Annotated in this window: 55 protein-coding genes (1 of these 55 only partly in view); 20 read left to right on the plus strand and 35 right to left on the minus strand. The window is 60.1% G+C overall.

The annotated features are described in order from the left end of the window. Positions 1-166 precede the first annotated feature (166 nt). Together ACI77D_RS10365 and ACI77D_RS10370 are read left to right on the plus strand one after the other, a co-directional pair. The gene (locus tag ACI77D_RS10365; RefSeq protein WP_221294142.1) at positions 167-1789 is read left to right on the plus strand and encodes a methyl-accepting chemotaxis protein; all 1623 of its coding nucleotides are present in this window, start codon (positions 167-169) and stop codon (positions 1787-1789) included. 61 nt (positions 1790-1850) lie between these two features. Further along, the gene (locus ACI77D_RS10370; protein ID WP_407016556.1) at positions 1851-2270 is read left to right on the plus strand and encodes a DUF6124 family protein; all 420 of its coding nucleotides are present in this window, start codon (positions 1851-1853) and stop codon (positions 2268-2270) included. Positions 2271-2375: 105 nt separating this feature from the next. Here ACI77D_RS10370 and ACI77D_RS10375 read toward each other — a convergent pair whose 3' ends face one another. The 6 genes from ACI77D_RS10375 to dinG form a co-directional block, all read right to left on the minus strand. Then, entirely contained in the window at positions 2376-2840 is a 465-nt protein-coding gene (locus ACI77D_RS10375) for a glycine zipper 2TM domain-containing protein (RefSeq protein ID WP_010176704.1), read from the minus strand. A gap of 264 nt (positions 2841-3104) precedes the next feature. Further along, complete coding sequence (pdxH, locus tag ACI77D_RS10380; protein WP_407016532.1) at positions 3105-3752, minus strand: pyridoxamine 5'-phosphate oxidase; 648 nt, start codon at positions 3750-3752, stop codon at positions 3105-3107. A gap of 27 nt (positions 3753-3779) precedes the next feature. Continuing rightward, the gene (locus ACI77D_RS10385; RefSeq protein ID WP_262667237.1) at positions 3780-4958 is read right to left on the minus strand and encodes an OmpA family protein; all 1179 of its coding nucleotides are present in this window, start codon (positions 4956-4958) and stop codon (positions 3780-3782) included. 143 nt (positions 4959-5101) lie between these two features. Further along, complete coding sequence (locus ACI77D_RS10390; RefSeq protein ID WP_064451192.1) at positions 5102-6247, minus strand: serine hydrolase domain-containing protein; 1146 nt, start codon at positions 6245-6247, stop codon at positions 5102-5104. Positions 6248-6329: 82 nt separating this feature from the next. Next, positions 6330-8627 (minus strand): beta-galactosidase, encoded by a 2298-nt coding sequence (locus tag ACI77D_RS10395; protein WP_407016533.1) that lies wholly within the window; start codon positions 8625-8627, stop codon positions 6330-6332. A 98-nt stretch (positions 8628-8725) separates the two neighbouring features. Continuing rightward, positions 8726-10870 (minus strand): ATP-dependent DNA helicase DinG, encoded by a 2145-nt coding sequence (gene dinG / locus ACI77D_RS10400; protein WP_064451190.1) that lies wholly within the window; start codon positions 10868-10870, stop codon positions 8726-8728. Between the two features lie 99 nt (positions 10871-10969). Between dinG and ACI77D_RS10405 the strand changes: the two genes are divergently transcribed. Further along, the gene (locus ACI77D_RS10405) at positions 10970-11434 is read left to right on the plus strand and encodes a CopD family protein (RefSeq protein ID WP_128586855.1); all 465 of its coding nucleotides are present in this window, start codon (positions 10970-10972) and stop codon (positions 11432-11434) included. A gap of 102 nt (positions 11435-11536) precedes the next feature. Here the strand turns inward: ACI77D_RS10405 and ACI77D_RS10410 are convergent, their stop codons facing one another. The 3 genes from ACI77D_RS10410 to ACI77D_RS10420 all read right to left on the minus strand — a co-directional run bounded on the left by ACI77D_RS10410 (position 11537) and on the right by ACI77D_RS10420 (position 13412). Then, positions 11537-12295 carry a collagen-like protein gene (locus tag ACI77D_RS10410; protein ID WP_221294139.1) on the minus strand — a complete coding sequence of 253 codons (759 nt, stop codon included), beginning with the start codon at positions 12293-12295 and terminating at the stop codon, positions 11537-11539. Then, positions 12288-12581 (minus strand): DUF1145 domain-containing protein, encoded by a 294-nt coding sequence (locus ACI77D_RS10415; protein ID WP_064451187.1) that lies wholly within the window; start codon positions 12579-12581, stop codon positions 12288-12290. Before ACI77D_RS10415 ends, ACI77D_RS10410 begins: the two co-directional genes overlap by 8 nt. Before the next feature lie 132 nt (positions 12582-12713). After that, positions 12714-13412: an OmpA family protein gene (locus ACI77D_RS10420; protein ID WP_262667235.1), complete on the minus strand. Its 699-nt coding sequence runs from the start codon at positions 13410-13412 to the stop codon at positions 12714-12716. A gap of 190 nt (positions 13413-13602) precedes the next feature. On the opposite strand from ACI77D_RS10420, the gene ACI77D_RS10425 reads away from it, so the two are divergent. Genes ACI77D_RS10425 through ACI77D_RS10440 form a run of 4 tightly spaced genes read left to right on the plus strand, consistent with a single transcriptional unit; the run spans position 13603 to position 15278 of the window. Continuing rightward, positions 13603-14100, plus strand: coding sequence for a DUF6231 family protein (locus ACI77D_RS10425; RefSeq protein WP_064451185.1), 498 nt, complete (start codon positions 13603-13605; stop codon positions 14098-14100). 2 nt (positions 14101-14102) lie between these two features. After that, positions 14103-14573 carry a YchJ family protein gene (locus ACI77D_RS10430; RefSeq protein WP_064451184.1) on the plus strand — a complete coding sequence of 157 codons (471 nt, stop codon included), beginning with the start codon at positions 14103-14105 and terminating at the stop codon, positions 14571-14573. Between the two features lie 19 nt (positions 14574-14592). Next, positions 14593-15075 (plus strand): LEA type 2 family protein, encoded by a 483-nt coding sequence (locus ACI77D_RS10435; protein WP_064451183.1) that lies wholly within the window; start codon positions 14593-14595, stop codon positions 15073-15075. After that, the gene (locus ACI77D_RS10440; protein WP_034137262.1) at positions 15072-15278 is read left to right on the plus strand and encodes an SEC-C metal-binding domain-containing protein; all 207 of its coding nucleotides are present in this window, start codon (positions 15072-15074) and stop codon (positions 15276-15278) included. Before ACI77D_RS10435 ends, ACI77D_RS10440 begins: the two co-directional genes overlap by 4 nt. A gap of 126 nt (positions 15279-15404) precedes the next feature. Here ACI77D_RS10440 and ACI77D_RS10445 read toward each other — a convergent pair whose 3' ends face one another. Beyond that, the gene (locus ACI77D_RS10445) at positions 15405-15659 is read right to left on the minus strand and encodes an ATP-binding protein (RefSeq protein ID WP_407016534.1); all 255 of its coding nucleotides are present in this window, start codon (positions 15657-15659) and stop codon (positions 15405-15407) included. A gap of 61 nt (positions 15660-15720) precedes the next feature. On the opposite strand from ACI77D_RS10445, the gene ACI77D_RS10450 reads away from it, so the two are divergent. The 11 genes from ACI77D_RS10450 (at position 15721) to pdeM (ending at position 29561) form a co-directional block, all read left to right on the plus strand. Continuing rightward, positions 15721-16365 (plus strand): glutathione binding-like protein, encoded by a 645-nt coding sequence (locus ACI77D_RS10450; RefSeq protein ID WP_064451182.1) that lies wholly within the window; start codon positions 15721-15723, stop codon positions 16363-16365. A gap of 209 nt (positions 16366-16574) precedes the next feature. Next, positions 16575-19016 carry a penicillin acylase family protein gene (locus tag ACI77D_RS10455; RefSeq protein ID WP_407016535.1) on the plus strand — a complete coding sequence of 814 codons (2442 nt, stop codon included), beginning with the start codon at positions 16575-16577 and terminating at the stop codon, positions 19014-19016. A gap of 201 nt (positions 19017-19217) precedes the next feature. Beyond that, positions 19218-20222 carry a ligase-associated DNA damage response exonuclease gene (locus ACI77D_RS10460; protein ID WP_064451180.1) on the plus strand — a complete coding sequence of 335 codons (1005 nt, stop codon included), beginning with the start codon at positions 19218-19220 and terminating at the stop codon, positions 20220-20222. Then, complete coding sequence (locus ACI77D_RS10465) at positions 20219-21853, plus strand: ATP-dependent DNA ligase (protein WP_407016536.1); 1635 nt, start codon at positions 20219-20221, stop codon at positions 21851-21853. The genes ACI77D_RS10460 and ACI77D_RS10465 overlap by 4 nt, the downstream gene beginning before the upstream one ends. Positions 21854-22192: 339 nt before the next feature. Next, entirely contained in the window at positions 22193-22972 is a 780-nt protein-coding gene (locus ACI77D_RS10470; protein WP_407016537.1) for a transporter substrate-binding domain-containing protein, read from the plus strand. A 59-nt stretch (positions 22973-23031) separates the two neighbouring features. Beyond that, positions 23032-23760 (plus strand): ABC transporter permease, encoded by a 729-nt coding sequence (locus ACI77D_RS10475; RefSeq protein ID WP_221294137.1) that lies wholly within the window; start codon positions 23032-23034, stop codon positions 23758-23760. Further along, positions 23757-24467: an ABC transporter permease gene (locus ACI77D_RS10480; RefSeq protein WP_221294136.1), complete on the plus strand. Its 711-nt coding sequence runs from the start codon at positions 23757-23759 to the stop codon at positions 24465-24467. The genes ACI77D_RS10475 and ACI77D_RS10480 overlap by 4 nt, the downstream gene beginning before the upstream one ends. A 9-nt stretch (positions 24468-24476) precedes the next feature. Further along, the gene (locus ACI77D_RS10485; RefSeq protein ID WP_407016539.1) at positions 24477-25595 is read left to right on the plus strand and encodes a succinylglutamate desuccinylase/aspartoacylase family protein; all 1119 of its coding nucleotides are present in this window, start codon (positions 24477-24479) and stop codon (positions 25593-25595) included. A gap of 13 nt (positions 25596-25608) precedes the next feature. After that, positions 25609-26373, plus strand: coding sequence for an ABC transporter ATP-binding protein (locus tag ACI77D_RS10490; RefSeq protein ID WP_064451175.1), 765 nt, complete (start codon positions 25609-25611; stop codon positions 26371-26373). A gap of 57 nt (positions 26374-26430) precedes the next feature. After that, entirely contained in the window at positions 26431-28911 is a 2481-nt protein-coding gene (locus ACI77D_RS10495) for a ligase-associated DNA damage response DEXH box helicase (protein ID WP_407016557.1), read from the plus strand. A gap of 14 nt (positions 28912-28925) precedes the next feature. Continuing rightward, complete coding sequence (pdeM, locus tag ACI77D_RS10500; RefSeq protein ID WP_221296056.1) at positions 28926-29561, plus strand: ligase-associated DNA damage response endonuclease PdeM; 636 nt, start codon at positions 28926-28928, stop codon at positions 29559-29561. 30 nt (positions 29562-29591) lie between these two features. Here pdeM and ACI77D_RS10505 read toward each other — a convergent pair whose 3' ends face one another. Both ACI77D_RS10505 and dcd read right to left on the minus strand, forming a co-directional pair. Further along, the gene (locus ACI77D_RS10505) at positions 29592-29792 is read right to left on the minus strand and encodes a hypothetical protein (RefSeq protein ID WP_027604457.1); all 201 of its coding nucleotides are present in this window, start codon (positions 29790-29792) and stop codon (positions 29592-29594) included. Positions 29793-29899: 107 nt separating this feature from the next. Continuing rightward, positions 29900-30466 carry a dCTP deaminase gene (gene dcd / locus ACI77D_RS10510; protein WP_017137166.1) on the minus strand — a complete coding sequence of 189 codons (567 nt, stop codon included), beginning with the start codon at positions 30464-30466 and terminating at the stop codon, positions 29900-29902. A gap of 389 nt (positions 30467-30855) precedes the next feature. Here dcd and ACI77D_RS10515 point away from each other — a divergent pair, with 389 nt between their 5' ends. After that, entirely contained in the window at positions 30856-31065 is a 210-nt protein-coding gene (locus ACI77D_RS10515) for a cold-shock protein (RefSeq protein WP_002554837.1), read from the plus strand. Positions 31066-31299: 234 nt separating this feature from the next. Here the strand turns inward: ACI77D_RS10515 and rpoS are convergent, their stop codons facing one another. The 8 genes from rpoS to ACI77D_RS10555 all read right to left on the minus strand — a co-directional run bounded on the left by rpoS (position 31300) and on the right by ACI77D_RS10555 (position 38507). Further along, a complete protein-coding gene (rpoS, locus tag ACI77D_RS10520; RefSeq protein WP_064451173.1) occupies positions 31300-32310 on the minus strand; it encodes an RNA polymerase sigma factor RpoS in 1011 nt (336 codons plus the stop codon). A 106-nt stretch (positions 32311-32416) separates the two neighbouring features. Further along, on the minus strand, positions 32417-33253 hold the full coding sequence (locus ACI77D_RS10525) for a peptidoglycan DD-metalloendopeptidase family protein (protein WP_082895841.1): 837 nt from the start codon (positions 33251-33253) through the stop codon (positions 32417-32419). Positions 33254-33462: 209 nt separating this feature from the next. Then, complete coding sequence (locus tag ACI77D_RS10530) at positions 33463-34098, minus strand: protein-L-isoaspartate(D-aspartate) O-methyltransferase (protein ID WP_010176736.1); 636 nt, start codon at positions 34096-34098, stop codon at positions 33463-33465. Positions 34099-34139: 41 nt separating this feature from the next. Then, on the minus strand, positions 34140-34889 hold the full coding sequence (surE, locus tag ACI77D_RS10535; protein WP_064451172.1) for a 5'/3'-nucleotidase SurE: 750 nt from the start codon (positions 34887-34889) through the stop codon (positions 34140-34142). Then, positions 34877-35935 (minus strand): tRNA pseudouridine(13) synthase TruD, encoded by a 1059-nt coding sequence (gene truD / locus ACI77D_RS10540; RefSeq protein ID WP_262667229.1) that lies wholly within the window; start codon positions 35933-35935, stop codon positions 34877-34879. The genes surE and truD overlap by 13 nt, the downstream gene beginning before the upstream one ends. Further along, the gene (gene ispF, locus ACI77D_RS10545; RefSeq protein WP_064451170.1) at positions 35932-36405 is read right to left on the minus strand and encodes a 2-C-methyl-D-erythritol 2,4-cyclodiphosphate synthase; all 474 of its coding nucleotides are present in this window, start codon (positions 36403-36405) and stop codon (positions 35932-35934) included. Before ispF ends, truD begins: the two co-directional genes overlap by 4 nt. Before the next feature lie 54 nt (positions 36406-36459). Further along, on the minus strand, positions 36460-37305 hold the full coding sequence (gene fghA / locus ACI77D_RS10550) for an S-formylglutathione hydrolase (protein WP_064454870.1): 846 nt from the start codon (positions 37303-37305) through the stop codon (positions 36460-36462). 89 nt (positions 37306-37394) lie between these two features. After that, positions 37395-38507, minus strand: a complete 1113-nt coding sequence (locus ACI77D_RS10555; protein WP_025855143.1) for an S-(hydroxymethyl)glutathione dehydrogenase/class III alcohol dehydrogenase — start codon at positions 38505-38507, stop codon at positions 37395-37397. A 109-nt stretch (positions 38508-38616) separates the two neighbouring features. On the opposite strand from ACI77D_RS10555, the gene ACI77D_RS10560 reads away from it, so the two are divergent. Beyond that, on the plus strand, positions 38617-39513 hold the full coding sequence (locus ACI77D_RS10560) for a LysR substrate-binding domain-containing protein (protein ID WP_064451168.1): 897 nt from the start codon (positions 38617-38619) through the stop codon (positions 39511-39513). 111 nt (positions 39514-39624) lie between these two features. Here the strand turns inward: ACI77D_RS10560 and ispD are convergent, their stop codons facing one another. The 15 genes from ispD to bamA all read right to left on the minus strand — a co-directional run. Further along, the gene (gene ispD / locus ACI77D_RS10565) at positions 39625-40332 is read right to left on the minus strand and encodes a 2-C-methyl-D-erythritol 4-phosphate cytidylyltransferase (RefSeq protein ID WP_064451167.1); all 708 of its coding nucleotides are present in this window, start codon (positions 40330-40332) and stop codon (positions 39625-39627) included. Continuing rightward, a complete protein-coding gene (gene ftsB, locus ACI77D_RS10570) occupies positions 40329-40607 on the minus strand; it encodes a cell division protein FtsB (RefSeq protein ID WP_058412406.1) in 279 nt (92 codons plus the stop codon). Before ftsB ends, ispD begins: the two co-directional genes overlap by 4 nt. Positions 40608-40778: 171 nt before the next feature. Then, entirely contained in the window at positions 40779-42068 is a 1290-nt protein-coding gene (gene eno / locus ACI77D_RS10575) for a phosphopyruvate hydratase (protein WP_407016540.1), read from the minus strand. 157 nt (positions 42069-42225) lie between these two features. After that, on the minus strand, positions 42226-43071 hold the full coding sequence (gene kdsA, locus ACI77D_RS10580; protein WP_064451165.1) for a 3-deoxy-8-phosphooctulonate synthase: 846 nt from the start codon (positions 43069-43071) through the stop codon (positions 42226-42228). Between the two features lie 5 nt (positions 43072-43076). Continuing rightward, a complete protein-coding gene (locus tag ACI77D_RS10585; RefSeq protein ID WP_064451164.1) occupies positions 43077-44708 on the minus strand; it encodes a CTP synthase in 1632 nt (543 codons plus the stop codon). Between the two features lie 273 nt (positions 44709-44981). Then, positions 44982-46301 (minus strand): tRNA lysidine(34) synthetase TilS, encoded by a 1320-nt coding sequence (tilS, locus tag ACI77D_RS10590; RefSeq protein WP_407016541.1) that lies wholly within the window; start codon positions 46299-46301, stop codon positions 44982-44984. 208 nt (positions 46302-46509) lie between these two features. After that, positions 46510-47457, minus strand: coding sequence for an acetyl-CoA carboxylase carboxyltransferase subunit alpha (locus tag ACI77D_RS10595; protein ID WP_064451162.1), 948 nt, complete (start codon positions 47455-47457; stop codon positions 46510-46512). A 129-nt stretch (positions 47458-47586) separates the two neighbouring features. After that, positions 47587-51108 (minus strand): DNA polymerase III subunit alpha, encoded by a 3522-nt coding sequence (gene dnaE, locus ACI77D_RS10600; RefSeq protein ID WP_064451161.1) that lies wholly within the window; start codon positions 51106-51108, stop codon positions 47587-47589. A gap of 113 nt (positions 51109-51221) precedes the next feature. Then, positions 51222-51854: a ribonuclease HII gene (gene rnhB, locus ACI77D_RS10605; protein WP_064451160.1), complete on the minus strand. Its 633-nt coding sequence runs from the start codon at positions 51852-51854 to the stop codon at positions 51222-51224. Continuing rightward, a complete protein-coding gene (gene lpxB, locus ACI77D_RS10610; protein ID WP_064451159.1) occupies positions 51851-52990 on the minus strand; it encodes a lipid-A-disaccharide synthase in 1140 nt (379 codons plus the stop codon). Before lpxB ends, rnhB begins: the two co-directional genes overlap by 4 nt. Before the next feature lie 2 nt (positions 52991-52992). After that, the gene (gene lpxA / locus ACI77D_RS10615) at positions 52993-53769 is read right to left on the minus strand and encodes an acyl-ACP--UDP-N-acetylglucosamine O-acyltransferase (protein ID WP_053254744.1); all 777 of its coding nucleotides are present in this window, start codon (positions 53767-53769) and stop codon (positions 52993-52995) included. After that, the gene (fabZ, locus tag ACI77D_RS10620; protein ID WP_003172281.1) at positions 53766-54206 is read right to left on the minus strand and encodes a 3-hydroxyacyl-ACP dehydratase FabZ; all 441 of its coding nucleotides are present in this window, start codon (positions 54204-54206) and stop codon (positions 53766-53768) included. The genes lpxA and fabZ overlap by 4 nt, the downstream gene beginning before the upstream one ends. A gap of 111 nt (positions 54207-54317) precedes the next feature. Continuing rightward, positions 54318-55373 carry a UDP-3-O-(3-hydroxymyristoyl)glucosamine N-acyltransferase gene (lpxD, locus tag ACI77D_RS10625; protein WP_064451158.1) on the minus strand — a complete coding sequence of 352 codons (1056 nt, stop codon included), beginning with the start codon at positions 55371-55373 and terminating at the stop codon, positions 54318-54320. A 3-nt stretch (positions 55374-55376) separates the two neighbouring features. After that, positions 55377-55880, minus strand: a complete 504-nt coding sequence (locus tag ACI77D_RS10630; protein ID WP_003189173.1) for an OmpH family outer membrane protein — start codon at positions 55878-55880, stop codon at positions 55377-55379. Positions 55881-55925: 45 nt separating this feature from the next. Next, on the minus strand, positions 55926-56525 hold the end of the coding sequence (bamA, locus tag ACI77D_RS10635) for an outer membrane protein assembly factor BamA (RefSeq protein ID WP_064451157.1). 1788 nt of this gene lie beyond the right edge of the window; 600 of the gene's 2388 nt are visible here — the last part of the coding sequence; the start codon falls outside the window, past its right edge — the gene reads right to left on this strand; it ends in the stop codon at positions 55926-55928.

Here is a 56525-nt window from a genome sequence, read left to right on the forward strand (position 1 = left end):
TGGGGTTTTTCTTTTTGCGCCGCCAACGTTTAGCCAGTAATCCGGCTGCCACGCCTAAAGACTTTCGGTTAGCCGCCGACTAGTGGGTATGGCGATCTCACCGTCCGCGCCTGGGACACCCGCCCGACACTGCCTCCAACGCGTTTCCAGCCCGAGCGACATTCCCATGTTCCTGAGAAATATAAGAATCGCTGCCAGAGCCTTCATCGGCTTCGCCGCTATTGCATCACTGAGTGTGTTTCTCGGCCTGTTTGCGCTCAAACAGATTGGTGAAGTTCAGTCACAGGCTGCCGACATTCAGAACAACTGGATGCAGCGCGTCAGGATCCTGGCATTGGCCAATGCTTCGCTCGACCGTTATCGCCTGGGAGAGATGGCGCACATCCTGTCGTCCAGCGATGCCGACATGCAGACCTACGAGGACAAATCAGCCGGCCGCCTCAAAAGCGTCAAGGAGCAGCTTGCCCAATATGCAGCGCTGCTGCGCACCGCTGAGGAAAAATCACGCCTCGATGTGTTCAACCAAAGCCTCGATGCGTACGCGAAGAATCACGCCGAGATGCTCAAACGCTCGCGCTCGGGCGACAAGGCCGGCGCCCGCGACTTTCTCAACAGTATTCGAGAAAGTTATGAGCAGATGACCAAGAACTTCGACCAACTGATAGACCTGGCCAACAAAGGCGCAGAACAAGCTGGCCAGACCTCCGTAGCGGCCTACCAGCATGCCGTGAATGGCATCTCAATCGTGATTCTGCTGGTGAGTGGCGGCACCGTATTGGTGGCCTGGTTGCTGACCCGAAGCATTACCGGCCCCATCATTGAAGCGGTACACGTAGCCGAAACCATCGCCAGGGGCGATCTCACCCAGCCCATCAACCCTACGGGCAACGACGAAGCCACCCGCCTGCTCCGGGCACAAGAGACCATGCGCAACAACCTGGTGCAGACCCTGCGACAAATAACCGGCTCATCCAGCCAATTGGCCGCAGCGGCTGAAGAACTGAATGCCGTCACCGCCGAAGGCAGCCGGGACTTGCAACAGCAACATGGCGAGATCGAACAGGCGGCCACTGCCGTCACCCAGATGACCACCGCCATTGAAGAGGTCGCCAGGAACGCGGCCTCGACCTCCGACCTGTCCCAGGAGTCGCGAAGCATTGCCTTGAAAGGCCAGCAGCGCATGGTCGAGGCGCTGAACGCCATCCAGGCCTTGACCCGTGGCGTGGAGGTCAGCTCCGGGCAAGTGGGCGGTCTGGCTGAGCAGGCCAAGGGTATCGGCAAAGTGCTTGATGTTATCCGCACCATTGCCGAGCAAACCAACCTGCTGGCACTGAACGCGGCCATCGAAGCTGCGCGTGCCGGTGAGGCCGGCCGTGGTTTTGCCGTAGTCGCCGACGAAGTGCGCGCCCTGGCTCACCGCACTGCCCAATCGACCCAGGAAATCGAACAAATGATTGGCAGTATCCAGACCAACACGGCCAGTACCGTCAACACCATGCTCGACAGTAGCACCATGACCCAGCAAACCCTTGGCTTGGCCGAACTGGCACAGCAAGCGCTGGCGGATATTCTTGCCGCCAACAATGAGATCAATGACCGAAACCTGGTGATTACCACGGCGGCTGCGGAGCAAGCCGACGTTGCCCGGGCGGTTGATCGCAATTTGCTGAATATTCAACAACTGTCGATTCAGTCCGCCGAAGGCTCGACCCAAACAACCGCCGCCTCGCAATCCCTCGCCAGCCTGGCGCATGAATTGAACACGATGGTGAAGCACTTCCAGATTTGAAATGACAGGGTAAAAAACCAAAAGGCCGCTTCGGTTTTAGCCGAAGCGGCCTGTTAACTTGATGCATAATTGCCATCGTTTTTCGTCAGCTACTCCTGTGGCTGGCGCCTCGTGTTATGGCAGCTGTGCGCGGGATACCTTCGGGTATGCCGAGTTTCAAGTTCTTGGTCCGCGAACCTGCGTACAGCTGCCACCTTCCATCGCGTCGCGGCGATCAGGGGCGGCTCCAGCCAATCATTTCGAGCCCGACACCGCCTGGTTAAATCGTTACGAGCCACTGTTTTCGATCAACTCAGCCGCCAACACAGAGGCCTTGTTGGTAAATGCATACGAAACCCTGATAGGCGCCAGCGGGCTGACCTCTGAGTTGGCAGACACCGTGGACGGAAAAACACGCAGCCAATTGTTAGCCATTGGGCAGTTACTGGAACTGGCGGGGCTTTTAGTCGACCGAGCAATGGAGCAGCAGTGCCCTGTCTAATGAAGCTAAAAGCGCTTGGCTTCAATTTGTAGACATCCTGCCCCCTAAAACAAAAACCCCAACCGGTCACCCGGTTGGGGTTTTTTGTGTTTCTACCGCCGGCGCTTAGCGAGTAACGCGGCTGGTGCCGTTAACGGTCATGATGCGCACACGGTCGCCGATGCGGAAGACTTCGTTGGGATCAACGGCCTGAACGTAGGCGCGCATGCTGCCATCGTCTTCACGAACGGTGACTTCAACGCCCTGGGTACGGGTCAGGCCTTCTTCAGCGGCGGAACCCAGCAGACCACCGGCAACAGCACCGATAACGCCAGTGACGATACTGCCACGGCCACCGCCAATAGCACTGCCGCCAACGCCGCCAACCACTGCACCGGCAACACCGCCGATTGGGGTTTTGGTGCCTTCGATTTTCACCGGACGCAGGGATTCAATGGTGCCCATGCGAACGGTCTGTACACGACGCGCTTCGTCACGGGAGTACGAGTCGCCGGTCAGACTCGAGGCGCAGCCACCCAACAGCAACGACAGGGTGGTAAAGCAGGCAACTAGTAAAACAGACTTACGCATAGCATCAACTCCAAAGGACAGGTATTCATTAGACGCCGCAGCTTGGCGCCTGTCACGGCAAGCACGCCAGAAAATTGCTTTCATTCAGCCCTAGTACAGACTGCCAGTACCAGAAAAATCGACGAACGGTAGCGCTCGCCTTATTCCGAAGATCGTCATGAATGCGTTCTTCATTGTAGTCGCGCAAGCGAACACGCCGAAGCCTCCTGTGTGGAGACTTCGGTGTGAGGGTCAGCATTCAGAGGGAATGAAGAAAGATGAAACTCAGGGCGCCAGGCGCTCGCGCGTCCATTCGCCGGCTTGCAGGCGATAGTTCAGACGGTCATGCAGGCGGCTGGCACGGCCTTGCCAGAACTCGATGCGCTCGGGCAACAAACGGTAGCCACCCCAATGCTCGGGGCAGTCGGGCTGGGTATCGCTGAAACGCTGTTCGGTCGCCTTGAGCAGGTCCTGCAGCTGTTCACGGTCACGTATGACTTTGCTTTGCGGCGACGCCCAGGCGCCAAGACGGCTGCCCAAAGGCCGAACCTGATAATAAGCATCCGACTCTTCAGGCGTAACCTTGACCACCCGCCCTTCGATGCGCACCTGGCGCTCCAGAGTGGGCCAGAAGAAAGTCATGGCCGCAAACGGTCGCGCCGCGAGTTGTTCACCCTTGGCGCTCTGATAGTTGGTGAAGAAGGTAAAGCCCTGCGCGTCCAGGCCCTTGAGCAACAGGATGCGGCAGTGCGGGCGACCGTCCTGATCAACCGTTGCCAACGTCATGGCATTGGCCTCCACCGGTGGCTGCTCGGTTTTTACCGCCTCGCCAAACCATTGGTGGAACAACGCAAACGGCTCGCCCGGTGCCTGGGCCTCGCTCAAACCGTCACGTGTGTAGTCACGGCGCATATCGGCCAGTGCCTGGGTCATGCGGCTTTATCCTTCTGCTTCAACGGATCAGTTTTTCGCCTGGTCATTTGCAGCCGGGGCGTCAGCCTTCGGTGCTGCTTTCTTCGCGGCAGGCTTGGCAGCGGCTTTTTTCGCAGCTGGCTTGGCGGCGGCTTTCTTGGCCGGGGCCTTTTTCGCCGGAGCCGCTTTTTTCGCAGCCGGAGCCGGTGCAGGAGCTGGCGCAGTTTGCACAGCGACCATGTCAGCGACCGGTGGTTTGCCCGAGTTGTACTTGCTCAGCAACGCCAACATAGTTGTACGCTGAGTGAACAGGATTTCCATGCGACGATTCAGCGCACGGCCCTGGTTGCTGTCGTTGGCGGCACGCGGCATAAGGTCACCCATGCCACGCATCATCAGGCGATCCTGTTTCAAACCGCTGAGGCTGAAAATCGAAGCGATGGACTGCGCGCGCTCGCGGGTCAACGCCTGGCTCACCGGTTCGGCACCATTGGTGTCGACGTGGCCGAGCACCAGCACAGCGGTCTTCGGATCGCCTTCAACCGCCTTGGCAACGCGAGTGAACGGGCCGAGGGTAACCGGCAGCAACATGGCTGGACGTTTCGGGTTGTAGGAGCCATCAACCGGCGCGATCACAACGAGTACGTTCTCGCGACGCTCCAGTTGCAGGTTGCTGTCCTTGATGGCGGCGCGCAGGCGCGGCTCATAGTCGTCGAGCCAGGCTTGGGTGATTTTCGGGTCCGGCATCGGCACGTTGGTCACATCGACCTTGGCCAGTGGCTTCGGCTTGCTTTCGAAAGGCCACCACCATTTGGTCTCGGTGTCGGTCTTGGCGACAGCCGGCGCAGCGTCCGGGGTAGAAGCCGGGGTTGCAGCCTTGAGGTCGGCTTTCAAGTCGGCCTTGGCATCGGCGGCCTTTTCATCAGCGCTCTTGGAGAAGAATGGCCACCAGCTGGAACCGGTGTCAGCCTTGGCGACCGGAGCAGGTGCGGCGGCAGCGGCAGGCGCTGGAGCAGCAGCTGCGGCAGCAACCGGCGCGACAGGCTTGGCGCCCGCAGCAGGTTTGGCATCCGGTTTGGCGTCGGTTTGGGTCACTGCGTCCTTGGTAGCAGCCTTATCAGATCCAAATGACCACCAATGCCCACCTTCGGCATCATTTTGTGGAGTTTGTGCGCAGCCAGTAATAGTGAGGCACAGCGCCAGTGCCAAGGACTTGTTCGATAACATGAGATATCCACAAAATGAGAAAAAACCAGGGGGTCTGGGTGACCCGTTAAACAGACGCTTACAGAACATTAAAGTTACAAAATTTCGTTCAGCGCCTTCTTATACTTGCCTTTGTAACAAAAAAACGTGAAACAGCAAGCTCTTTACAGACAACCGGCCAATATTCCGACCAACTTCTGTGCACGCGGGTCCATAAGTACATAAGGCCCCAGTGTATTAGTCACGAAACCAAACGCTACATCATGTTCAGGGTCGGCAAACCCCACCGAACCACCGGCGCCCGGGTGCCCAAACGCACGTGGGCCAAGGCCGAACGTGGCGTTGGGCAATTGCGGCTGATCCAACATGCAGCCCAACCCGAAACGGGTTTGGGTCAATAAGGTTTTATCCGGCCCGATACTGTGTTCGCGGGTCAATTGTTCGAGCATGTCCGCTTCGAGCAAACTACCGTCCAACAAACCGCTATAAAAACCCGCCAGGCTGCGCGCATTACCGTGACCATTTGCCGCTGGCTGCTGCATGCGCCGCCATTCGGGCTTATTAGTGCTGGTCAGAATAGACGGTGGATTGGCAAATGCACGCGTAGTCATGGCGTTCGGTTCGCGCATCATTACTTGAAGTAACCGTTGCGCGGCTTCATCGCCCATATTGCCTTTGCTGCGCGCTATATGTGCAACACGATAAAACTCTTCGTCCGCCAACCCGACATGGAAGTCCAGGCCCAGGGGCCGCGCAACCCGCGCCACAATCGACTCACCCGGCCCGCGCCCATCGGCACGGCGCAGCAATTCGCCGACCAGCCAGCCGTAAGTGATGGCCTCGTAGCCATGCCCTTGGCCCGGCGTCCACCACGGGGCCTCGGCCGCGAGGGTGTCGACCATCAATTGCCAGTCATACAGGGCTTCGGTGGGCAGCATCTCGCGAATCGCCGGCAGCCCGGCCTGGTGGCAGAGCAACTGGCGCAAAGTGATGGTTTCTTTACCGGCCGCCGCAAACTCGGGCCAGTAGTTGGCGACAGGGGCGTCGAGTTGCAACTTGCCCTCGGCCACCAATTGCAGGGCCGTAACGGCGGTGAAGGTCTTGGTGCAGGAAAACAGGTTGACGATGGTGTCGCTGTGCCAGGCCTCAGCGCCATCCTTGTCGGCGGTACCCGCCCACAGGTCGACGACGGTTTCGCCGCCGATCTGGATACACAGCCCGGCACCACGCTCCTGCGGGTCATCGAACAACGCGGCGAACGCTTCACGTACCGCTTCGAACTGGAGCTCGTAATGACCCTGAATCTGCACCTAAGCCGCCTTGGAAAACACCGTAAGAATTGGCCGACATTGTTCCAGTCCTTGGGGGTTTTGTGAACCCGTCAACGATGAATCAATGGCCATTTCCAGCGTGCCCGCCAGCATGCCCGGCGCCCTGCCCCGGGCCTTTGCCTTCATGCCCCGACTTCCCGCCTTCATGCTCACGCACCGCGCTGGCCGCCTTGGCCTTTTCAGCCTCTTTGCCCAGTTGATCCACCGCTGCCAGGTTGCTTTTACGCACGCTGTCGACAAAGCCCTGGAACGGCACATCGGTGATGCCCACCAGCCCGAAGTGGCCGTTCTCGCCGTCGAGCAGACGCCCGGTCACCGGCTGGTCCAGATACTGGAACCAGTGCACACCGACAATCGACGGCTCGGCCATGGCCTGTTTGAGGAAGTTACTGTACGCCGCGCCGCGGTCTTCTTCCCGGGCCAGTTGAGTGACGCCGCCCCAGAACGGGCCACGGTCTGCCGAGCCAAAGTTGAACTCGGTGATCAGCACCGGTTTGTCCAGCGCGTGCAAGGCGGCGAAGTCATAACCGTCCTGGGGCTTGAGGGTGTACATGTTGAAGCTCAGTACATCGCAATACTGGGCGCAGGACGCCACGGATTCAGGCGTGCTGACGGCATACCGGCCACCCAGCAACAAATGGTTGGGCGCGTGCCATTTCAGCGAGTCGGAGATGGTCTTGAAGTAGGCATCGGCGAAGGTCTTCTGGAAGTATTTAAAGTCAGCTTCGATTTCCGGATGCTCGGGACTCGGCATCGGCGGCTCGAACCCAGGGTCTTCCATCAGCTCCCAGCCGGACAAATGGATACCCCAGGCTTTCGACAGGCCATCTTCGTTGCGGTACTTGTCGCGCAGTTGCTTGAGGAACGCGCGCTTGGCCGGTACGTCGGTGGTCATGCGCAGGGTGCCGTAGGCCAAGGCGTAACGGGATTTCGGATCATCACCCGGACCGGCCCAGGCCAGCTCGTTGTCGGCAAAAAAGCCGATCAGCCAGGGATCATCGCGGTGATCGCGGGCCGCAATGGCCACGGCGCGCTCGGTGGCCATGGCAAACCGCGGGTCGAACGGGTCGGGCATGCCGCCCCACCAGTCGGTGCCGGTGCTGATGCTGGCGTAGTCACCGACAATCGACAGCGGCAAGGTGTACGGCACCCGGTCGGCGGTGGCCAACGCTTCGTCGCTCCAGTTGCCTACGGTGTTGAAACCCCAGGCTTGCAGACGGTCGAGGGTGTGGGTGACCCAGCGCTTCTGGTCGAACCCATCAGTCCCGTAGGCACGCTGCAAATTGGCGCCGTAAAAATCGTACCAACGCCCTACATTGAAGCCACGGCCCTGGTCGGCGCCGTTGCCGCCACGGTTATCGCCGCTTCCGTAATACTTGTCGAACGGCTCGCCGACCTTGGGCAACGCGGCAAACATCCACTCGCGCCCGGCCACGTAGGTCTGGTTGTTGTCCGGGGCCACGGTGTTGACGCCCAGGGAGTAGAACGGATGGCCTTGCGGCGTCACCAGGTACCAACGACCGTCACGCTTCTCGGTGCGGAAAAACCCGCTCGCTTCAAACGCCGGGCCTTTGTTCCAGCCACCATATTGATCAAGCGCTGATTTATCGCGCTCGGCCAACCAACCCTTGAGCTGTTGTTGCTCCTTGGCGGCGGCGGTCTTGAGTTGCTCGTCGCTGCTGACTTTTTCCGGCCAGCGCGCGCGGGTGGACTGGCCATAGGCATCGACCAATTCGCTGTAGGCCGCCTTCAGCACCGGCTCGCTGTCCTGCACGCCGAAGCGTTCCAGCAGGATGCTTTGGGCAGCATTGGGCTTGATCATCGACAACGTCACCGACGCCACCTGGCTGCGGTCAATCTCACCGGCGCTGCCGGCCAGCAGTACGCGCTGGCCATCTACGGTGATTGGCATCGGCGGGCCGGCCTTCATGCCCTGGCTCAGCGGCGAGTTGGCTTGCAGCGGGATCAACAAGGTCTGCACCGGGCCGGCCGGCAGGTCGATGCGGCTGACCAGGGTCTTGCCGTCCGTGCTCTGCACTTTCACGTACAGGGTCAGCGCCCAGTCCATGGCGCTCTGGATACGCAGGCTCATGGCGCCGGATTGCGACCAGTCCCACACGCCGGTCTGCGGGCTAAGCACCAGGCTCGGTTCGGCCGCCGGGTTGAAGGTGATGCGGCGCAGCACTTCGCCTTCGGCGGTTTGCTCGGCATTGTATTGGGGCAAGCTGGCGTCCTGGGTCGCCACCTTGACCACATCGGCAGGCCGGACGAAGTTGAACAGCGTTTGTTGCCCGGCAGGCGCAGCCATCAAGGGCGCGGTGAACAACAAGGCAAACAGAGCGGGCAGCGTGCGAATCATACGAACAAGGTTCTCCCAAACGGCCGGTGACTGGCCTGATGACATAAAGCGTTGGCAGTGAGATAGACCACGAAGTGGGCGAGTTCGCCCACGGTGGCTTAAGAAATTTCGCGCCTGAACGGCGGCAAGGCATTGAGGATAGCTTTGCCGTAGCGCTGAGTGACCAAACGGCGGTCAAGCAAGGTGATGGTGCCCCGGTCCTCTTCGGTGCGCAGCAAGCGACCGCAGGCCTGGACCAGCTTCAAGGACGCATCCGGCACCGAGATTTCCATGAACGGGTTACCGCCCCGCGCTTCGATCCATTCGGCCAGGGCCGCCTCGACCGGATCATCCGGCACCGAAAACGGGATTTTGGCGATCACTACGTGCTCACAGTAGGCGCCGGGCAAGTCCACACCTTCGGCGAAGCTGGCCAGGCCGAACAACACGCTCGAATCCCCACCGTCGACCCGCGCCTTGTGCTTGTTCAGGGTCTCCTGTTTGGACAGGTTGCCCTGGATAAACACTTGCTTGCGCCAGTCGCGGTCGAGGCCATCGAACACATCCTGCATCTGTTTACGCGAGGAAAACAGCACCAGCGTGCCGCGCGAACCTTCGACCAGCTCCGGCAGGTCGCGGATGATCGCCGCCGTGTGGGCCGGCGCGTCGCGCGGGTCGGCTTTGAGGTCCGGCACCCGTAGCACGCCCGCGTCGGCGTGATGAAACGGGCTCGGCACCACGGCGGTGACGGCTTTTTTCGGCAGGCCGGCACGCATGCGGAATCGATCGAAGGTGCCCAGGGCCGTCAGCGTGGCCGACGTTACCAGGCAGCCGTAGGCCACGTTCCACAGGTTGCGGCGCAGCATTTCGGCGGCAAGGATCGGGCTGGCGTTGACCTCGATATCAAACAGCGCGCCGCTTTCCGACAAGGTCAGCCAGCGCGCCATCGGCGGGTTGTCTTCCGGGTCTTCAACGGTGAAGGCGGTCCACAGCTCCCAGTTACCTTGGGAACGCGACAGCAGGCTGCCGAACAACGGGTACCATTCTTCGGCCTGGTTGCTGGCGATGCCGATGTTGACCTCGCCGTCCATGCCTTCCTTGAGCAGGTCAGTCAAACGCGTGAACAGGTCGGTCAGGCGCGAAAAGCCCTTTTTCAGCTCGATGCCCATTTCGCGCATGTGCTCGGGGATCAGCCCGCCGACAAAGCGGTGACGTGGCCGCTCACGGCCTTCCACATCCTCACCGGGCTTGAAGTCGGCAACCTGCTCGCAGGCGCTGAACATGAATTGCTGCTGGGTCTTGATCTCCCGCGCCAGCTCCGGCACTTGCTCGATCAGCTTGCCCAGGTCGCCGGGCAGCGGGTGCTGGGCCAGCAGTTTGGTGAGGTTCTTGGCGGTGGTTTCCAGCCAATCGGCGGTGGAGCGCAGGCGTGTGTAGTGGGCGAAGTGGCCGATGGCTTTATCCGGCAGGTGGTGACCTTCGTCGAATACGTAAAGGGTGTCGCGCGGGTCCGGCAATACGGCGCCACCGCCCAGGGCCAGGTCAGCCAGGACCATGTCGTGGTTGGTAACGATCACATCGACCTTGCCCATGCCTTCGCGGGCCTTGTAGAAGGCGCACTGCCCGAAGTTGGGGCAATGGCGGTTGGTGCATTGGCTGTGATCGGTCGTCAGGCGCGCCCAGTCGGCATCTTCCAAAGCAGTGGGCCAGCTGTCGCGGTCGCCGTCCCATTTATTGCCGGCGAGCTTCTCGATCATGCTGGTAAACAGCTTCTGGCTGACTTCATCAACCTCGATCTTGAAACCTTCTTCTTCGAACAGCGAAGCCGTGGCGGTTTGTGCGTGACCTTCCTGCAACAATACGTCGAGCTTGGACAGGCACATGTAGCGGCCACGGCCCTTGGCCAGGGCGAAGGTGAAGTTCAGGCCGCTGTTGCGCATCAGGTCGGGCAGGTCTTTGTAGACGATCTGCTCTTGCAGGGCGACAGTGGCGGTAGCGATCACCAGGCGCTTGCCGGCAGCCTTGGCGGTAGGGATCGCGGCCAGGCTGTAGGCCACGGTCTTGCCGGTACCGGTGCCGGCCTCGACGGCCACGACCGCGGGGTCGCCACTGCGCCGACCTTCGTCGTCGGTGTCGATATCCCCGAGGACTTTGGCCACTTCGGCGATCATCAGGCGTTGGCCGTAGCGCGGTTTCAAGCTCTTGGCTTCGAGAAAACGCGAATAGGCGCCCTGGATCGTGGTTTTGAGTTCAGTGCTGATCATGGATTGTCGGGCGCAAAAAACGCTGGATAAATTTTCAGTGGTTCGGATCGGCCGCTATCATACCCCGCTAATTAATCCCGCGCAGAACGGAGTACCACAATGACCGCGTTTAGCCTCGCTTACACCCTGCATGTACTGGCCGCCCTGATCTGGGTCGGCGGTATGTTTTTCGCCTGGATGATCCTGCGCCCCGCCGCCATGGCGGCACTTGAGGGCCCTGCCCGGCTCAAGCTGTGGGCGAATGTGTTTCAACGTTTTTTCGTATGGGTCTGGGTCGCGGTGCTGGTTTTGCCGATCAGCGGCATCGGCCTGCTGCAATTGCGCTTCAGCGGTTTTGAAACCGCGCCGCGTTATGTGCAGGTGATGATGGGCTTATATCTAGTGATGACGGCGCTGTTTATCCGCATCCAGGCGTTGAAGTTCCCGGAACTGCGGAAAGCGGTGGCGGCTGAGGATTGGCCGGCGGGTGCGGCTGCGCTGGGGCAGATTCGCAAGCTGGTGGGGATCAATTTGATTGTGGGGCTGGTGGTAGTAGCAATTGCTTCGGCTCGCCCGATGTTCTGAGGCGACCTTGAGTCCGCCATCGCGGGCAAGCCCGGCTCCCACATTGAAATGCAATCACCTGTGGGAGCCGGGCTTGCCCGCGATGGCGTCAGACCCGTCGACTCAGAGCCGCTGAATAGTCACAGCACCTGCAGGCCCAGCCGGCCCCGGTTGCCCTTCCAGCCCTGGCCGCCCCTTATCGCCGCCATCGGCGCGATACACCACACAACCTTTGGACTGCCCACCTTTGCCGGGCTTACCCGCTGTCCCCGCCAAACCGCCCGCTCCGCCATCGACCCAGACCTTGATCTGCTCAGCCGGGAAGCTCTGCGGCAACTCGACCCGCACTTGCGCCCCTGCCGCGCCTGGCAGGCCATCGCCGCCGTTATCACCATTGGCGCCACGCCCGGCCGAACCCCAGGTGCAACCCGGGTCCACACCGTTGGCGCCATCCAGGCCGGCATACCCTTGGGCACCGGCGCCGCCTCGGGCATCCACCGATAATTCGTCGGCGGCCAGGGCATTGATGCGCAGGACCAGGTCCCGCCCGGCCTTGGCCGGCCGTTCATGGGTGCCCGGGGCGCCGCGCGAGGTGATCTGGCTGCCATGCTCCAGTTGCGCATTGCGCACCTGCAATTGCAGCGCGGTATTGCCGGGGGCGATGGTGATACGCGCTTCGCGGCCCAGGTGCAGCTCATCCACGCTGACCTGGCTGATCGTAGCCGGGACCAACAATGTGCCGTAGTCCGCCACATCCAGGCGTTCAAGCTGCAAAACGCTGGTGCTGCTGGGCAAACGCATCAGCGAGTTGGTTTCAACACTGACACTCTGGGCCAGGGCGATAGGGCTGACCAACAGGGCCAACAGAAAAACCTTACGCATGATTGGCCTCCTTGTTCGTTTCATTAAACGCTGCAGGCGCCGACAGGCCCCGCACATGGAACATCCCCACCAGCAGAATCTGCAAGCGGTCACGCCAGGGGTGGGCACGGTGCTTCACGCTGCTGTTGAACAACAGCAGCTCCAACAGGTGGGTAAGAAACAACAGACTGCCGGCCAGGCTGACCAACAGGTGGAACGGATTAGTCAGCGGCCGGAACAGATTGACCAGCACCACGCCCCAGAACAGCAACGTCAGACATTTTCCCAGCCCCCAAAACACTTTCATCCCGCATGCCCCTGCCTATTATTCTTTGGGCGCACAGTACCGACTTCTGCAGGCGATTTGCCAGTGAAGGATGAAAAAACTTGATGGGGATCGCCGGCAATGCCCCTGTGGCTCGCACAGGGGCAAGGATGGTCAGCGGTTGATCTGGATTTCCACGCGGCGGTTCAATGCACGCCCCTCAGCGGTTTTGTTGTCTGCTACCGGGTGGCTTTCGCCCGCACCGGTCACCGACACAAAGTTACTGCGCGGTACACCGGAACTGATCAAGTAGTCCGTGACCGAGTGGGCGCGTTTTTCCGAGAGTTTCTGGTTGTAGGCGTCTTTACCGACGCTGTCGGTATGCCCACTGACCCGCAGTTGCGCGCTCGGGGCTTCTTTTTTCAGGCGAGTGGCAATAACGTCGAGTTTGGTTTTATCCGCCGCCGTCAGCTTGGCCGAGTCGAACTGGAAGTGCACATCGCGAATCACGATGGTCTCTTCCTTAACCACGACGACTTCCTCAACCACTGCTGCCTGCACGGGCGCGGGCGGGCAACCGTTGGCATCGACCTGCACGCCTTTCGGCGTGCCTGGGCACTTGTCGCGGCTATCAGGTACACCGTCGCCGTCTTCGTCGCCGTCACCATGTACCCAGCAATAGGCGCCGGCCATGCCGCCGACCAGCAATGCGCCATAGCCCGCGTACGCAGAACTTTTTGTGGCGCCAATCGCAGCGCCGGTCACACCACCGACGGCTGCACAGGTAGGCCAATCGGTTTTTTGCAACCCTGCGCAACCTGTCAATACTCCGGTTAGCAGAACCAAGGGTAGAGCTGTCCGCATGATGCTCATGTGCTTTCTCCTGAGGGTATCGGCGGGGGCCGATGGGTGGAGTAAAGACCGCTCTTTTCATCTGCGCCAGTACGCCACACCCCCGGTTTCATTGAGGATCGCTGCACTTGCCGGACTTTTCGCCGCCGCCCGCTCTAGGCCCGCACGCTCAGCCGCGCTAGTCTCTAGGGTCCTGATGTGAGGATCTCTGATGACCGCTGGCATTTCTTCCCGTACACCCCAGCAAGCCCTGGCCGCCTTGCTCGATTTACACCAACCCAAACGCCTGTTGCTGTTGGGTGCCAGCCAGTTTCCCGCGCTGGAGGCCTTTCAAGCCGAGCATCCGCAGACCCAAGTGGCGATCGCGCCGCCCGGGCCGTTACCGGCGGAACTGGCGGCGCAGCGTTTTGACCTGGCGTTGGTGGTCGATTGCCTGGAGCACCTGTCAAAACCGCAAGGCTTGACCTTGCTGGGCGGCATTCGCAACCTCAACAGCAGCCGCATTGCCGTGCTGGTGGACCTGAGCGCCTGCGGCTGGAAGGACACCGACTTCTTCTCCCTGGCTCTGCAAGCCGGCGAGCGGTTCCAGCGCGATGAGCAGGTTCTGACGCTGTTCACCTATGATCTGCTTGACTATAAACAGGTGCCGGACTGGCTCAACGCCCGCTTCTGGGCCAACCCGGAAAACTTCGGAAAGTATTGGTGGTAACCATGAGTACATCCATATGCCCCTGCGGCAGTGGCAACCTGCTGGATGCCTGCTGCGGCCATTATCACGCCGGCCACCCCGCGCCCTGCGCCTCCGCGCTGATGCGTTCGCGCTACAGCGCCTATGTGCTGGGCCTGGTGGACTACCTGGTGGCCACCACCGTGCCTGCGCAGCAAGCCGGCCTGGACCGCGCCGCCATCGGCGCCTGGAGTGCCCAGAGCACTTGGCTGGGCCTTGAGGTGGAAAGCTCGGAGGTGTTCGGCGGCCAGCCGGAACATGCCTTCGTGACCTTTACCGCACGCTGGCACGACGGCAGCGGAGAACACAGCCACCGTGAGCAATCTTCTTTCGTACAGAATGATGGGCGCTGGTACTTCATTGACCCGACGGTTGAGGTGAAGGCCGGGCGCAATGATGTATGTTTGTGTGGCAGTGGGCAGAAATTCAAGAAGTGCTGTTCCAGCTACCTCTAATCAACTCAAGGATAACGCCATGCTCCGGATGTACAGCTTGATGCTGGCGTTGACCCTGAGTCTGACCGGCTGCGCGTCGTGGTTCGAAGACGACGCGCCCGCGCCTCACGTCTCGCTGGTGAAAGTCGAATTGGTACGCGCCAAGTTGCTGGAGCAGAAGTTCAAGCTGTACTTTCGCGTGGACAATCGCGACGACGCGGACCTCACCGTGCGCGGGTTGATCTACAAAGTCAGCCTGGGCGATTTTGTACTGACCGAAGGCGAGTCCAACGAATGGCTGACCATACCGCCGCGAAGCCATGGGTTTTTCCGGGTGTCGGTGCGTACCAACCTCTGGCCACAGATACGCGATGTGGTGCAGATGTTGAAAAACCCAACCAAGCCCGTCCCTTATCGCCTGGAGGGCGAGCTGAAAACCGGATTATTCATCGGTAATGACGTGCAGGTCGCCCACAATGGCGAGATAATCCCCGGCGATTTTATTCCGGAGCGACATCGATGACTCAGCAACCCCATGTCCATGGTCCTGACTGCAACCACGATCACGATCACGATCACCATGATCACGACCACGGCCATGTCCACGGCCCGAACTGCGGCCACGCTCACCAGGAGCCGGTGCGCAACGCCTTGAAAGACGTTGGTCGCAACGATCCTTGCCCATGCGGCAGCGAGAAGAAATTCAAGAAGTGCCACGGCGCCTGATGCCCTGATTGCAGTCAGTGGGGGAGCTGGCTTGCCTGCGATGGCGATCTGACAGATAACGATGTGTCAGCTGAACCACCGCTATCGCAGGCAAGCCAGCTCCCACATTTGTCCTGTGTTGCCAACTCAGGATTTGCGCCACAACTGCAACACCACCTCCAGTCCCCCGCCTTCGCGATTACTCAAACTCAACCGCCCTTCATGCGCCCGAGCAATGGCGTGCGCAATGCTCAACCCCAGCCCATACCCGCCCGTCTTGGCATTGCGTGAGCCTTCCACTTGCCGAGGTGTATGGCGTGCAGGGTGCTCACAACAGTCGTTGCAGATGCTGGCGGACAGCGCGGTGTGAAATGCTTCTAACGGTAGACCTAAATGTTTCATTGAATTTTTGCGCCTCGAACATCACCTATACCTACAGGCATTCGCTCATTTGGAGAGCTTCATGATCGACCTGTATTACTGGACTACCCCCAACGGTCACAAAGTATCGCTGTTCCTGGAAGAAGCCGGCCTGCCCTACAAGGTGCACCCGATCAACATTGGCCAGGGCGACCAGTTCAAGCCGGACTTCCTGAAGATCGCTCCCAACAACCGCATTCCGGCCATCGTCGATCAGAACCCGACCGACGGCGGCGCGCCGATTTCGCTGTTTGAATCCGGCGCTATCCTGCTGTACCTCGCGGAAAAAACCGGCCAGTTCATTCCAAAAGACCTGCGCGGTCGCCAGGAAGCGCTGCAATGGCTGTTCTGGCAAATGGGTGGGCTGGGGCCGATGGCCGGGCAGAACCATCACTTCAGCCAGTTCGCGCCAGAAAAAATCCCCTACGCGATTAAACGCTATGTAGATGAAACCGCGCGTCTGTACGGCGTGCTGGACCGGCGTCTGGCGGACCGTCCATTCGTGGCGGGCGAGGCGTACAGCATTGCTGACATGGCGATTTACCCGTGGATTGTTTCCCACAAATGGCAGAGCCAGCGTTTGGAGGATTTCCCCCACGTTCATCGCTGGTTCAACCGCATCAAAGAGCGGCCGGCGACGGTTCGGGCGTATGAACTGGTACAGAAAGTGAATCCGCCGAAATCCTGATTCAAAGTCTTCCTCGGTCAAAATGTGGGAGCAGGCTTGCTCGCGAATGCGGTGGTTCAGTCAGACCTTCATAGACTGACACACCGCATTCGCGAGCAAGCCCGCTCCCACATTTGATTTGCGCAAGACCCAAACTCCTGCTTGCGTCGTTTCGCCGCGCTCACTAACGTAGCGCCTTTAATGACGCTACCCCCCGCAGGAGCTTTGCCATGGCCTCGCCAGCCCTCTCACATTTTCTTCCCCGGTTCGGCGTTGCCGCGGCAGTAGCCAGTGCATTAAGCCTGGCCGGTTGCCAGATCCAGAGCACCCAGGACACCCTGCCTCCCGTTGCCGGCGTGCAGCCGATCAAAGGCCTGGCACAGAATGTTTCGGTGCGCCGCAATGCCCAGGGCATGCCGCTGATCGAAAGCAACACCTTCCATGACGCGCTGTTCAGCCTTGGTTATGTGCACGCCAGCGACCGGATCACGCAGATGGTTACCTTGCGCCTGCTGGCTCAGGGCCGTCTGGCGGAAATGTCCGGGCCAGAGGTGCTGGATGTCGACCGCTTCATGCGCGCCGTTAACCTGAAAAAAAGCGCCGGCGAGCTGTATAACGCCTCGTCACCGCGCCTCAAGCGCTTCTTTGAAGTGTATGCCCGTGGCGTCAACGCCTACCTGTTCCGCTACCGCGACAAGCTGCCGCCGGACCTGGCCCAGACGGGCTACAAGCCTGAGTACTGGAAGCCGGAAGATTCGGCGCTGCTGTTCTGCCTGCTGAATTTCAGCGAGTCGAGCAACCTGCAGGAGGAGTTGTCATCGCTGGTGCTCGCGCAAAAAGTCGGCGTCGACAAACTCGCCTGGCTCACCCCAAGCGCGCCGGATGAACCGATCCCACTGGCCGAAACCGACAAGCTCAAAGGCGTGAACCTCAGCCAGATCACCGGCCTGGCCGGTTTGGAAAGCGTCGGTCAGCAACTGAGCAGCTTGAATGCTCTGGCCGTCACCACGTCAAGCAACTGGGCCATCGGCCCGCAACGCAGCCGCAGCGGCAAAAGCTTGCTGGCCAGCGACCTCGCGGCCCAGCCGCAAGCACCGTCGCCGTGGAACTACGTGCAGATTCGCGCGCCGAAATACCAGGCGGTCGGCGCCTCGATTGCCGGGCTGCCGACCCTGCTGTCGGGCTTCAACGGCAAAGTGGCGTGGAGCATGAGTGCGGTCAAAGGCGATACCCAGGACCTGTTCCTGGAGAAGGTCAAGCGCCAGGGCAGCGCGTTGTACTACGAGAACAACGGCAAATGGCTGCCGGCCGCCGTGCGTAATGAAACCTACCTCGCCAAGGGCCAGCGGCCGATTCGCGAAGTGGTGTACGAAACCCGCCACGGCGCCCTGCTCAACAGCAGCCAGGCCCTGACCAGCGGTTTCGGCCTGGCCCTGCAAACCGCCGATTTCAAGGATGACAAGAGCCTGGATGCGTTCTTCGACCTGTCCCGCGCACAAAGTGCCGGCAAGGCCTCGGATGCGACCCGGGAAATCCGCGCCATCGCACTGAACATGATTTTCGCCGACGCCAGCAGCATTGGCTGGCAAGTCACCGGCCGCTTCCCCAACCGCCGCGAAGGCGAAGGCCTGCTGCCCTCGCCGGGCTGGGACGCGCGTTTTGACTGGGACGGTTACGCCGACGCGATGCTGCACCCGTACGATCAAGACCCGGCCCAAGGCTGGATCGGCACCGCCAACCAACGCACCGCGCCACGCGGCTATGGCATGCAGCTATCCAACTCCTGGGATGCACCGGAGCGCAGCGAGCGTCTGGGGCAACTGGCCAACGCCGGCAAGCATGACACCCGCAGCATGATCGCCATGCAGTACGACCAGACCACCTTATTCGCCGCCAAGCTCAAGACCATGTTCCAGGCGCCGGGTATGGCCCAGCCGCTGAAACAGGCAATCGATGCATTGCCGGCGGCCGACGCGGCCAAGGCACGCGAGGCGCTGAATCGCCTGATGGCCTTTGATGGCCGTCTGGCGCCGACTTCCGCCGACGCGGCGATCTACGAGCTGTTCCTGCAGGAAAGCACCAAACAGATCTTCCTCGACGAACTCGGCCCGGAAAACAGCGCCAGCTGGAAAGCCTTTATCAGCAATGCCAACGTGTCCTACTCCGCCAACGCCGACCACCTGCTGGGCCGCGAAGACAGCCCGTTCTGGGATGACGTGCGCACCGCGCAAAAAGAAGACAAGCCGGCGATCCTTGCCCGCAGCCTCGCCGCCGCAATCAGCGCCGGCGACAGCCAACTCGGTGGCGATCACAAGGCCTGGCAGTGGGGCAAGTTGCACAGCACCACCTGGAAAAACACCAGCGGCCAAGTGATTCGTGGCCCATTCGCCAGTGGCGGCGACCACAACACCTTGAACCCGGCACCTTACAGCTGGGGCCAAGACTTCGCGACGACCCAAGTGCCGGCGCTGCGCATGATCATCGACTTCGGCCAGGCCGAACCGATGATGGGCCAGGGCGGCATCGGCCAGTCCGGCAACCCGGCCAGCCCGAACTATGCGAACGGCATCGACCCGTCGCTCAAGGCGCAATACCTGAGCTTCCCGATGCAGCCGCAGAACTTTGACAAGGTGTATGGGAAGACCCGGTTGACCCTGACGCCTGGCAAGTAACCCGGTTTCTTACTGAAGAAACCGGATCAAAAATGTGGGAGCGGGCTTGCTCGCGAATGCGGTCGATCAGTCACTGAATAGTTGGCTGAACCACCGTATTCGCGAGCAAGCCCGTTCCCACATTGACCTTATGCATTCCGATAGAACTTCTCGCCCCACCGTCCCCTCATACCTGATAAGCCCATCGCCCCCGGCACGCCCATGGACCTTGTCATCGCCCGGCCCGAAGGCCTCTACTGCCCCGCCGGAGATTTTTACATCGACCCCTGGCGGCCGGTGGAGCGCTCGGTCATCACTCACGCCCACGGCGACCACGCCCGCACGGGCAACCAGCACTATCTGGCGGCCGCGCCCGGCGAAGGCATTCTGCGCTCGCGGTTGGGCCAGGACATCAACCTGCAAACCCTGGCCTACGGTGAAAAACTCGTACACCACGGCGTCACGTTGAGCTTTCACCCCGCCGGGCATGTGCTCGGTTCAGCCCAGGTGCGCCTGGAATACCAGGGCGAAGTCTGGGTGGCATCCGGTGACTACAAGGTCGAACCCGACGGCACGTGCGCCCCCTTCGAGCCGGTGCGTTGCCACACCTTTATCACCGAATCCACGTTTGGCCTGCCGATCTACCGTTGGCAGCCCCAGGCGCAGATTTTCGCCGGGATCAATGCCTGGTGGCAGGCCAATATCGCCGCCGGCAAGGCCAGCGTGCTGTTCTGTTATTCCTTCGGCAAAGCCCAGCGCATCCTGCATGGCATCGATGCCAGCATCGGCCCGATCCTCAGCCACGGTGCGGTCGAACCGTTGAACCGCGTGTACCGCGAGGCCGGGGTCTACATCCCCGAAACCCTTTACGCCGGCGACTTTAAAAAAACCGACCCGCTGCTGCGCCAAGCCTTGATCATTGCGCCACCTTCCGCCGGAGGCAGCAGCTGGATACGCCGCTTCGGCGACTACAGTGACGCGTTCGCCAGTGGCTGGATGCGCCTGCGCGGCACCCGGCGACGGCGCGGTGTGGACCGGGGCTTTGTGCTGTCGGACCACGCCGATTGGCCCGGCCTGTTGTGGGCCATCGAACAAACCGGCGCCGAACGGGTGATGGTCACCCACGGCTCCGTAGGCGTATTGGTGCGCCACCTGCGCGAAAAAGGCCTGGACGCCCAGGGCTTCACCACCGAATACGGTGATGATGAAGAAGAGGCCACGGCATGAAAGCGTTCGCCGAGTTGTACGCCAACCTCGACGCCACCACTTCCAGCAACGCCAAGCTCGCCGCGCTGCAAACCTACTTCCGCCAAGCACCGCCACAGGATGCTGCGTGGGCGGTGTACTTCCTGTCCGGCGGGCGGCCTCGTCAACTGGTCCCCACGCGCCTGCTGCGGGACATGGCCACCGAAGCGTCGGGCATCGAACCCTGGTTATTCGAGGAGAGTTACCAGTCAGTCGGCGACCTGGCGGAGACCATTTCCCTGCTGTTACCGGAATCGACCTACACCTCGGAAGACGGTCTGGCGGTATGGCTGGAAGAAAAGCTCCTGCCCCTGCGCGGTCTGCCACCACTGGAACTGGCCGAACGCCTGCCCGCGTTGTGGGCGCGGCTGGATCAACCCAGCCTGATGGTGTGCATCAAATTGATCACCGGCAGTTTTCGCGTGGGCGTGTCTAAATTGCTGGTCACCCGCGCCCTTGCTGCCATGGCCGACCTCGACAGCAAACGGGTGGCCCAGCGCTTGGTGGGCTACACCGACCTGTCTAACCGTCCGACAGCCGAAGGCTACCTTAAGCTGATCGCCGCCGAATCGTGCGACGAACATGCGCAACGCGGCGGACAGCCTTATCCCTTTTTCCTCGCCCATGGGTTGGCACAACCGGTGGAGCAATTCGACGCCCTGCTCGGCCCGCCCGCCGACTGGCAGGTGGAATGGAAATGGGATGGCATCCGCGCGCAGCTGGTCAAGCGTGAGGGTCGCCTATGGGTCTGGTCTCGGGGTGAAGAGCTGGTCACCGAGCGATTCCCTGAACTGCACAGCCTGGTGAGTGGCCTGCCGGATGGCACCGTGATCGACGGCGAAATCGTGGTGTGGAAGCACGCAGTGCAACCTTTCGCACTGCTGCAACAGCGCATTGGCCGTAAAACCTTGAGCAAGAAAATCCTCGAGGAGGCACCGGTCGCTGTATTGGCCTACGACCTGCTGGAGTATCAGGGCGAAGATTGGCGCAGCCACACCCAGGCCGAGCGCCGCGCCCAGCTTGAGCACGTTATTGCCCAGTGCAACCAACCGGTACTGCTGCCATCGCCGCTGCTGACCGGTAACAGCTGGGCGGACCTCGCCCGACAACGTGAGAGCTCTCGCCGCCTCGGCGTGGAAGGCATGATGCTCAAGGCGCGTGATGGCCTCTACGGCGTAGGCCGCACCAAGGACATGGGCGTGTGGTGGAAATGGAAAGTCGACCCGTTCAGCGTCGACGCCGTGTTGATTTACGCCCAGCGCGGCCATGGCCGACGTGCCAGCCTGTATAGCGACTACACCTTTGCGGTGTGGGACGGCCCGCCCGGAACTGAACGCACGCTGGTGCCCTTCGCCAAGGCGTATTCAGGCCTGACCGACGAAGAAATGCGCAAGGTCGACGCCATCGTGCGCAAAACCACGGTGGAAAAATTCGGCCCGGTCAGCAGTGTGACGCCGAGCATGGTGTTTGAGCTGGGGTTCGAAGGGATCGCCCTGTCCAAGCGGCACAAAAGCGGGATTGCAGTGCGGTTTCCCAGGATGCTGCGCTGGCGCCAGGATAAGGCGGTGGATGAGGCCGACAATCTGGGAACGCTGCAGGACTTACTGGCCTGACTCTTCTTCACCAACACCATCAATCATCGTGGGAGCCGGGCTTGCCCGCGATGGCAGTGGGTCAACTGAAGAGGACTTAGCTGACCCACCGCCATCGCAGGCAAGCCTGCTCCGACATTTTTATCCTCGGACGCCTCGAAATGGTGCACTGAAAAATCAATGCCCGTTTTCGGGCATCTCCTACACTCAGAACTCCCTCGTCCTTCCTTTTAAAACGATCATTCGGAACGACATTCGGAACTATGGTGCAGAAATTGCTACTTGTGATCCGTCTGACACCGTTCAGTAACAGTCATAAACGCGCCACAAGCGCTTATCTTGGTTTCCAGGGATTACATAATGAAAAAAGCATTGCTGACCCTTTCTGCACTGGCTCTGTGCATGGCTGCTGGTGTTGCTACAGCCAAGGAATACAAGGAATTGCGTTTTGGTGTCGATCCTTCCTATGCGCCGTTCGAATCCAAGGCCGCCGACGGCAGCCTGGTAGGCTTCGATATCGACCTGGGCAATGCGATCTGCGCCGAGCTGAAGGTCAAGTGCAAGTGGGTCGAAAGTGACTTTGACGGCATGATTCCAGGCCTCAACGCCAACAAGTTCGACGGTGTGATTTCCTCGATGACCGTGACCGAAGCCCGTGAAAAGGCGATCGACTTCTCCAGCGAGCTGTTCTCCGGCCCGACTTCGCTGGTGTTCAAGAAAGACGCGAACTACTCCACCCCTGAGTCGCTCAAGGGCAAATCCGTGGGTTACGAGCAAGGCACCATCCAGGAAGCCTACGCCAAGGCCGTACTGGATAAAGCCGGTGTAACCACCAAGGCTTACGCCAACCAGGACCAGGTGTACGCCGACCTGACTTCCGGCCGTCTCGACGCTTCGGTGCAGGACATGCTGCAAGCCGAACTGGGCTTTTTGAAGTCGCCAGCGGGCGCTGACTACGAAGTCAGCAAGGCCATCGACGACCCACTGCTGCCAGCCAAAACTGCGGTCGGTATCAAAAAAGGTAACAAAGACCTCAAGGCCCTGCTCGATAAAGGTATCAAAGCGTTACACGATGATGGCACCTACGCCACCATCCAGAAGAAACACTTTGGCGATCTGAACCTGTACAGCGGTAAATAACACCCCGGCGCCCACCTGTTTCAGGTGGGCGCTTTTTTATCGCCATAGGTCCTGAATTCATGTTTGAAGATCTTTTGCAAACCCTGGGGCTGAGTGCCTTCAGTTTGAAGGGGTTCGGCCCGCTGTTGCTGCAAGGTACGTGGATGACCGTGAAACTGTCGGTCGCCTCCCTGGCCGTCAGCGTCCTGCTGGGCCTGATCGGCGCCAGCGCGAAACTGTCCAGCGTCAGCCTGATCCGCATCCCCGCCCAGCTCTACACCACCTTGATTCGCGGCGTGCCCGACCTGGTGCTGATGTTGCTGATTTTCTACAGCCTGCAAATCTGGCTGACCGGTTTTACTGACTTCATGGAATGGGACTACATCGAAATTGACCCATTCAGCGCCGGGGTTATCACCCTGGGCTTCATCTACGGTGCCTATTTCACCGAGACCTTTCGCGGCGCAATCCTCGCGGTACCACGTGGCCAGCTCGAAGCGGCGACTGCCTATGGGCTTACTCGCGGGCAGCGGTTCCGCTTCGTGACCTTCCCGCAGATGATGCGCTTTGCCCTGCCGGGCATCGGCAACAACTGGATGGTGATGCTCAAGGCCACGGCGCTGGTGTCGATCATCGGCCTGGCGGACCTGGTCAAGGCTGCCCAGGATGCGGGCAAGAGCACCTATCAACTGTTCTACTTCCTGGTACTCGCCGCGTTGATCTACTTGTTGATCACCAGCGCCTCAAACTTCGTCCTGCGTCGGCTTGAACGTCGCTACTCCGCTGGGTCCAGGGAGGCCGTGCGATGATCGAACTTCTGCAGCAATACTGGCGCCCTTTCCTTTATAGCGACGGCCAGCACATCACCGGGCTGGCGATGACCATGTGGCTGCTCAGCGCCTCGCTGGTCTTTGGTTTTCTGGTGTCGATCCCGCTGTCCATCGCCCGCGTGTCGCGCAAACGCTCTATTCGCTGGCCGGTGCAGTTCTACACCTACCTGTTTCGTGGCACGCCGCTCTATATCCAACTGCTGATCTGCTACACCGGGATCTACAGCATTGCCGCAGTGCGGGCACAGCCGGTGCTGGATGCGTTCTTTCGCGATGCGATGAACTGCACCATCCTGGCGTTCGCCCTCAACACCTGCGCCTACACCACCGAGATTTTCGCCGGGTCGATCCGCAGCATGGCCCACGGTGAAGTCGAAGCGGCCAAGGCCTATGGCCTGAGCGGCTGGAAGCTGTATGCCTATGTGATCATGCCGTCAGCCCTGCGCCGCTCATTGCCGTACTACAGCAATGAAGTGATCCTGATGCTGCACTCGACCACGGTAGCCTTTACCGCGACGGTGCCGGACATTCTCAAGGTTGCCCGGGACGCAAACTCGGCCACCTACATGACCTTTCAATCATTCGGTATCGCTGCGCTGATCTACCTGACCGTAACCTTCGCCCTGGTCGGTCTGTTTCGTTTGGCAGAGCGCCGCTGGCTGGCCTTCCTCGGGCCAAGCCACTAAGGAGCATTCATGCGTCATCAGGTACACGAACTGATCGCGCCGGTGCCAGGTACGGCGCGGCAGATTCACAGTTTCCACTTCGGCCCGGAACAGGCTGAAGGCAAGGTCTACATCCAGTCATCGCTGCATGCCGATGAGCTGCCGGGCATGCTGGTGGCCTGGCACCTCAAGACGTGCCTGGCGAAACTGGCGACGGCCGGGCGTTTGCGCAGCGAAATCGTGCTGGTGCCCATCGCCAACCCGGTGGGCCTGGAACAGGTGTTGATGGACATTCCACTGGGTCGCTACGAGCTGGAAAGCGGGCAGAACTTCAATCGCCTGTTTGTCGACCTCAGCGACGAGGTTGGTAATCAGGTCGAAGACCTGCTGGGAGAGGATCCCAAGCACAACGTCGAACTCATTCGCGACGCACTGAGCCTGGCCCTTGCGGCGCACACCGCCGAAACCCAGTTGCAATCCCAACGCCTGGTACTGCAACGCCTGGCCTGCGACGCTGACATGGTGCTGGACCTGCATTGCGACTTCGAAGCCGTGGCGCACCTGTACACCACGCCCGACGCATGGCCGCAGGTGGAGCCATTGGCACGCTATATCGGCTCGGAAGCCAACTTGCTCGCCACCGATTCCGGCGGACAGTCTTTTGATGAGTGTTTCACCCTGGTGTGGTGGCAGTTGCAGCAGCGCTTCGGCGAGCGCTTCCCGATCCCCATGGGCAGCTTTTCGGTGACCGTCGAACTGCGCGGCCAAGGCGACGTCAACCACGGCCTGGCCAGCCTCGATTGCCAGGCGATCATCGACTATTTGATTCACTTCGGCGCCATTGCCGGCGAAGCAGCGCCATTGCCCGACCTGCCCTACCCGGCCACCCCGCTGGCGGGTGTCGAGCCGGTCACTACGCCTGTCGGCGGCTTGCTGGTGTTCTGCGCCCTGCCCGGTGAATACCTGGAGGCTGGGCAACTGATCGCTGAAATCATCGACCCTATTACTGACCGCGTAACGCCCGTGCACTGCAAAAACGCCGGCCTGCTTTACGCCCGTTCGCTGCGGCGCATGGCCACTGCCGGGATGGTGATCAGCCATGTCGCAGGCCATGAGGCCTACCGCAGCGGCTACCTACTTTCGCCTTGAGGATGCACGCCCCATGTACAAATTGACCGTTGAAGGCCTGCATAAAAGCTATGGCGACAATGAAGTGCTCAAAGGTGTTTCGCTCAAGGCCAAGACCGGTGACGTGATCAGCCTGATCGGCGCCAGTGGCTCGGGCAAAAGCACCTTTTTGCGCTGCATCAACTTTCTGGAAACCCCCAACGACGGCGCGATGACCCTCGACGGCCAGCAGATCCGCATGGTCAGCGACCGCCACGGCATGCGCGTGGCCGACGACGCCGAACTGCAACGCCTGCGCACACGGCTGGCGATGGTGTTCCAGCATTTCAACTTGTGGAGCCACATGAGCGTGCTGGAAAACATCACCATGGCCCCGCGCCGGGTGCTGGGTTGCAGCAAGAAGGACGCCGAAGACCGCGCCCGTCGCTACCTGGACAAGGTGGGTTTGCCGGCGCGCGTGGCCGATCAATACCCGGCGTTCCTGTCCGGTGGCCAGCAGCAGCGTGTGGCCATCGCCCGCGCTCTGGCCATGGAACCTGAGGTGATGCTGTTCGACGAACCCACCTCGGCCCTCGACCCGGAGCTCGTGGGTGAAGTGCTTAAAGTGATTCAGGGGCTGGCCGAGGAAGGCCGCACCATGATCATGGTCACCCACGAAATGAGCTTTGCCCGCAAGGTGTCGAGCCAGGTGCTGTTCCTGCACAAGGGCCTGGTGGAAGAGCAAGGCACGCCCGAGGATGTGCTGGGCAACCCGAAGAGTGAGCGCCTGCAGCAGTTTTTGAGCGGTAATTTGAAGTAAACCTTTGCGGCGCCTGGAGGGTCTTTGAAAGAGAACCTCCAGAGCGTCAGCCGCCCTATGGCAAAACCCGTCGACTTCGCAAAACAATGGTTTGCCGCAAAGGGCTGGAAGCCGTTCGCCTTTCAAAAGGCCGTATGGGCAGCGGTCAAAGAGGGCCAATCGGGGTTGCTGCATGCCAGCACCGGCGCGGGTAAAACCTATGCACTGTGGTTTGCCGCCCTCAATCGTTTCGCCATCACTCGCCCGCCCACCACCGGCAAACGCAAAGCGCCTGCTGAGCCGCTCACGGTGTTGTGGATCACGCCCATGCGTGCATTGGCCGCCGACACTGCACGCGCCCTGGAAGCGCCGCTTGCGGCCTTGCAGATTCCCTGGAGCGTCGGCCTGCGCACCGGCGACACCAGCAGCAGCGAACGCGCACGCCAGACCCGTCGCCAGCCCACCGCACTGGTCACCACACCGGAAAGCCTTACGTTGATGCTGGCGCGTGCCGACAGTGAAACGAGCCTGGCGCACCTGCGCATGGTGATCGTGGATGAGTGGCATGAACTGATCGGCAATAAACGCGGCGTACAACTGCAACTGGCGTTGGCGCGTTTGCGGCGCTGGCATCCGGAACTCGTGGTGTGGGGGATTTCGGCAACGCTGGGTAATCAGGCCCACGCATTGGAGGTCCTGGTCCCACAAGGCGGCGGCATCAATGTGCAGGGGCAAACGGCGAAAGAGCTGAAGGTCGACACCCTCTTGCCGCCCATCGCTGAGCGTTTCCCCTGGGCCGGGCATATCGGTTTGAAAATGTTGCCGCAGGTCGTGGCCGAAGTGGATACCAGCAGCAGTTGCCTGGTGTTTACCAATACGCGGGCGCAGTCGGAGATTTGGTACCAGGCGTTGCTGGAAGCGCGTCCGGATTGGGCCGGCGTGATTGCCCTGCACCACGGCTCGCTGTCCCGGGAGACGCGTGACTGGGTGGAACGGGCCTTGAAGGACGGCCAGCTCAAAGCGGTGGTGTGTACTTCCAGCCTGGACCTGGGCGTGGATTTCCTGCCGGTGGAGCGGGTGCTGCAGATCGGCTCGGCCAAAGGCGTGGCGCGCTTGATGCAGCGCGCCGGGCGCTCGGGGCATGCGCCGGGACGGCCGTCACGGGTGACGCTGGTGCCAACCCACAGCCTCGAACTGGTGGAAGCCGCCGCCGCCCAGGATGCGATTGCCCAGCGGCGCATCGAAGCCCGAGAATCGCCTTACAAACCTTTGGATGTGCTCGTACAACACTTGGTGAGCATGGCCCTGGGCGGTGGTTTTACCCCCCAGGCGCTGCTGGCGGAGGTGCGCGGTGCCTGGGCGTATCGCGACCTCACAGACGCTGATTGGGCCTGGGCGCTGGGGTTTGTGCGCCATGGTGGCCTGTCACTGACTGCCTACCCGGATTATCGCCGTGTAGAGCCCGACGAACAGGGTATCTGGCGTGTCCCGGATGCCCGCCTGGCGCGCCGTCACCGCATGAGCGTGGGCACTATCGTCAGCGACGCGAGTATTCAGCTGAAATTCTGGAGCAAGGGCGGTGGCGGCAAGAACCTGGGCAGTGTCGAGGAAGGCTTTATCGCCCGGCTCAAACCCGGTGATGGTTTTCTGTTTGCCGGGCGTTTGCTGGAGCTGGTGCGGGTGGAAAACATGACCGCCTATGTGCGACGCAGCACCGCGAAAAAAGCTGCCGTGCCGCGCTGGAATGGCGGGCGCATGCCGCTCTCCAATGAGTTGGCCCAAGCGGTGGTTGAGCGTTTTGATGCCGCCGCGCACGGGCGTTATGACGGCCCGGAGATGCGGGCGGTGCAACCGTTACTGCAAACCCAGTTGCGCTGGTCGGGCCTGCCAACGCGCGAGCACTTACTGGCCGAAGCCCTGAAATCGCGGGAGGGCTGGCACCTGTTTCTTTACCCGTTTGCGGGGCGCCAGGTGCATCTGGGGGTGGCGAGTTTGTTGGCGTGGCGGGTCAGCCAACTGCAGCCGGTGACCTTTTCGATTGCCGTGAATGATTACGGGCTGGAACTGTTGAGTGCCACGCCGGTGGATTGGCCTCGTTTACTGAACGAGGCGCTGCTGAGTCCGGCGAACTTGTTGTTGGATGTAGCGGCCAGCCTCAACGCGGGTGAACTGGCCCTGCGCCGCTTTCGCGAAATCGCACGCATCGCCGGGCTGGTGTTTGCCGGCTACCCCGGCGCGCCGAAAAGCACCCGTCAGGTGCAGGCGTCCAGCGGCTTGTTCTATGAAGTGTTCAAGCAATATGACCCGCAGAATCTGCTGCTGACCCAGGCCGGGGAAGAAGTCCTGCGGGACGAGTTGGATATTCGTCGCCTGGAAGACACTCTGCGCCATCTGGTGGCGCTGAAGCTGGACCTGCATGTGATCGAACGGCCGACACCGTTGGCCTTCCCACTGCTGGTTGAGCGGATGCGCGAAAGCATGAGCTCGGAAAAGCTGTCCGAGCGCATTGCGCGGATGGTCAGGGACCTGGAAAAAGTCGCGGATAACGGGGAGCGCTAAGAGTGTACTCAGTGATGCTTGAGGGTGAGGACGTGTGGTTGCTGGCTGAGAAGGCGCTGTACTGGCCTGCTCGCCAGTGCCTGCTGATTGCCGATGCGCATTTTGGCAAAGCGTCGGCCTATCGCAGCCTGGGGCAGCCGGTGCCACAGGGCACGACCTCGGAAAACCTTCAACGCCTGGACCGGCTGTTGTCGGCCTTGCCGTGCGCGCAGGTGATCTTTCTCGGGGACTTCCTGCACGGCCCCGGCTCTCACGCCAGCGGCACCCTGAGCGCCTTGAGAGCCTGGCGAGCGTGCAATCGCGACCTGAGCCTGACCTTGATTCGTGGCAATCACGATAAACGCGCAGGCGACCCGCCTGCCGACTTGAGGATTGAGGTGGTTCCCGAGCCGCTGCTGATGGGGCCGTTTGCGTTGCAGCATGAGCCGGACGCCCACGCCAGCCACCATGTACTGGCGGGGCATGTGCATCCGGTGTATCGGTTGCGTGGCAAAGGCCGCCAGAGTCTACGGCTGCCGTGCTTTCAGATCGGCTCGCGTATCAGCTTGCTGCCGGCGTTTGGCGCCTTTACAGGTGGCTTTGCAGTGGAACAGAGCATGGATCAACAGATCTTTGTGATCGGCGATGAGGACGTCTGGCCGGTGCGCTGACGTGCCGGCCATGTCCCTTGCCCTGACGAATCAGGCGACAGGCGCGGGTGGCGGCTCATCCGGAAGCGTCGGCTCACCGGGCTCGGTGGGCTGCTGGGGCCAATCTTCGTCTGGTTGACCAGGGATGCCGCCCGCATACGCAGGGTCGGCCATCAGGGACCAGGCCAAAACACCAATCTGGTTGGGTTCAAGCCGGGCGAGTTCAGCGCTGATACGCGGGTCAATCTTCATAAAGGACTCCTCAAGCGTGGCTCGGTGCGTTTTGCACGCACCGAGGCAGTACACCCAATAGAGTCAATTCCCGCGGACTAATTCCCTTTACGTGTAAGACCTTTCGATCAAGCGCGTGGGAGAGTAACGCCACGCTGGCCCTGATACTTGCCGGCGCGGTCTTTATAGGACACTTCACAGGCCTCGTCGGACTGCAGGAACAGCATCTGTGCCACGCCTTCGTTGGCGTAGATCTTGGCTGGCAACGTGGTGGTATTGGAAAACTCCAGGGTCACATGGCCTTCCCACTCTGGCTCAAGCGGCGTCACGTTAACGATGATGCCGCAGCGCGCGTAGGTGCTTTTACCCAGGCAGATGGTGAGCACGTCACGGGGAATACGGAAGAATTCCACGGTGCGCGCCAGGGCAAAGGAGTTTGGCGGAATGATGCACACGTCACTCTTGACGTCGACGAAGCTCTTTTCGTCGAAGTTTTTCGGATCGACGATGGCCGAGTTGATGTTGGTGAACACCTTGAATTCATCGGCGCAGCGTACGTCGTAGCCGTAGCTGGATACACCGTAGGAAATCACGGGAGCCGCGCCTTCGCCACGGATCTGGCGTTCAACGAAGGGTTCGATCATGCCGTGCTCTTGCGCCATGCGGCGAATCCACTTGTCCGATTTGATGCTCATGGCGGGTGTCCTGAATAGCGAGGTGGAAAAATTCTGTTGGGCATCTTACCGGGGCCAGCCGTGGGGTTCAAAGGGCGTGGGTTTTTTCTTGATGAATGCACTGCCTGCTATAGGGCACAGCCCGTCGGGCCGGGGCCCGCGCTGCAGCGATTGATGACTGTAAATACCACCGCCAGTCACGAAAATAGAGAAACCTTCGGAAATACCATTGGCACGTTCCTGAAAAAGGGTTAAGGTGGCGCCACTGTGCTGCTTGTGTCACTGAGAATCTCTACACGATATGTTGAATTTCGATCCAACCATCTCCAAGAATTTTTCCTGCTCTTTGCACTCAGTCTCGGCCAGGGCTTTTCCTGAGTCGCAGTTAACTTTGTCCAAGGAGATACACCATGTCTAATCGCCAAACTGGTACCGTTAAGTGGTTCAACGATGAAAAAGGCTTCGGCTTCATCACTCCACAATCCGGTGACGACCTGTTCGTTCACTTCAAAGCTATCCAATCCGACGGCTTCAAAAGCCTGAAAGAAGGCCAACAGGTTTCTTTCATCGCTACCCGCGGTCAGAAAGGCATGCAAGCTGAAGAAGTTCAAGTTATCTAACTTGTACTGACTTAGTCGAAAAAACCCCGCCCTTAAAAGCGGGGTTTTTTTATGCCTGGAATTTTGCTCTAGGCCAATAGAATTCCGGGCACAAAAAAATGTGGGAGTGAGCTTTATGTGGGAGCTGGCTTGCCTGCGATAGCATCTACTCGGTGTAACTGATGAACCGAGGTGATGCTATCGCAGGCAAGCCAGCTCCCACACAAGCCTACTCCCACATTTCGTATGGCGTCGTTATTGGAACAGCGACTCACTCGACAAGCCATTCTTCTCGAGGATCTCACGCAAGCGCTTGAGGCCCTCTACCTGGATCTGCCGCACCCGCTCACGGGTCAGGCCAATTTCCAGGCCTACATCCTCCAGGGTGCTGCTCTCATGGCCACGCAGGCCGAAGCGGCGAATCACCACTTCACGCTGCTTATCCGTGAGCTCAGACAGCCACTGGTCAATGCTTTGGGAAAGATCATCGTCCTGCAACAGCTCGCAAGGATCCGTCGGGCGATCATCCGTCAGGGTGTCCAGCAGGGTTTTATCCGAATCCGGACCCAGCGAGACGTCGACCGAAGACACACGCTCATTCAAGCCAAGCATGCGCTTGACCTCCCCCACCGGTTTTTCCAGCAGGTTGGCGATTTCTTCAGGCGAAGGTTCATGATCGAGTTTTTGTGTGAGCTCACGCGCCGCCCGCAGGTAGACGTTGAGCTCTTTGACCACATGGATCGGCAACCGAATCGTACGGGTCTGATTCATGATCGCCCGTTCGATGGTCTGGCGGATCCACCAGGTGGCATAAGTTGAAAAGCGGAAGCCCCGCTCAGGGTCGAACTTCTCCACCGCCCGGATCAAGCCCAGGTTGCCCTCTTCGATCAGGTCCAACAGGGACAGACCACGATTGACATAACGCCGGGCGATTTTCACCACCAGCCGCAGGTTACTTTCAATCATGCGCTTGCGCCCAGCCGGATCACCCTTTTGCGACAAGCGCGCAAAATGGACTTCTTCTTCGGGAGTCAGCAGAGGGGAAAAGCCGATCTCATTGAGGTACAACTGCGTTGCGTCGAGCGCCCGCGTGTAGTCAATGTACTTGTGTTGCTTTAACGCGGTGGCGTTCTTGGATTTGGTGCGAACTGAAGGTGTAGCAGACCCTTCATCATTCGACATCGATTCCTTATCGGTGAGTATCTCCATTTCAAGGAGAACCTCATCGTCGATGTCAAACTCCGGCGCTTCTTTACTGAGAGCCATTGTTATAGTCCTTTGGTGAGTTCGACCTCAAGCTCGAGCGACGCCTATATCCTTGGCAACGCTGGAGCCTGTTCCTTCTACGCGAGGGAACAGGCTGTGCAACACATCAACGACGGGGTAGGAATTGCAGCGGATCTACAGGTTTCCCTTGGCGGCGAATCTCAAAGTGCAGTTTCACCCGGTCTGTACCAGTTGACCCCATTTCGGCAATTGTCTGTCCGACTTTGACCTGCTGCCCCTCCCGAACCAACAGCCTACGGTTGTGACCGTAAGCACTGACGTAGGTATCGCTGTGTTTGATGATGACCAGTTCGCCGTAGCCCCGTAAACCACTCCCGGCGTAAACCACTGTCCCATCAGACGCAGCTAAAACAGGCTGTCCCAAATCCCCGGCGATATCAATGCCTTTATTCAAACTACCGTTTGAAGAGAATTTTCCAATCAATACACCGTTTGAAGGCCATCCCCAACCGGTCGGAGCAGGCCCTGCAGGCGGCAACGGCGCGGGTGCCGGCTTGCTCGCAACCGTAGACGTGGCGGCGCCTGCAGGCCGTGTGATGATGGTCGTCCTGCTCGAAGACGACGGCGAAGATCCGGAATTTGTCACAACTGCCGTAGGCGTTGAACCCGTGCGCCCATCGAAGCGGATGGTTTGCCCCGGATGTATCGTATAGGGCACAGGAATATTGTTACGCGCTGCGAGCGCCTTGTAATCCCACCCATAACGGAAGGCGATCGAGAACATCGTGTCCCCCTTTCGCACTACATATTGCCCGGTGGTGACCGTCGGCTTTTGCGGCACGGCACTGTTTCGGTCGACAACCCGAGCGCTGCTGGATGGGGAGCTTGAGCAACCCGCCAACAAGGAACTCAAGACAAGGCCAAGCACCAGTCGCTGAAAGCTTGTTTTACTCATACGCTGCGCAAGACCTGTGAGACTCACCCGCCGCTCCCTTTGTGGTGGCTGAACATGAACGCCTGTATCAGGCTTGAAATATGACGCAAGTATAACTGGGCATTGGCTTTTTACCGGCACACGACTGAAACGAAAAATTCATCATGTTTAATCACGGTTTCCAATCATGTTGACTCTATAAGCCCCGCTGTAAGACACATCCCCACCCACAGAATTCACTGTTTGCGAATAAATGATCAGGCCAGCGGGCCATTGAGCAACGGTACGAAGCGCACAGCGCCCAGCACATGCCGGGAAAAGCCTTCTTCCTCCCGGATAATGAGCATCAATTGTTGCACTTCGCCGGAGCCCACCGGGATGACCAACCGCCCGCCAGGCGCCAGTTGATCGAGCAACGCTTGCGGTACGTCAGTCGCGACGGCCGTGACGATAATGCCGTTATAAGGCGCCAGCGCAGGCCAACCTTCCCAACCATCGCCCCAACGGAACACCACGTTGCGCAGGTTGAGCTCCACCAGGCGCTCCTTGGCGCGATCCTGCAGGACCTTGATGCGCTCCACCGAGAACACCCGTTCCACCAGTTGCGACAGCACCGCAGTCTGGTAACCCGAACCGGTGCCGATCTCCAGCACCTTGTCCAACGGCCCAGCCGCCAGCAGCAGTTCACTCATGCGCGCGACCATATAAGGCTGCGAGATGGTCTGGTTGTGGCCAATCGGCAACGCGGTGTCTTCATAGGCGCGATGGGCCAGGGCCTCATCGACAAACAGGTGCCGCGGCGTGCGCCGGATGACTTCCAGCACCTGGGCGTTGGACAGGCCTTCTTCGTACAGGCGCTGGATCAAACGCTCGCGGGTACGCTGGGAGGTCATCCCGATGCCACGACGCAACAGGTCGTCTTGTTCACGCGCCATCAACGCAGCCCCTCGAGCCAGCCATCCAGACTACTGAAGGCATCACTGAAGGTGCGATCAAGCTGCAACGGGGTAATCGAAACATAACCTTGCATCACCGCATGAAAGTCCGTGCCCGGCCCACCGTCCTCGGCGTCACCCGCTGCGGCGATCCAATAGCCTTCCTTGCCACGCGGATCGACCACTTTCAACGGCGCCGCCGCCCGGGCGCGATGGCCCAGGCGCGTCAGCTGGATGCCGCGAATATGGTCGAGGGGCAAATTGGGAATATTGACGTTGAGCACCGTACGCGGCGGCAAGTCCAGCGAACAGTGGGCTTCCACCAGCTTGCGCGCGAAGTACGCCGCCGTCGCCAGGTTATCCAATTGCCGTGAGGCAAACGAAAAGGCGAACGAGGTGCGGCCCAGGAATCGCCCCTCAAGGGCTGCCGCCACGGTACCGGAATACAACACGTCATCGCCCAGGTTGGCGCCGAGGTTGATGCCCGATACCACCAGGTCGGGCTCCTGCTCCAACAAACTGTTGATTGCCAGGTGCACGCAATCGGTGGGAGTGCCGTTCACACTGATAAAGCCATTAGCCAGAACGTGCGGGTGCAACGGACGGTCGAGCGTCAGCGAACTGCTGGCGCCGCTCTTGTCCTGGTCCGGGGCAACCACCACGCACTCGGCGTAATCTTCCAGCGCTGCATAAAGCGCGGCAAGACCGGGTGCGGTGGCACCGTCATCGTTTGATATCAGAATACGCATGGGTTGTCCGTCGGCCCCACCGACACCAGATCAACAAGCTCGCGCACCAACACAGTGGCGAAGCATCCGGCCGGCAGGACGAATTCCAATTGCAGAATGTCAGGACCGGGATAATGCCACGTCAACCCGCCAATGGGCAGTCGAAGAATGCGACGTTCCTGGCTCATACCGGCATTCACCAGCCAATCGCGCAGGTCGGCTTCGCTGGCGGCGACCGCCTGTTCCAGCGCATGGGTTGCACCGGTCGCCGGCGAATCACCCTCGCCCCACTGCGGCCCGGTCGGGTGCAGGTCCAGAATCGCCAGGCGTGGGTCGCTGCATTCAGCCTCCCCCGCCGGGAAAAAACTGCGGCTGTCGGTAAACGCCAACAGGTCGCCCACCTGGGCACGCTGCCAGGAGCCGTCGGCGACACGCGCGGCCAACACTTTGTTGAACAGAAAGCTACGCGCGGTGGACAGCAGCCGTGAACGCACATTGCGCTGTTCAGGCAAGGCCTTGCGCGCCGCCCATGCACGGGCGTCCACCACGTTGCCACCGTTGTGGCCAAAGCGCTGGGTGCCGAAATAATTAGGAATGCCGTGCTGGGCAATCAGCTGCAAACGCGCGTCGATAGCGGCGGTGTCCCCGACCAACTGGGTGAGGCGCAGGGTAAAGCCGTTGGCCGCATGCGCACCGCGTTGCAGCTTGCGCTTGTGGCGGGCGCTTTTAAGGATCTTGAGGGTGTCGTTTTCCGCACCGCTCATGTCCGGGTCGGCCTTGCCTGGCAGTTGCACGCTGAACCACTGGCGGGTCAACGCCTGGCGGTCCTTGAGCCCGGCATAGCTGACGGTGCGCAACGGCACGCCAGCGGCCTTGGCGATTCGCCGTGCAGCTTCTTCGGTATTCAGGCCACGCTTTTCAACCCACAGCCACAGGTGCTCACCGTCGCCGGTCAGCGGGATATCGAGCACTTCGTCGACCTGGAAATCTTCCGCCGTAGCCTTCAGGACCGCGCTGCCCAGCGCCTCGCCATAGGCCCGCGGGCCCAACAGTTCCAGGTCGTTCATGCGCGCAGCAACAAGGCGACGGAGTGCACCGCGATGCCCTCTTCACGACCGGTAAACCCGAGCTTTTCGGTGGTGGTGGCTTTCACGTTCACTTGATCCAATTCAATTTGCAGGTCCGCGGCAATCAGTGCGCGCATCGACTCAATGTGGGGCGCCATTTTCGGCGCCTGGGCCACGATGGTGTTATCGACGTTGCCGACTTTCCAACCCTTGGCGTGGATCAGGCCGACCACATGGCGCAGCAACACACGGCTGTCCGCGCCCTTGAAGGAAGGGTCGGTGTCCGGAAAGTGCTTGCCGATATCACCCAACGCGGCCGCGCCGAGCAAAGCATCGCTCAAGGCATGCAGCACAACGTCGCCGTCGGAATGAGCCAGCAACCCATGGTGGTGTGCAATGCGCACGCCGCCCAGGGTGATGAAATCGCCTTCAGCGAAACGGTGCACATCGTAGCCGTGGCCAATACGCATAAAAAAACGCCCCGATTTAATTCAGGGCGTGATTCTACCTACTTTTGCCTCACATTAACCGAGCAAAGCACGACCATGGTGTCGCAAATGGTCTTCGATGAAGCTGGCGATAAAGAAGTAGCTGTGGTCATAACCCGGCTGCAGGCGCAGTTCGAGTGGATGGTTGGCCGCCTTGGCCGCCTGTTGCAAAGCTTCAGGCTTGAGTTGCACCGCCAGGAAATCATCGCGATCACCCTGGTCGACCAACAGTGGCAGCTTTTCCGAGGCTTCGCTGATCAGTACGCAGGCATCCCACTCGCGCCATTTCGAGCGTTCTTCGCCCAAATAACGGGAAAAGGCTTTCTGGCCCCATGGGCAGTCCATCGGGTTGTTGATCGGCGAAAATGCCGACACCGATTGGTAACGTCCAGGGTTGCGTAGGGCACACACCAACGCACCATGGCCGCCCATTGAATGGCCGCTGATGCCGCGCTTATCCGACGCAGGGAAATGCGCTTCAACCAACGCCGGCAATTCCTGCACCACGTAGTCATGCATCCGATAGTGCTTGGCCCAAGGTTCCTGGGTGGCATTCAGGTAGAAACCCGCACCCAGGCCGAAATCCCACGCGTTATCCGGGTCGCCCGGTACACCTGGCCCGCGGGGGCTGGTGTCCGGCGCGACGATGATCAACCCCAGTTCGGCGGCCATCCGATGGGCGCCGGCCTTCTGCATGAAGTTCTCGTCGGTGCAGGTCAACCCGGACAGCCAATACAGCACCGGTAACGTGCCACCCTGCTCCGCTTGCGGCGGCAGGTAGACGGCAAACGTCATATCGCAACCGAGCACGTGGGAGCTGTGTTTGTAGCGTTTATGCCAGCCGCCAAAACTCTTCTGGCAGGAGATATTTTCCAGGGTCATGGGAATGCTCCCAGCGGCAAGCGGCAAGCTATAAGCTGCAAGTGGGCGTACGCCTTCTTGCAGCGTGAAGCTTGCAACTTGCAGCTGCATCAAAAGTGGATGACGGTACGAATGCTCTTGCCTTCATGCATCAGATCAAACGCTTTGTTGATGTCTTCCAGGCCCATGGTGTGGGTGATGAACGTGTCCAGCGGGATCTCGCCGGTCTGGGCCATTTCCACGTAGCTTGGCAACTCAGTACGACCGCGCACGCCGCCGAACGCCGAACCGCGCCAGACGCGACCGGTCACCAGTTGGAATGGGCGAGTGGCGATTTCCTGGCCGGCACCCGCAACGCCGATGATCACCGACTCGCCCCAACCCTTGTGGCAGCACTCCAGAGCGGCACGCATCAGTTGCACATTGCCGATGCACTCGAAGGAAAAGTCCACGCCGCCGTCGGTCAAGTCGACAATCACGTCCTGAATTGGGCGGTCGTAGTCTTTCGGGTTGATGCAATCGGTGGCGCCGAGTTGCTTGGCGATTTCGAACTTGGCCGGGTTGATGTCGATGGCGATGATGCGACCCGCCTTGGCTTTGACCGCACCGATGACCGCCGACAGGCCGATGCCGCCCAGACCGAAGATCGCCACGGTGTCACCTGGCTTGACCTTGGCCGTGTTGATCACCGCACCGATGCCGGTGGTGACGCCGCAGCCCAGCAGGCAGACTTTTTCCAGCGGCGCTTCTTTAGGGATTTTGGCGACGGAAATTTCCGGCAGCACGGTGTACTCGGAGAACGTCGAGGTACCCATGTAGTGGAAAATCGGCTGACCCTTATAGGAGAAGCGCGTGGTGCCATCGGGCATCAGGCCTTTGCCTTGGGTGGAGCGGATGGCCTGGCACAAGTTGGTCTTGCCCGACAGGCAGAATTTGCACTTCCCGCACTCCGGGGTGTAAAGCGGGATCACGTGGTCGCCGACAGCGACCGAGGTCACGCCCTCGCCGATCGCTTCAACCACCGCACCGCCTTCATGGCCAAGGATCGACGGGAAGATGCCTTCCGGGTCGGCGCCCGACAAGGTGTACGCATCGGTATGGCACACGCCGGACGCGACCACCCGCAGCAGCACCTCGCCAGCCTTGGGCATGGCGACATCCACTTCAACGATCTCAAGGGGCTTTTTCGCTTCGAAGGCTACGGCAGCGCGGGACTTGATCATCCGGGTTTCTCCAGGGAGTTAAAAACTGAGGCAGTGAGTGTAAAACATGGCTGAGTGATTAATAATCCAGGCAAAAGCAAAACTTTATTGCTGTACAGGGATAATCAACATGCTGGAAAACCGCTGGGAAGGCATCGATGAGTTCGTCGCCGTGGCCGAATGCAGCCAATTCACAGCGGCGGCCGAGCGGCTGGGGGTTTCGTCGTCGCACATCAGCCGGCAAGTGGCGCGCCTGGAAGAACGGCTGCAAACGCGGTTGCTGTATCGAAGCACGCGCAAGGTGACCCTGACCGAAGCCGGCCAGACCTTCCTGCAGCACTGCCAGCGCTTGCAGGACGGTCGCGAAGAAGCCTTGCGCGCCGTGGGCGACCTCACCAGCGAACCCAAGGGCATGTTGCGCATGACCTGTGCGGTGGCGTACGGCGAGCGCTTTATCGTGCCGTTGGTCACGCGATTCATGGGGCTCTATCCGCAATTGCGCGTGGACATCGAGCTGAGCAATCGCCAGTTGGACCTGGTGCATGAAGGCCTGGACCTGGCGATCCGGCTGGGTCGCCTGCAAGACTCGCGCATGGTAGCCAGTCGCCTGGCCCCTCGACGCATGTACCTGTGCGCGTCGCCGTCCTACCTGGCTCGGTATGGTCGGCCACATAGTTTGTCGGAATTAAGTCGGCATAATTGCCTGATTGGCAGCTCGGACATTTGGCAACTGGCGCAGGACGGGCGCGAATTTTCCCAGCGGGTGCAAGGCAACTGGCGCTGCAACAGTGGGCAAGCGGTACTGGATGCCGCATTGCAAGGCGTAGGGTTATGCCAGTTGCCGGACTATTACGTGCTGGAGCATCTGCACAGTGGTGCGCTGGTGTCGTTACTGGAAGCGAATCAGCCGCCGAACACGGCGGTGTGGGCGTTGTATCCGCAGCAACGGCATTTGTCGCCGAAGGTCAGGAAGCTGGTGGATTTTTTGAAGGAGGGGTTGGCTGAGCGGCCGGAGTACAGCGCGTAATTTGGGGCGACTGTTCGGGCCTCATCGCAGGCAAGCCCGACTCCCACAGGGAATTGCATTTCAACTGTGGGAGCTGGCTTGCCTGCGATGAGGTCGACGCGGTGTCACTGACTATCTGCGGTTTGCCCACCGCAACCTGAGCCACTCCAGGTCTTCGGGACGAGTGACCTTGATGTTGTCCGCGCGCCCTTCGATCAGGCGTGGTGCCTGGCCCGACCATTCCATGGCCGAGGCTTCGTCGGTGATCACTGCGTCTGCGACCAGGCTATCGGCCAAGGCACGGTGCAAGGCGCCCAGGCGGAACATCTGCGGCGTGTACGCCTGCCAGATCAGGCTGCGATCCACGGTTTCCACCACGCGGCCGTGCTTGTCGACACGCTTGAGGGTGTCGCGCGCCGGTACGGCGAGCAAGCCGCCGACCGGATCATCCGCGAGTTCCGCCAACAGCTTGTCGAGGTCATCACGGCTCAGGTTAGGGCGCGCGGCATCGTGCACCAGCACCCAGTCGTCATCGCTGGCGCCGAGTGCATTGAGTTGCAACAACGCATTGAGTACTGAACCCGAGCGCTCGTCGCCGCCGTCCGCGCGTACAATGCGAGAGTCGTTGGCACTCGACAGGCTTGGCCAATAGGGGTCATCTACCGCAAGACTGATCACCAGCCCCTTGAGGCCAGGATGATCGAGAAAACAGCCGAGGCTGTGTTCGAGAATAGTGCGCCCGCCCAGTTGCAAGTACTGCTTGGGACGGTCCGCGGCCATACGGGCACCGACGCCCGCGGCAGGAATCACGGCCCAGAAGGCCGGTAAAGACTGATTCATTGGGCCAACTGGTAGAGGGTTTCGCCCTCCTTGACCATGCCCAATTCATGACGAGCCCGCTCTTCAACGGTCTCCGTACCTTTTTTCAGCTCAAGCACTTCGGCATCGAGGACGCGATTGCGCTCCAGCAGGATTTCGTTTTCGGCGTGCTGATCGGCAATTTGCTGGGTCAGCTCTTTCACCTGCGCAAAGCTGCCATTACCGACCCATAGGCGGTACTGCAGGCCAGCCAGCAATAAGAGCAAGACGAGGAACAACCAATTGGGACTGCGCATCGAAATCCGGGTATCCAGTAAAAAAAGACAGCCATGCAAAACTTTTGAAGCAACTGATAGCACGAAGCCTGGATGAACCAGGCTTGTGCTTGATAGCCATCAGATTAGCGTCGAAATTCACTCTATCGAGATTTTTCCGACGCAACCCGTCGACTTTTTACCATTTAACACTCAGCCGCGAAACTCGCTGCGACCGTTGTACTTGGCTTTACCTGCCAGTTGCTCTTCGATACGCAGCAATTGGTTGTACTTGGAAACGCGGTCGGAACGGCACAGGGAACCGGTCTTGATCTGGCCGGCCGAGGTGCCCACTGCCAGGTCGGCAATGGTCGAATCTTCGGTTTCGCCGGAGCGGTGCGAGATCACGGCGGTGTAGCCCGCGGCGTTGGCCATCTGGATGGCTTCCAGGGTTTCGGTCAGGGTGCCGATCTGGTTGAACTTGATCAGGATCGAGTTGGCGATCTTCTTGTCGATGCCTTCTTTCAGGATCTTGGTGTTGGTCACGAACAGGTCGTCGCCGACCAGTTGGATTTTCTCGCCGATCTTGTCGGTGAGGACTTTCCAGCCCGCCCAGTCAGACTCGTCCAGGCCATCTTCGATCGAGATGATCGGGTAGCGCTCGGTCAGGCCTTTGAGGTAGTCAGCAAACCCTTCGGAGGTGAACACATGGCCTTCGCCGGCCAGGTTGTATTTACCGTCCTCGTAGAACTCGCTCGCGGCGCAGTCCAGGGCCAGGGTCACGTCGGTGCCCAGCTTGTAGCCAGCGTTGGCCACGGCTTCGGAGATCACTTTCAGTGCATCTTCGTTGGACGCCAGGTTCGGTGCGAAACCCCCTTCGTCACCCACGGCGGTGCTCAGGCCACGGGCCTTCAACACAGCTTTGAGGTGATGGAAAATCTCGGTGCCCATGCGCAAGCCTTCGGAGAAGGTCTTGGCGCCAACCGGCTGCACCATGAATTCCTGGATGTCGACGTTGTTATCAGCGTGCTCGCCACCGTTGATGATGTTCATCATCGGCACCGGCATCGAGTACACACCCGGAGTGCCGTTCAAGTTGGCGATGTGGGCGTACAGCGGCAGGTCCTGATCCTGTGCGGCGGCCTTGGCAGCGGCCAGGGACACGGCGAGGATGGCGTTGGCGCCCAGGCTGCCTTTGTTTTCGGTGCCGTCGAGCTTGATCATCGCGTGGTCCAGGGCTTTCTGGTCCAGCGGGTCCTTGCCCAGCAACAGGTCACGGATCGGGCCGTTGATGTTGGCTACAGCCTTGAGTACACCTTTGCCCAGGTAACGGCTCTTGTCGCCATCACGCAGTTCCAGCGCTTCGCGCGAACCGGTAGAAGCACCGGACGGCGCGCAGGCGCTGCCGATGATGCCGTTATCGAGAAGCACGTCGGCTTCGACGGTGGGGTTGCCACGGGAGTCGAGAACTTCACGACCTTTGATGTCGACGATTTTTGCCATTGTTGTAAACACTCCAAAGTTGACGAAAACGACGCAGCTGAAGGAAATCTTTTGACCGACCGCAAGGGTGGAACAACGGGGCAGGCTTGCAGGCGACAAGGCTCAGGCCCGCAGGCCTGAGCGTAAAGCGAGGGAAAGTCTACCGGAGAAATGGCGCTTACGCGGTCTCTACCGTCGGAAAACTCTTGACCAGTTCGTCCAACTGCTTGAGCTGGGCCAGGAATGGCTCCAGCTTGTCCAGGCGCAGGGCGCAGGGACCGTCGCATTTGGCGTTGTCCGGGTCCGGGTGGGCTTCCAGGAACAGGCCCGCCAAAGACTGGCTGATGCCGGCCTTGGCCAGGTCTAGTACCTGGGCACGCCGCCCGCCAGCGGAATCGGCACGACCACCGGGCATTTGCAGCGCGTGGGTCACGTCGAAGAACACCGGGTATTCGAACTGCTTCATGATGCCGAAACCGAGCATATCCACCACGAGGTTGTTGTAGCCGAAGCTCGAACCACGCTCGCAGAGGATCAACTGGTCGTTACCCGCTTCCACGCACTTGCTCAGGATATGTTTCATTTCCTGAGGCGCGAGAAACTGGGCTTTCTTGATATTGATCACAGCGCCGGTCTTGGCCATGGCGACCACGAGGTCGGTCTGGCGCGACAGGAAGGCCGGCAGCTGGATGATGTCGCACACCTCGGCGACCACGGCAGCCTGTTCAGGCTCGTGGACGTCGGTGATGATCGGCACGCCGAAGGCTTGCTTGATGTCCTGGAAGATCCGCATGCCTTCTTCAAGGCCTGGGCCGCGATAGGAGGTCACGGACGAACGGTTGGCCTTGTCGAAGCTGGCCTTGAACACGTAAGGGATACCGAGTTTCTCGGTCACCTTGACGTATTCTTCACAGACCTGCATCGCCATGTCGCGGCTTTCCAGCACGTTCATGCCGCCGAACAGCACCATGGGCTTGTCGTTGGCAATCTCGATGTCGCCTACGCGAATGATCTTCTGGGCCATCAGGTTTACGCCTTCTTCTGATGTTGCGTCAGTGCTGCTTTAACGAAACCGGTGAACAACGGGTGACCGTCGCGCGGGGTCGAGGTGAACTCAGGGTGGAACTGGCACGCCACGAACCACGGATGATCCGGCGCCTCGACCACTTCAACCAGCTTGCCATCGCCGGAGCGACCAGAGACTTTCAGGCCGGCTTCTTTGATCTGCGGCAGCAGGTTGTTGTTCACTTCGTAGCGGTGACGGTGACGCTCGACGATCACATCCTTGCCGTAGCAATCGTGAACCAGCGAGCCCGGCTCGAGCAGGCAGTCTTGCGCGCCAAGGCGCATGGTGCCGCCCAGGTCGGAGCTTTCAGTACGGGTCTCAACGGCGCCGGTGGCATCTTCCCACTCGGTGATCAGGCCTACGACCGGGTGGCCGCTGGCGTGATCGAACTCGGTGGAGTTGGCGTCTTTCCAGCCCAGCACGTTGCGGGCGAACTCGATAACGGCCACTTGCATGCCCAGGCAGATACCCAGGTACGGCACCTTGTTTTCACGCGCGTACTGCACAGCGGTGATCTTGCCTTCCACGCCACGCAGGCCGAAACCGCCGGGAACGAGGATAGCGTCAACGCCTTCGAGCAGGGCGGTGCCCTGGTTCTCGATGTCTTCGGAATCGATGTAGCGCAGGTTGACCTTGGTACGGTTGCTGATACCGGCGTGGCTCATCGCTTCGATCAGCGACTTGTACGCATCCAGCAGCTCCATGTACTTGCCGACCATGGCGATGGTGACTTCGTGCTCAGGGTTGAGCTTGGCATCAACCACAGCTTCCCACTCGGACAGGTCCGCGCCGTTGCACTGCAGGCCGAAACGCTCGACCACAAAATCATCCAGGCCTTGCGAATGCAGGATGCCCGGGATCTTGTAGATAGTGTCGGCGTCTTCCAGGGCAATCACCGCACGCTCTTCAACGTTGGTGAACTGCGCGATCTTGCGACGCGAGGAAATATCGATCGGGTGATCGGAGCGGCACACCAGCACGTCCGGCTGCAGGCCGATGGAACGCAGTTCCTTGACCGAGTGCTGGGTTGGCTTGGTTTTGGTTTCACCGGCGGTAGCGATGTACGGCACCAGCGTCAGGTGCATCAGCATCGCGCGCTTGGCGCCAACTTCGAAACGCAACTGGCGGATGGCTTCGAGGAACGGCTGGGATTCGATGTCACCTACGGTGCCACCGATCTCGACCATCGCCACGTCGGCATCGCCTGCACCCTTGATGATGCGGCGCTTGATTTCGTCGGTGATGTGCGGGATCACCTGGATGGTTGCACCCAGGTAGTCACCACGGCGCTCCTTGCGCAGCACGTGCTCGTAGACACGGCCGGTGGTGAAGTTGTTGTTCTGGGTCATGGTCGTGCGGATGAACCGCTCGTAGTGGCCCAGGTCCAGGTCGGTCTCGGCGCCGTCGTGTGTGACGAACACTTCACCGTGCTGGAACGGGCTCATGGTGCCCGGGTCAACGTTAATGTACGGGTCCAGCTTGAGCATGGTGACCTTAAGTCCCCGCGCCTCCAGGATGGCCGCCAATGAAGCGGAGGCAATGCCTTTCCCCAATGAAGAAACAACACCGCCCGTGACGAATATGTAGCGCGTCATGAAAAACCCTAGAAGTCTGCGTTAAAGCGGTCCGAGCCGCCGGGGAAAGCGAAGGAAGGCCGAAGCCCCCGATCACCTGCATTAATCACAGTGCACCTTTCAAAAAAACCGCCGCGTTGTGACAGACCAGCAATGAAACACCGGTACGTTGATCGCTACACATTTTTTGGAATCGCCCAGCAAAGACTGCTTGGTAATCGGCAACTGCTGCGATTCAGTCGAATCCACAGAAGTTGTATCAAGAAGGGAGCGTAGTCTACCGGAAAGGCTCTATCAGCTCAAACCTTGATCGCATCTCTGTGGCATCCAATGTAATTGCCAGTCGCCAGACGATGTCACCCATAACCCCGCAAGGCTGGGGACGGCCAGCAATTGCTCACCCTGATAGAGCAGCGGCAATCTGCCACGCATGAAGCCCGGCAGCCCGCATTCGTTAAGCAAACGCTTAAGGTCACGCCGGCCTCGGCCTGGCACGTCAATGATTTCGCCGCCCTGACGATAACGGATCACCAATGGGCCTGTTGGGGCCTTGCCGGCAAATCTCAGCTGGCCATTGCCAGGTAACTCTAGAGGGTTTTGCGGCTGCGACCAGCTCACTGACGTGTCGGAAAATTCCGACCACGCGGAAGGCAGCCACCAAATGCGCTCGCCACAACGATGCAGCTGGCCGTCGGCCAGGCACCACTGCGGTTGCGCGTCGCCCTTGGCGTCGCGCAGGGAATACCAGCTGGCCCAGTGGTCGCTGTCGGGTAAACGAGTAAGAGTGTTCAGCCATTTGCGCAGGGCATTGCGCTGACGGGCATCGGAAAGCTCGCGTAACGGCGCAAGGGCCAACGACGGCAAGGACAACCAGGGAAATGACGAGGGTTGGTCGGCGGCTTGCAGGTCCATCAATGCCAATTCGTCCAGCAGGCCTTGGGCTTCGCTGAGGTGTTCGGCGGTGCGGGCCAGGCTTGCGACCGCTTGAGGCCAACGCTCCGCCAGCACCGGGACAACACGATGGCGCAGGTAATTGCGGGAAAACCGGGAATCGGCGTTGGAAGGGTCTTCGATCCACGTCAACTGGTGTTGCTGGGCGTAGGCCTCCAACTCAGCACGCGAGGCATCCAGCAAGGGTCGCACCAAATGTCCATCCGCCAACGGGCGATGCACGGGCATTGCGGCCAACCCTCGCACGCCGGCCCCGCGCAGCAGGCGAAACAATAGGGTTTCAGCCTGATCGTCGCGGTGCTGGCCGGTGAGCAACACTTCCCCCGCCCCGGCTACCTCGGTAAACGCCTGATAACGCGCATCACGCGCCGCTCGCTCAAGGCTGGCGCCCGATTGCACTTGCACGTGCATCACCCGCAAGGGTACGCCCAAGCCGTCACATACCGTTTGGCAATGGCCGGGCCAGGCGTCGGCGGCAGCTTGCAGGCCATGGTGGACATGGATGGCGTTGAGCGGTGGAAGGGTTTCGGTGTTTGCCAGGGTGGCGAGAAGGTGCAGCAGGACGGTGGAGTCGAGCCCACCGGAGAACGCGATATGCCAGGCCGGGGCGTTGCGCCACGGGGCCAGGGTTTGCAGGAGTTTGGCGGGTAGAGTTGGGGTCATCAAAAATACCGGCGCAGAACTGGAATACGGTAGCCAAGCATACACAAAGCAAATGTGGGAGCCGGGCTTGTGTGGGAGCCGGGCTTGCCCGCGATGCAGGCAACTCGGGTTATTTGTTACACCGAGTTGATGCTATCGCAGGCAAGCCAGCCCCCGCACAAGCCCGCTCCCACATTAGTACTGCATTGTCTGCCAGATCAGTGTTTGATCAGAGACCGTAGCTCATCAGGCGCTCATAACGACGGGCCAGCAGCGCCTCGTTATCGAACTTCTTGAGCATCGCCAGTTGCGAGCCCAGTTCAGCGCGGATGGTCGCCGCAGCCGCAGCCGGGTCACGGTGAGCGCCGCCCAATGGCTCGGCGATGACTTTATCAACGATGCCCAAGCCTTTCAGGCGATCGGCAGTGATACCCATGGCTTCGGCAGCGTCCGGCGCTTTTTCGGCGGTTTTCCACAGGATCGAAGCGCAACCTTCCGGCGAGATCACCGCGTAGGTCGAATATTGCAGCATGTTCAACTGGTCGCAAACACCAATGGCCAGCGCACCGCCGGAACCACCTTCACCAATCACGGTGGCGATGATCGGGGTTTTCAGGCGGGCCATCACACGCAGGTTCCAGGCGATCGCTTCGCTCTGGTTGCGCTCCTCGGCGTCGATACCTGGGTAGGCACCCGGGGTGTCGATGAAGGTCAGGATCGGCATTTTGAAACGCTCGGCCATTTCCATCAGGCGGCAGGCCTTGCGGTAGCCCTCAGGGCGCGGCATGCCGAAGTTGCGGCGTACCTTCTCGCGCACTTCGCGGCCTTTCTGGTGACCAATGACCATTACCGGCTGGTCGTCCAGGCGAGCAATACCGCCCACGATGGCCGCGTCGTCGGAGAAGTGGCGGTCGCCGTGCAGCTCGTCGAACTCGGTGAAGATGTGCTGAATGTAGTCCAGGGTGTAGGGACGGCGCGGGTGGCGAGCCAGACGCGCGATCTGCCAGCTGGTCAGCTTGCCGAAGATGTCTTCGGTGAGCGTGCTGCTCTTGTCTTGCAGGCGAGCGATCTCATCGCCGATGTTCAGCGAATTGTCATTGCCGACCAGGCGCAGTTCTTCGATCTTGGCTTGCAGGTCAGCGATCGGCTGTTCGAAATCAAGAAAATTCGGGTTCATAAGCGTCCGTCTTGGGTCGACGGCCAAGGGGTGCCTGGCCAGCCGGTTGTCTATTCGCGCCCTACCTTAAGGGAGAGGCGCGTTTAGGTCGAGATTAAATGTTCAGTCGAGATCAGACGTATCTGACCGTCAACGGTATTGGAGGAAGACGTTGTCTCGCCCGAACTGGTCACGCAAAGCTTGAATCAAGCCATCAGCGGGATCAATTCGCCACGTCTCCCCAAACTGCAGCATGGCCTTGGCATCATTGCCGGTGTACTCCATGGTCACCGGGCACGCGCCGCGGTGGCGTTTGAGCAGGTCACCCAACCAGCGTAGCTGATCGCCTTTGAGGGCTTCGGTCTTGACCTTCAAACGCAGGCTTTCCGCCAAATTGGTACGCGCATCTTCCATGCTCATCACCCTTTTGATCCGCAGGCGCAGGCCACCGGAGAAGTCGTCGTTGCTGACCTCCCCTTCCACCACCACCATGGCGTCGGTCTGCAGCAACGACTGGGCGGAGTGGAAGGCATCGGCAAACAGCGACGCCTCGATCCGGCCCGAGCGGTCATCGAGGGTGATAAAGCCCATCTTGTCGCCCTTCTTATTTTTCATCACCCGCAGGGCGATGATCATGCCGGCGACGGTCTGGGTGTCCCGTGCCGGTTTCAGGTCGATGATGCGCTGACGGGCGAAACGGCGGATTTCGCCTTCGTACTCGTCAATCGGGTGACCGGTGAGGTACAGGCCCAGGGTGTCTTTCTCGCCCTTGAGCCGTTCCTTGAGGGTCAGCTCCTTGGCCTTGCGGTGGTTGGCGTACACGTCCGCGTCTGCTTCGACGAACAACCCGCCAAACAGGTCGGCGTGGCCGCTGTCGTGAGTGCGGGCAGTCTGTTCGGCGGCCTTGATCGCTTCTTCCATGGCGGTCAGCAGCACCGCACGGTTGCGGTCGATGTTGGCCTGATAAGCCTTCGGCTCATCATGGAAGTACGGGCCGAGACGATCGAGTGCGCCGCTGCGGATCAAGCCATCGAGGGTGCGCTTGTTGATGCGTTTGAGGTCGACCCGCGCACAGAAATCGAACAGGTCCTTGAACGGCCCATCCTGGCGCGCCTCGGTGATTGCCTCCACCGGGCCTTCGCCCACACCTTTGATCGCGCCCAGGCCGTAGATGATGCGGCCTTCGTCGTTCACCGTGAACTTGAACTCCGAGGCGTTCACGTCCGGTGCGTCGAGGCGCAGCTTCATCGTGCGCACTTCCTCGATCAAGGTCACGACCTTGTCGGTGTTGTGCATATCCGCCGAGAGTACCGCGGCCATGAACGGCGCCGGGTAGTGGGCTTTCAGCCACGCGGTCTGGTACGAGACGAGGCCGTAGGCGGCGGAGTGGGATTTGTTGAAGCCATAACCGGCGAATTTTTCCACCAGGTCGAAAATGTTACCGGCGAGGTCGGCGTCGATATTGTTGGTGGCGCAACCTTCAATGAAACCGCCACGCTGCTTGGCCATTTCCTCGGGTTTTTTCTTACCCATGGCGCGACGCAGCATGTCCGCACCACCGAGGGTGTAACCGGCCATGACCTGGGCAATCTGCATCACCTGTTCCTGATACAGGATGATGCCGTAGGTCGGCGCCAGTACCGGCTTGAGGCCTTCGTACTGGTAGTCGGAGTGCGGATACGCCAGCTCGGCGCGGCCGTGCTTACGGTTGATGAAGTCGTCCACCATGCCCGATTGCAGTGGGCCTGGACGGAACAGCGCCACCAATGCGATCAAGTCTTCCAGGCAGTCGGGCTTGAGCTTTTTGATCAGCTCTTTCATGCCGCGCGACTCAAGCTGGAACACCGCCGTGGTTTCGGCTTTTTGCAGCAACTGGTAGGTAGGCTTGTCGTCCAGCGGGATAAACGCGATATCCAGCGGTTCTTCGTTAACCTTCGCGCGCTCGCGGTTAATCGTCTTGAGCGCCCAGTCGATGATGGTCAGGGTCCGCAGGCCAAGGAAGTCGAACTTCACCAGGCCGGCCGCCTCCACGTCATCCTTGTCGAACTGGGTTACCAGGCCGCCGCCTTCTTCATCGCAATAGATCGGCGAAAAGTCGGTCAGCTTGGTCGGCGCGATGACCACACCACCGGCGTGTTTCCCGACGTTACGCACCACGCCTTCGAGTTTGCGCGCCATGTCCCAGATTTCAGCGGCTTCTTCATCGACCTTGATGAAGTCACGCAGAATTTCTTCCTGCTCGTAGGCTTTTTCCAGGGTCATGCCGACTTCGAACGGGATCATCTTCGACAGGCGATCCGCCAGGCCGTAGGACTTGCCCTGCACTCGAGCCACGTCTCGGATTACCGCTTTCGCCGCCATCGAACCGAAGGTGATGATCTGGCTTACAGCGTTGCGGCCGTATTTCTCAGCCACGTACTCAATGACACGGTCGCGACCGTCCATGCAGAAGTCGACGTCGAAGTCGGGCATGGAAACCCGCTCCGGGTTCAGGAACCGTTCGAACAGCAGGTCATATTCCAGCGGGTCGAGGTCGGTAATCTTTTGCACATAGGCCACCAGCGAACCAGCACCCGACCCTCGGCCAGGACCTACCGGTACGCCGTTGCTTTTGGCCCACTGGATAAAGTCCATAACGATCAGGAAGTAACCGGGGAAGCCCATCTGGATGATGATATCCAGCTCGAAATTCAGCCGATCAACGTAGACCTGGCGCTTGGCGTCGTAGTCTTCGGTGGTGTCCTTGGGCAACAGAACGGATAGACGTTCCTCCAGGCCATCGAACGACACCTTGCGGAAGTACTCATCGATGGTCATGCCATCGGGAATCGGAAAGTTGGGCAGGAAGTGCTTGCCCAGCTTCACTTCGATGTTGCAGCGCTTGGCGATCTCGACGGAGTTTTCCAGGGCTTCGGGCAGGTCGCTGAACAACTCGGCCATCTCGTCGGCGCTTTTGAGGTACTGCTCCTCGCTGTAGTTCTTCGAACGACGCGGGTCATCCAGGGCCCGGCCTTCGCCGATGCACACGCGGGTTTCGTGGGCCTCGAAATCTTCTTTCTTGATAAAACGCACATCGTTGGTTGCGACCAGCGGCGCGCCCAGCTTGTCAGCCAGGGCCACGGCAGCGTGCAGGTGCTCTTCATCATTGGGGCGATTGGTGCGCTGGACTTCCAGATAGAAGCGGTCCGGGAACACCTGCATCCACTCGCGGGCCAGCACCTCGGCTTCCTGCGGGTTGCCGCCCAGCAACGCGATACCGATCTCACCCTCTTTGGCTGCCGAGAGCATGATCACGCCCTCGCTCGCTTCGGCCACCCACTCGCGCTCGATAATGATCGAGCCGTTACGTTGGCCGTCGATAAAGCCGCGGGAAATCAGTTCAGTGAGGTTGCGATAACCCACGCCGTTCATCGCCAGCAGGCTGATGCGGCTCAGGGGGTTATCCGGGTCTTTGTTGGACAGCCACAGGTCGGCGCCGCAAATGGGCTTGATGCCGGCGCCCATGGCGTTCTTGTAGAACTTGACCAGGGAACACATGTTGTTCTGATCGGTAACCGCGACCGCAGGCATATTCATGCCCACCAGGGTTTTGACCAGGGGTTTGATCCGTACCAGGCCGTCGACCAGGGAGTATTCAGTGTGCAGGCGTAGGTGAACGAATGAAGCCGGCATAGTGATCCTGTCTTAAACGTAGAAACAACAAAGCCCGGAAATCCGGCATTTAAAGCTACTGCGCTTTAAAGGCCGGATTGTACCGGGCCTTGGCAAAAACATCAGCCTCGCGACTAAACCTCGCTGAGGCTTTCCCGCGCCTCGTAAGCCAGGCGAACCGGGGCGAACGAGCGCCGATGGATCGGCGTCGGGCCCAGACGAGCCAGGGCTTCCAGATGAACGGGGGTCGGGTAGCCTTTATGGCCTCCGATACCGTAGCCGGGGTAGATCAATTCGAAAGCAGCCATTTCACGGTCACGGCTGACCTTGGCCAGGATCGACGCGGCGGCGATGGCCGGCACCTTGCTGTCACCCTTGACCACGGCTTCTGACGGCATCGTCAATTTAGGGCAGCGGTTGCCATCGATCATCGCCAGTTTAGGGGTGATGTGCAGGCCTTCCACCGCGCGCTGCATGGCCAGCATGGTCGCATGGAGAATATTCAACTCGTCGATCTCTTCGACTTCGGCACGGGCGATATGCCAGCTCAGGGCTTTTTCGCAAATCTCGTCGTAGAGCTTTTCACGGCGCGCTTCGGTGAGTTTTTTCGAGTCGTTGAGGCCGAGGATCGGGCGGTTCGGGTCGAGAATCACCGCCGCCGTCACGACGGCGCCACACAGCGGGCCGCGCCCTACTTCGTCAACACCGGCGACCAGCGCGTGAGCTTCGGCGACCAGGCTGAAGTCCAGGCCCATTTGCGTTGTCATAAAGCGTCCTGTTTTTGGCCGATCAAGGTCAATACGGCGTCAGCCGCCTGGTTCGACGCGTCACGGCGCAAAGTGCGGTGGATATCGTCAAACCCACGGGTCTGCTCTTCACCGCCGTCGATCAACGGCAGTAGCGTTTGTGCCAGCGCTTCAGGCGTTGCATCGTCCTGCAACAACTCAGGCACCAGCAAGCGCTGGGCCAGCAAGTTGGGCAAGGAAATGTAAGGGCTTTTGACCATGCGCTTCAGAATCCAGAACGTCAGCGGCGCCAGACGATAGGCCACGACCATTGGGCGCTTGTACAGCAGCGCCTCCAGGGTCGCTGTGCCCGAGGCGATCAGTACCGCATCACAGGCTGCGAGGGCCAGGTGCGACTTGCCGTCGAGCAAGGTCAACGGCAGATTGCGCCCCTCAAGCAGCGTCTCGATTTGTGCACGCCGTTGCGGGCTCGCGCACGGCAAGACGAAGCGAATACCAGGCTTCATGGATTGAAGGCGTTCGGCCGCATCGAAAAACACGCTGGCCAGGCGACCGACTTCGCCACCTCGACTGCCCGGCATCAGCGCTACGAGCGGGCCGTCGGGCAAGCCCAGTTCGGCACGCGCGGCAGCGCGGTCCGCTTGCAACGGAATGGTGTCGGCCAGCGTGTGCCCGACAAACCGCACCGGCACGCCCTTCTCTTCGTAGAACCTGGCCTCGAATGGCAACAAGGTCAGCATCAAGTCGCAGCCTTCACGGATCTTCAGCACGCGCTTCTGGCGCCACGCCCACACGGACGGGCTGACGTAATGCACGGTCTTGATACCGGCCTGACGCAACTTGAGTTCGATATTGAGGGTGAAGTCCGGCGCGTCGATTCCGATAAAAACGTCAGGCCTTTCTTCGATCAGTGTCTGAATCAGTAGCTTACGCCGCGCCAACAGCTCACGCAGACGGCCTAATACTTCCACCAGCCCCATGACCGAGAGGCGCTCCATGGGAAAGTAGGAAGTCAGACCTTCGGCCTGCATGAGTGGGCCACCCACGCCAATGAACTCCACCGCAGGATGCTGGGCCTTGAGGGCCCGCATCAGGCCTGCGCCCAGAATGTCGCCGGAAGCTTCACCGGCCACCAGCGCGATACGCAGATTAGCCATGATCAGCGGGTGATGCCGCGGGTCGATGCCTGGATAGAGTCGCGGAACACCGCGACTTCCGGGAACAACGCTGCCGGCTCGGTCAGTTCGGTCAGAGCCTGCTCGACCGTCAACCCTTGGCGGTAAACCACCTTGTAGGCACGGCGCAGGGCGTGAATAGCGTCCTCGCTGAAACCGCGACGGCGCATGCCTTCGAAGTTCATGCTGCGGGCTTCGGCAGGGTTGCCGAAGACCGTGACGAATGCAGGAACGTCCTTGCCGATCGCCGTCCCCATGCCGGAAAAGCTGTGGGCGCCGATATGGCAATACTGATGCACCAGGGTGAAACCGGACAGGATCGCCCAATCGTCAACGTGCACATGGCCAGCCAGTGCAGTGTTGTTAACCAGGATGCAATGGTTGCCGATCACACTGTCATGGCCGATGTGCGCATAGGCCATGATCAGGTTGTGGTCACCCAAGGTGGTTTCGGCACGATCCTGCACGGTGCCACGGTGAATGGTCACGCCTTCACGGATGATGTTGTGATCACCGATTACCAGGCGTGTTTCTTCACCCTTGTACTTCATGTCCGGGGTGTCTTCGCCTACCGAGGAAAACTGGTAGATGCGATTGTGTTTGCCAATGCGGGTCGGACCTTTGAGGATCACGTGTGGCCCGATGACAGTCCCCTCGCCGATTTCAACACCTGCGCCGACGATCGACCAGGGGCCGACCTCAACGTCGGCGGCCAGAACGGCCGACGGATCGATGATTGCGCGAGGGTCAATCAAACTCATAGTTTGCGTTCCGCACAGATGATCTCAGCGGAGCACACCGGCTTGCCGTCCACCGAGGCCTGGCACTCGAACTTCCAGATCTGGCGTTTGCAACTGATGAACTTGGCTTCCAGGATCAACTGGTCACCCGGCGTGACCGGGTTACGGAAGCGCAGCTTGTCGGAGCCCACGAAATAGTAAAGCGTGCCATCGGCAGGCTTGAGGTCGAGCATTTTGAAACCAAGGATACCGGCAGCCTGGGCCATCGCTTCGATGATCAGCACGCCCGGCATAATTGGATGCGCAGGGAAGTGACCATTGAAGAACGGTTCGTTGATGCTGACATTCTTGTAGGCACGAATGCGCTTTTCCTCGACATTGAGGTCCACTACACGATCCACCAGCAGGAACGGGTAACGGTGAGGCAGGTATTCGCGAATCTCGTTGATGTCCATCATTTCGGGGGGAAGCCTGTAATAAAGATTGGGGGCGGGCGGACTAAACGCACGCCCCGCTAGCAAATCAAGGAGGCAGTCTAGCGGCTGTGCACACTTGATATGGAAATGGTATCAGCCTTCTGATGAAGCATTACCGCCAGGGGTCACGTCCCCAACACGCTTTTCCAGCTGTTTGAGGCGGCGAGCCATGTCGTCAAGTTGCCTCAAGCGCGCTGCACTCTTGCGCCATTCAGCCGCAGGCTGCATGGCCGTACCGGAAGAGTAGGCGCCAGGCTCGGTAATCGAGTGGGTCACCATGGTCATGCCGGTAATGAAGACGTTGTCGCAAATATCGATATGCCCCACCAGCCCAACGCCACCGGCGAGCATGCAATGCTTGCCGATCTTGGTGCTGCCGGAAATCCCGACGCATGCCGCCATGGCGGTGTGATCGCCAATCTGCACGTTGTGGGCGATCTGGATCTGGTTATCGAGCTTCACGCCGTTACCTATCACGGTATCGGCCAAGGCCCCACGGTCCACCGCGGTGTTGACGCCAATTTCCACGTCATCGCCGATCAGTACGCCGCCGACCTGGGCAATCTTGTGCCAGACACCTTTGGAATTGGCAAAACCAAACCCTTCACCACCGATCACTGCACCCGACTGAATCACCACCCGCTCACCAATACGCACGTCGTGGTAAAGCGTAACGCGAGGGGCCAGCCAACCATCGGCACCAATTTCACAGCGCGCGCCGATAAAGCAATGAGCGCCCACCGTGACACCCGCAGCAATACGCGCACCGCTCTCAATCACTGCAAAGGCGCCAATGCTGGCCGCAGGATCGACCTGGGCATCGTCAGCAATCACCGCTGAAGGATGAACACCGACGGCAGCTTTAGGCTTTGGATCGAACAGGTGCGATGCCCGGGCATACGCCAGGTAAGGGTCGGGAACCACCAGCGCATCCCCGGCAAACCCTTCGGCATCGGCAGCCTTCAACAGCACGGCTGCTGCTTGGCTGTCGACCAGGTATTTACGGTATTGGGGATTTGCGAGGAAGCTCAACTGAGCTGGGCCAGCCTCCTGCAAGGTGGCTAGCCCAGTGATTTCTTTCTCCTTGGAGCCACGCAAGGTGGCCCCAAGGAACTCGGCCAACTCGCCGAGTTTGATAGTCGCGGTCATGGCTTACTTCAGCTGGTTCATGCGCTCGATCACCTGACGGGTGATGTCGTATTGAGGCTTGACGTCAATCACGGCGCCGCGCTCAAACACCAGGTCAAAGGCACCTTTCTTGATGACTTCTTCCACTGCGCTGTCGAGCTTCGGCTTGAGCTGCTTGAGCATTTCACGGTCAGCAACGGCTTTGGCTTCGTTCAGCTCCTTGGACTGGAACTGGTAGTCACGGGCCTTTTGCTTGAACTCAAGCTCCAGACGCTCACGCTCGCCTTGCTGCATCTTGTCGCCACCCGCTACCAAACGGTCCTGGATGCCCTTGGCGCTGCTTTCCAGAGTCTTGAGCTTGGTCAGTTGCGGACCGAACTTTTTCTCGGCATCCACGGCGTATCGCTTGGCGGCGTCGGATTCCAGCAGAGCCATCTGATAGTTCAGAACGGCGATTTTCATTTCGGCGAAGGCCGGTGTGGTTACCAGCACAGTGGCCAGCAGAACCAATTGAGTCAACTTACGCACGATGTACTCCTACAGAATCCGTTGTCGTTATCTTGGGTCAGACGCTTAAAACGTCTGGCCGAGGGAGAATTGGAAAATCTGGGTTTCAGCGTTATCCGGCTTCTTGATCGGCATGGCCAGAGCAAAGCTCAATGGGCCAAGCGCGGTCACCCAAGTGACACCCACACCTACGGAGCTGGCGAGGTTGCTCAGGCTGATGTCGTTGCACTCAGTCTGCGACTTCACGCCACTCGGGTTGGTGATCTGCTGGCACTTGGAGTCGAACACGTTACCCACGTCCCAGAAGAGCGAGGTCCGCAACGAACGCTGATCCTTGACGAACGGCAGCGGGAACAGAAGCTCCGCACCACCCTGGATCAGCACGTTACCACCGAATGCCAGAGGGTCGTTGTTGGAGTCAACGGTAGTGCCTTGGTTACCGGTTACCGATTGACCACGGCTCGGCGTACCACGTGGGCCCAGGGTACTGTCCTTGAAACCACGAACCGAGTTGAAACCGCCCGCATAGTAGTTCTCGTAGAACGGCAACCCACTGGTCGAACCATAACCATCGCCATAACCCAGCTCAGTGTGCAGGCGCATGGTGTAGTTATCGCTCAGCGGCTGGAACAACTGGCCACGGTAGTCGAGCTTGAAGAACGACAG

The sequence above is a fragment of the Pseudomonas sp. O39 genome (assembly GCF_045447295.1).
Classification (GTDB): Bacteria; Pseudomonadota; Gammaproteobacteria; order Pseudomonadales; family Pseudomonadaceae; genus Aquipseudomonas; species Aquipseudomonas antarctica_A.

Excerpts from the sequence above, each read along its gene's own strand:
- ACI77D_RS10365 (WP_221294142.1), top strand. The coding sequence starts at position 167 with ATGTTCCTGAGAAATATAAGAATCGCTGCCAGAGCCTTCATCGGCTTC.
- ACI77D_RS10370 (WP_407016556.1), top strand. The coding sequence starts at position 1,851 with ATGCATAATTGCCATCGTTTTTCGTCAGCTACTCCTGTGGCTGGCGCC.
- ACI77D_RS10375 (WP_010176704.1), bottom strand. The coding sequence starts at position 2,840 with ATGCGTAAGTCTGTTTTACTAGTTGCCTGCTTTACCACCCTGTCGTTG.
- pdxH (WP_407016532.1), bottom strand. The coding sequence starts at position 3,752 with ATGACCCAGGCACTGGCCGATATGCGCCGTGACTACACACGTGACGGT.
- ACI77D_RS10385 (WP_262667237.1), bottom strand. The coding sequence starts at position 4,958 with ATGTTATCGAACAAGTCCTTGGCACTGGCGCTGTGCCTCACTATTACT.
- ACI77D_RS10395 (WP_407016533.1), bottom strand. The coding sequence starts at position 8,627 with ATGATTCGCACGCTGCCCGCTCTGTTTGCCTTGTTGTTCACCGCGCCC.
- dinG (WP_064451190.1), bottom strand. The coding sequence starts at position 10,870 with ATGATCAGCACTGAACTCAAAACCACGATCCAGGGCGCCTATTCGCGT.
- ACI77D_RS10405 (WP_128586855.1), top strand. The coding sequence starts at position 10,970 with ATGACCGCGTTTAGCCTCGCTTACACCCTGCATGTACTGGCCGCCCTG.
- ACI77D_RS10410 (WP_221294139.1), bottom strand. The coding sequence starts at position 12,295 with ATGCGTAAGGTTTTTCTGTTGGCCCTGTTGGTCAGCCCTATCGCCCTG.
- ACI77D_RS10415 (WP_064451187.1), bottom strand. The coding sequence starts at position 12,581 with ATGAAAGTGTTTTGGGGGCTGGGAAAATGTCTGACGTTGCTGTTCTGG.
- ACI77D_RS10420 (WP_262667235.1), bottom strand. The coding sequence starts at position 13,412 with ATGAGCATCATGCGGACAGCTCTACCCTTGGTTCTGCTAACCGGAGTA.
- ACI77D_RS10425 (WP_064451185.1), top strand. The coding sequence starts at position 13,603 with ATGACCGCTGGCATTTCTTCCCGTACACCCCAGCAAGCCCTGGCCGCC.
- ACI77D_RS10430 (WP_064451184.1), top strand. The coding sequence starts at position 14,103 with ATGAGTACATCCATATGCCCCTGCGGCAGTGGCAACCTGCTGGATGCC.
- ACI77D_RS10435 (WP_064451183.1), top strand. The coding sequence starts at position 14,593 with ATGCTCCGGATGTACAGCTTGATGCTGGCGTTGACCCTGAGTCTGACC.
- ACI77D_RS10440 (WP_034137262.1), top strand. The coding sequence starts at position 15,072 with ATGACTCAGCAACCCCATGTCCATGGTCCTGACTGCAACCACGATCAC.
- ACI77D_RS10445 (WP_407016534.1), bottom strand. The coding sequence starts at position 15,659 with ATGAAACATTTAGGTCTACCGTTAGAAGCATTTCACACCGCGCTGTCC.
- ACI77D_RS10450 (WP_064451182.1), top strand. The coding sequence starts at position 15,721 with ATGATCGACCTGTATTACTGGACTACCCCCAACGGTCACAAAGTATCG.
- ACI77D_RS10455 (WP_407016535.1), top strand. The coding sequence starts at position 16,575 with ATGGCCTCGCCAGCCCTCTCACATTTTCTTCCCCGGTTCGGCGTTGCC.
- ACI77D_RS10460 (WP_064451180.1), top strand. The coding sequence starts at position 19,218 with ATGGACCTTGTCATCGCCCGGCCCGAAGGCCTCTACTGCCCCGCCGGA.
- ACI77D_RS10465 (WP_407016536.1), top strand. The coding sequence starts at position 20,219 with ATGAAAGCGTTCGCCGAGTTGTACGCCAACCTCGACGCCACCACTTCC.
- ACI77D_RS10470 (WP_407016537.1), top strand. The coding sequence starts at position 22,193 with ATGAAAAAAGCATTGCTGACCCTTTCTGCACTGGCTCTGTGCATGGCT.
- ACI77D_RS10475 (WP_221294137.1), top strand. The coding sequence starts at position 23,032 with ATGTTTGAAGATCTTTTGCAAACCCTGGGGCTGAGTGCCTTCAGTTTG.
- ACI77D_RS10480 (WP_221294136.1), top strand. The coding sequence starts at position 23,757 with ATGATCGAACTTCTGCAGCAATACTGGCGCCCTTTCCTTTATAGCGAC.
- ACI77D_RS10485 (WP_407016539.1), top strand. The coding sequence starts at position 24,477 with ATGCGTCATCAGGTACACGAACTGATCGCGCCGGTGCCAGGTACGGCG.
- ACI77D_RS10490 (WP_064451175.1), top strand. The coding sequence starts at position 25,609 with ATGTACAAATTGACCGTTGAAGGCCTGCATAAAAGCTATGGCGACAAT.
- ACI77D_RS10495 (WP_407016557.1), top strand. The coding sequence starts at position 26,431 with ATGGCAAAACCCGTCGACTTCGCAAAACAATGGTTTGCCGCAAAGGGC.
- pdeM (WP_221296056.1), top strand. The coding sequence starts at position 28,926 with ATGCTTGAGGGTGAGGACGTGTGGTTGCTGGCTGAGAAGGCGCTGTAC.
- ACI77D_RS10505 (WP_027604457.1), bottom strand. The coding sequence starts at position 29,792 with ATGAAGATTGACCCGCGTATCAGCGCTGAACTCGCCCGGCTTGAACCC.
- dcd (WP_017137166.1), bottom strand. The coding sequence starts at position 30,466 with ATGAGCATCAAATCGGACAAGTGGATTCGCCGCATGGCGCAAGAGCAC.
- ACI77D_RS10515 (WP_002554837.1), top strand. The coding sequence starts at position 30,856 with ATGTCTAATCGCCAAACTGGTACCGTTAAGTGGTTCAACGATGAAAAA.
- rpoS (WP_064451173.1), bottom strand. The coding sequence starts at position 32,310 with ATGGCTCTCAGTAAAGAAGCGCCGGAGTTTGACATCGACGATGAGGTT.
- ACI77D_RS10530 (WP_010176736.1), bottom strand. The coding sequence starts at position 34,098 with ATGACCTCCCAGCGTACCCGCGAGCGTTTGATCCAGCGCCTGTACGAA.
- surE (WP_064451172.1), bottom strand. The coding sequence starts at position 34,889 with ATGCGTATTCTGATATCAAACGATGACGGTGCCACCGCACCCGGTCTT.
- truD (WP_262667229.1), bottom strand. The coding sequence starts at position 35,935 with ATGAACGACCTGGAACTGTTGGGCCCGCGGGCCTATGGCGAGGCGCTG.
- ispF (WP_064451170.1), bottom strand. The coding sequence starts at position 36,405 with ATGCGTATTGGCCACGGCTACGATGTGCACCGTTTCGCTGAAGGCGAT.
- fghA (WP_064454870.1), bottom strand. The coding sequence starts at position 37,305 with ATGACCCTGGAAAATATCTCCTGCCAGAAGAGTTTTGGCGGCTGGCAT.
- ACI77D_RS10555 (WP_025855143.1), bottom strand. The coding sequence starts at position 38,507 with ATGATCAAGTCCCGCGCTGCCGTAGCCTTCGAAGCGAAAAAGCCCCTT.
- ACI77D_RS10560 (WP_064451168.1), top strand. The coding sequence starts at position 38,617 with ATGCTGGAAAACCGCTGGGAAGGCATCGATGAGTTCGTCGCCGTGGCC.
- ispD (WP_064451167.1), bottom strand. The coding sequence starts at position 40,332 with ATGAATCAGTCTTTACCGGCCTTCTGGGCCGTGATTCCTGCCGCGGGC.
- ftsB (WP_058412406.1), bottom strand. The coding sequence starts at position 40,607 with ATGCGCAGTCCCAATTGGTTGTTCCTCGTCTTGCTCTTATTGCTGGCT.
- eno (WP_407016540.1), bottom strand. The coding sequence starts at position 42,068 with ATGGCAAAAATCGTCGACATCAAAGGTCGTGAAGTTCTCGACTCCCGT.
- kdsA (WP_064451165.1), bottom strand. The coding sequence starts at position 43,071 with ATGGCCCAGAAGATCATTCGCGTAGGCGACATCGAGATTGCCAACGAC.
- ACI77D_RS10585 (WP_064451164.1), bottom strand. The coding sequence starts at position 44,708 with ATGACGCGCTACATATTCGTCACGGGCGGTGTTGTTTCTTCATTGGGG.
- tilS (WP_407016541.1), bottom strand. The coding sequence starts at position 46,301 with ATGACCCCAACTCTACCCGCCAAACTCCTGCAAACCCTGGCCCCGTGG.
- ACI77D_RS10595 (WP_064451162.1), bottom strand. The coding sequence starts at position 47,457 with ATGAACCCGAATTTTCTTGATTTCGAACAGCCGATCGCTGACCTGCAA.
- dnaE (WP_064451161.1), bottom strand. The coding sequence starts at position 51,108 with ATGCCGGCTTCATTCGTTCACCTACGCCTGCACACTGAATACTCCCTG.
- rnhB (WP_064451160.1), bottom strand. The coding sequence starts at position 51,854 with ATGACAACGCAAATGGGCCTGGACTTCAGCCTGGTCGCCGAAGCTCAC.
- lpxB (WP_064451159.1), bottom strand. The coding sequence starts at position 52,990 with ATGGCTAATCTGCGTATCGCGCTGGTGGCCGGTGAAGCTTCCGGCGAC.
- lpxA (WP_053254744.1), bottom strand. The coding sequence starts at position 53,769 with ATGAGTTTGATTGACCCTCGCGCAATCATCGATCCGTCGGCCGTTCTG.
- fabZ (WP_003172281.1), bottom strand. The coding sequence starts at position 54,206 with ATGATGGACATCAACGAGATTCGCGAATACCTGCCTCACCGTTACCCG.
- lpxD (WP_064451158.1), bottom strand. The coding sequence starts at position 55,373 with ATGACCGCGACTATCAAACTCGGCGAGTTGGCCGAGTTCCTTGGGGCC.